Source organism: Nocardia ignorata NBRC 108230 (assembly GCF_001612905.1).
Classification (GTDB): domain Bacteria; phylum Actinomycetota; class Actinomycetes; order Mycobacteriales; family Mycobacteriaceae; genus Nocardia; species Nocardia ignorata.
Genome location: NZ_BDBI01000023.1, coordinates 1 through 57400, shown reverse-complemented (window position 1 = coordinate 57400; position 57400 = coordinate 1). Strand labels below are relative to the sequence as shown.

51 protein-coding genes, 5 tRNA genes and 1 pseudogene (1 of these 57 cut by a window edge) are annotated in these 57400 nt (G+C 68.1%); 23 read left to right on the top strand and 34 right to left on the bottom strand.

The features are described from left to right. Both NI2_RS18750 and NI2_RS18745 read left to right on the top strand, forming a co-directional pair. A protein-coding gene (locus NI2_RS18750; protein ID WP_067492357.1) for a hypothetical protein crosses the window boundary here: on the top strand, positions 1 to 716 show its 3' portion. The gene continues 571 nt to the left of window position 1, outside the view; 716 of the gene's 1287 nt are visible here — the last part of the coding sequence; the start codon falls outside the window, past its left edge; it ends in the stop codon at positions 714 to 716. Between the two features lie 9 nt (positions 717 to 725). Further along, positions 726 to 1751 (top strand): DUF8176 domain-containing protein, encoded by a 1026-nt coding sequence (locus NI2_RS18745; protein ID WP_067492356.1) that lies wholly within the window; start codon positions 726 to 728, stop codon positions 1749 to 1751. A 43-nt stretch (positions 1752 to 1794) separates the two neighbouring features. Here NI2_RS18745 and NI2_RS18740 read toward each other — a convergent pair. Next, a tRNA-Asp gene (locus tag NI2_RS18740) sits at positions 1795 to 1868 on the bottom strand. A 195-nt stretch (positions 1869 to 2063) separates the two neighbouring features. On the opposite strand from NI2_RS18740, the gene NI2_RS18735 reads away from it, so the two are divergent. Further along, entirely contained in the window at positions 2064 to 3047 is a 984-nt protein-coding gene (locus NI2_RS18735) for an NADPH:quinone oxidoreductase family protein (RefSeq protein ID WP_067492355.1), read from the top strand. Between the two features lie 46 nt (positions 3048 to 3093). Here the strand turns inward: NI2_RS18735 and NI2_RS18730 are convergent. From NI2_RS18730 to NI2_RS18715, 4 genes are all read right to left on the bottom strand, one after another. Next, positions 3094 to 3167, bottom strand: a tRNA-Phe gene (locus NI2_RS18730). A 58-nt stretch (positions 3168 to 3225) separates the two neighbouring features. Further along, positions 3226 to 3299 (bottom strand) — tRNA-Asp (locus NI2_RS18725). 30 nt (positions 3300 to 3329) lie between these two features. After that, a tRNA-Glu gene (locus NI2_RS18720) sits at positions 3330 to 3402 on the bottom strand. Positions 3403 to 3493: 91 nt separating this feature from the next. After that, complete coding sequence (locus NI2_RS18715) at positions 3494 to 4165, bottom strand: TetR family transcriptional regulator (RefSeq protein WP_067492354.1); 672 nt, start codon at positions 4163 to 4165, stop codon at positions 3494 to 3496. A gap of 745 nt (positions 4166 to 4910) precedes the next feature. Here NI2_RS18715 and NI2_RS18710 point away from each other — a divergent pair. Then, positions 4911 to 4986, top strand: a tRNA-Lys gene (locus NI2_RS18710). 348 nt (positions 4987 to 5334) lie between these two features. Then, positions 5335 to 6291, top strand: coding sequence for an acyl-ACP desaturase (locus tag NI2_RS18705; protein ID WP_067492353.1), 957 nt, complete (start codon positions 5335 to 5337; stop codon positions 6289 to 6291). 59 nt (positions 6292 to 6350) lie between these two features. On the opposite strand, the gene NI2_RS18700 is transcribed toward NI2_RS18705, so the two are convergent. After that, complete coding sequence (locus NI2_RS18700) at positions 6351 to 6917, bottom strand: hypothetical protein (protein WP_067492352.1); 567 nt, start codon at positions 6915 to 6917, stop codon at positions 6351 to 6353. A 186-nt stretch (positions 6918 to 7103) separates the two neighbouring features. Here NI2_RS18700 and dusB point away from each other — a divergent pair, with 186 nt between their 5' ends. From dusB to phoU, 3 genes are all read left to right on the top strand, one after another. Next, positions 7104 to 8267, top strand: a complete 1164-nt coding sequence (dusB, locus tag NI2_RS18695; protein ID WP_067492351.1) for a tRNA dihydrouridine synthase DusB — start codon at positions 7104 to 7106, stop codon at positions 8265 to 8267. A gap of 170 nt (positions 8268 to 8437) precedes the next feature. Continuing rightward, complete coding sequence (locus tag NI2_RS18690) at positions 8438 to 10543, top strand: LCP family protein (protein WP_067492350.1); 2106 nt, start codon at positions 8438 to 8440, stop codon at positions 10541 to 10543. A 103-nt stretch (positions 10544 to 10646) separates the two neighbouring features. Beyond that, the gene (gene phoU / locus NI2_RS18685; RefSeq protein ID WP_067492349.1) at positions 10647 to 11306 is read left to right on the top strand and encodes a phosphate signaling complex protein PhoU; all 660 of its coding nucleotides are present in this window, start codon (positions 10647 to 10649) and stop codon (positions 11304 to 11306) included. A 63-nt stretch (positions 11307 to 11369) separates the two neighbouring features. Here the strand turns inward: phoU and pstB are convergent, their stop codons facing one another. The 6 genes from pstB to NI2_RS18655 all read right to left on the bottom strand — a co-directional run bounded on the left by pstB (position 11370) and on the right by NI2_RS18655 (position 17242). Next, complete coding sequence (pstB, locus tag NI2_RS18680) at positions 11370 to 12146, bottom strand: phosphate ABC transporter ATP-binding protein PstB (protein WP_067492348.1); 777 nt, start codon at positions 12144 to 12146, stop codon at positions 11370 to 11372. Between the two features lie 18 nt (positions 12147 to 12164). Continuing rightward, a complete protein-coding gene (pstA, locus tag NI2_RS18675; protein ID WP_067492347.1) occupies positions 12165 to 13070 on the bottom strand; it encodes a phosphate ABC transporter permease PstA in 906 nt (301 codons plus the stop codon). Beyond that, positions 13070 to 14041 (bottom strand): phosphate ABC transporter permease subunit PstC, encoded by a 972-nt coding sequence (gene pstC, locus NI2_RS18670; RefSeq protein ID WP_067492346.1) that lies wholly within the window; start codon positions 14039 to 14041, stop codon positions 13070 to 13072. Before pstC ends, pstA begins: the two co-directional genes overlap by 1 nt. 92 nt (positions 14042 to 14133) lie before the next feature. Beyond that, a complete protein-coding gene (pstS, locus tag NI2_RS18665; RefSeq protein ID WP_084476522.1) occupies positions 14134 to 15243 on the bottom strand; it encodes a phosphate ABC transporter substrate-binding protein PstS in 1110 nt (369 codons plus the stop codon). A 285-nt stretch (positions 15244 to 15528) separates the two neighbouring features. Then, entirely contained in the window at positions 15529 to 16437 is a 909-nt protein-coding gene (mshD, locus tag NI2_RS18660) for a mycothiol synthase (RefSeq protein WP_067492561.1), read from the bottom strand. Positions 16438 to 16483: 46 nt separating this feature from the next. Next, positions 16484 to 17242 carry a winged helix-turn-helix transcriptional regulator gene (locus NI2_RS18655; RefSeq protein ID WP_067492345.1) on the bottom strand — a complete coding sequence of 253 codons (759 nt, stop codon included), beginning with the start codon at positions 17240 to 17242 and terminating at the stop codon, positions 16484 to 16486. A 188-nt stretch (positions 17243 to 17430) separates the two neighbouring features. On the opposite strand from NI2_RS18655, the gene NI2_RS18650 reads away from it, so the two are divergent. The 6 genes from NI2_RS18650 to NI2_RS18625 all read left to right on the top strand — a co-directional run bounded on the left by NI2_RS18650 (position 17431) and on the right by NI2_RS18625 (position 21498). Then, complete coding sequence (locus tag NI2_RS18650) at positions 17431 to 18276, top strand: LmeA family phospholipid-binding protein (protein WP_067492559.1); 846 nt, start codon at positions 17431 to 17433, stop codon at positions 18274 to 18276. Then, complete coding sequence (locus tag NI2_RS18645) at positions 18273 to 18707, top strand: thioredoxin family protein (protein ID WP_067492344.1); 435 nt, start codon at positions 18273 to 18275, stop codon at positions 18705 to 18707. The genes NI2_RS18650 and NI2_RS18645 overlap by 4 nt, the downstream gene beginning before the upstream one ends. 271 nt (positions 18708 to 18978) lie before the next feature. Next, on the top strand, positions 18979 to 19449 hold the full coding sequence (locus NI2_RS18640; RefSeq protein ID WP_067492343.1) for a DUF4395 domain-containing protein: 471 nt from the start codon (positions 18979 to 18981) through the stop codon (positions 19447 to 19449). A 31-nt stretch (positions 19450 to 19480) separates the two neighbouring features. Next, positions 19481 to 20314: a sulfurtransferase gene (locus NI2_RS18635; protein ID WP_067492342.1), complete on the top strand. Its 834-nt coding sequence runs from the start codon at positions 19481 to 19483 to the stop codon at positions 20312 to 20314. 5 nt (positions 20315 to 20319) lie between these two features. Beyond that, a complete protein-coding gene (locus tag NI2_RS18630) occupies positions 20320 to 20625 on the top strand; it encodes a DUF1416 domain-containing protein (protein WP_067492341.1) in 306 nt (101 codons plus the stop codon). Positions 20626 to 20805: 180 nt separating this feature from the next. After that, a complete protein-coding gene (locus NI2_RS18625; RefSeq protein WP_067492340.1) occupies positions 20806 to 21498 on the top strand; it encodes a heme-binding beta-barrel domain-containing protein in 693 nt (230 codons plus the stop codon). Between the two features lie 356 nt (positions 21499 to 21854). Here the strand turns inward: NI2_RS18625 and cydC are convergent, their stop codons facing one another. The 5 genes from cydC to NI2_RS18600 form a co-directional block, all read right to left on the bottom strand. Further along, complete coding sequence (cydC, locus tag NI2_RS18620) at positions 21855 to 23552, bottom strand: thiol reductant ABC exporter subunit CydC (protein WP_067492557.1); 1698 nt, start codon at positions 23550 to 23552, stop codon at positions 21855 to 21857. Positions 23553 to 23569: 17 nt separating this feature from the next. After that, positions 23570 to 25327, bottom strand: coding sequence for a thiol reductant ABC exporter subunit CydD (cydD, locus tag NI2_RS18615; protein ID WP_067492339.1), 1758 nt, complete (start codon positions 25325 to 25327; stop codon positions 23570 to 23572). A gap of 4 nt (positions 25328 to 25331) precedes the next feature. Continuing rightward, positions 25332 to 26360, bottom strand: a complete 1029-nt coding sequence (gene cydB / locus NI2_RS18610; RefSeq protein ID WP_067492338.1) for a cytochrome d ubiquinol oxidase subunit II — start codon at positions 26358 to 26360, stop codon at positions 25332 to 25334. Positions 26361 to 26369: 9 nt separating this feature from the next. Further along, a complete protein-coding gene (locus tag NI2_RS18605) occupies positions 26370 to 27827 on the bottom strand; it encodes a cytochrome ubiquinol oxidase subunit I (RefSeq protein ID WP_067492337.1) in 1458 nt (485 codons plus the stop codon). 121 nt (positions 27828 to 27948) lie between these two features. Next, positions 27949 to 28854: an aminodeoxychorismate lyase gene (locus NI2_RS18600; protein ID WP_067492336.1), complete on the bottom strand. Its 906-nt coding sequence runs from the start codon at positions 28852 to 28854 to the stop codon at positions 27949 to 27951. Between the two features lie 110 nt (positions 28855 to 28964). Between NI2_RS18600 and ygfZ the strand changes: the two genes are divergently transcribed. From ygfZ to NI2_RS33175, 4 genes are all read left to right on the top strand, one after another. After that, a complete protein-coding gene (gene ygfZ, locus NI2_RS18595) occupies positions 28965 to 30068 on the top strand; it encodes a CAF17-like 4Fe-4S cluster assembly/insertion protein YgfZ (protein WP_067492335.1) in 1104 nt (367 codons plus the stop codon). Next, entirely contained in the window at positions 30065 to 30739 is a 675-nt protein-coding gene (locus NI2_RS18590; protein WP_067492334.1) for an MOSC domain-containing protein, read from the top strand. The genes ygfZ and NI2_RS18590 overlap by 4 nt, the downstream gene beginning before the upstream one ends. Continuing rightward, complete coding sequence (locus NI2_RS18585; RefSeq protein ID WP_067492333.1) at positions 30736 to 31686, top strand: asparaginase; 951 nt, start codon at positions 30736 to 30738, stop codon at positions 31684 to 31686. The genes NI2_RS18590 and NI2_RS18585 overlap by 4 nt, the downstream gene beginning before the upstream one ends. A gap of 141 nt (positions 31687 to 31827) precedes the next feature. Further along, complete coding sequence (locus NI2_RS33175) at positions 31828 to 32049, top strand: DUF3073 domain-containing protein (RefSeq protein ID WP_084457250.1); 222 nt, start codon at positions 31828 to 31830, stop codon at positions 32047 to 32049. Positions 32050 to 32332: 283 nt separating this feature from the next. Here the strand turns inward: NI2_RS33175 and purM are convergent, their stop codons facing one another. The 6 genes from purM to purF form a co-directional block, all read right to left on the bottom strand. Beyond that, the gene (gene purM, locus NI2_RS18580) at positions 32333 to 33412 is read right to left on the bottom strand and encodes a phosphoribosylformylglycinamidine cyclo-ligase (RefSeq protein WP_067492332.1); all 1080 of its coding nucleotides are present in this window, start codon (positions 33410 to 33412) and stop codon (positions 32333 to 32335) included. Positions 33413 to 33624: 212 nt separating this feature from the next. Beyond that, on the bottom strand, positions 33625 to 35262 hold the full coding sequence (locus NI2_RS18575; protein ID WP_067492331.1) for an ABC transporter ATP-binding protein: 1638 nt from the start codon (positions 35260 to 35262) through the stop codon (positions 33625 to 33627). After that, positions 35255 to 36193, bottom strand: coding sequence for an ABC transporter permease (locus NI2_RS18570; RefSeq protein WP_067492330.1), 939 nt, complete (start codon positions 36191 to 36193; stop codon positions 35255 to 35257). Before NI2_RS18570 ends, NI2_RS18575 begins: the two co-directional genes overlap by 8 nt. After that, the gene (locus NI2_RS18565) at positions 36193 to 37233 is read right to left on the bottom strand and encodes an ABC transporter permease (RefSeq protein WP_067492329.1); all 1041 of its coding nucleotides are present in this window, start codon (positions 37231 to 37233) and stop codon (positions 36193 to 36195) included. The genes NI2_RS18570 and NI2_RS18565 overlap by 1 nt, the downstream gene beginning before the upstream one ends. A 53-nt stretch (positions 37234 to 37286) precedes the next feature. Further along, the gene (locus NI2_RS18560) at positions 37287 to 38903 is read right to left on the bottom strand and encodes an ABC transporter substrate-binding protein (RefSeq protein ID WP_084476520.1); all 1617 of its coding nucleotides are present in this window, start codon (positions 38901 to 38903) and stop codon (positions 37287 to 37289) included. Positions 38904 to 39151: 248 nt separating this feature from the next. Continuing rightward, on the bottom strand, positions 39152 to 40735 hold the full coding sequence (gene purF, locus NI2_RS18555; protein WP_067492328.1) for an amidophosphoribosyltransferase: 1584 nt from the start codon (positions 40733 to 40735) through the stop codon (positions 39152 to 39154). Between the two features lie 252 nt (positions 40736 to 40987). On the opposite strand from purF, the gene NI2_RS18550 reads away from it, so the two are divergent. Further along, complete coding sequence (locus NI2_RS18550; protein ID WP_067492327.1) at positions 40988 to 42295, top strand: YhgE/Pip domain-containing protein; 1308 nt, start codon at positions 40988 to 40990, stop codon at positions 42293 to 42295. A 73-nt stretch (positions 42296 to 42368) separates the two neighbouring features. Here the strand turns inward: NI2_RS18550 and NI2_RS18545 are convergent, their stop codons facing one another. The 3 genes from NI2_RS18545 to NI2_RS18535 all read right to left on the bottom strand — a co-directional run bounded on the left by NI2_RS18545 (position 42369) and on the right by NI2_RS18535 (position 45248). After that, a complete protein-coding gene (locus NI2_RS18545) occupies positions 42369 to 42767 on the bottom strand; it encodes a sterol carrier family protein (RefSeq protein ID WP_067492326.1) in 399 nt (132 codons plus the stop codon). A 124-nt stretch (positions 42768 to 42891) separates the two neighbouring features. Then, the gene (locus NI2_RS18540) at positions 42892 to 43542 is read right to left on the bottom strand and encodes a CPBP family intramembrane glutamic endopeptidase (RefSeq protein WP_243749835.1); all 651 of its coding nucleotides are present in this window, start codon (positions 43540 to 43542) and stop codon (positions 42892 to 42894) included. Between the two features lie 32 nt (positions 43543 to 43574). Continuing rightward, positions 43575 to 45248 carry an alpha/beta hydrolase gene (locus NI2_RS18535; RefSeq protein WP_067492325.1) on the bottom strand — a complete coding sequence of 558 codons (1674 nt, stop codon included), beginning with the start codon at positions 45246 to 45248 and terminating at the stop codon, positions 43575 to 43577. Between the two features lie 187 nt (positions 45249 to 45435). Here NI2_RS18535 and NI2_RS18530 point away from each other — a divergent pair, with 187 nt between their 5' ends. After that, positions 45436 to 45726 carry a YiaA/YiaB family inner membrane protein gene (locus NI2_RS18530; RefSeq protein WP_067492324.1) on the top strand — a complete coding sequence of 97 codons (291 nt, stop codon included), beginning with the start codon at positions 45436 to 45438 and terminating at the stop codon, positions 45724 to 45726. Between the two features lie 27 nt (positions 45727 to 45753). On the opposite strand, the gene NI2_RS18525 is transcribed toward NI2_RS18530, so the two are convergent. Beyond that, the gene (locus tag NI2_RS18525) at positions 45754 to 47529 is read right to left on the bottom strand and encodes an alpha/beta hydrolase (protein ID WP_084476519.1); all 1776 of its coding nucleotides are present in this window, start codon (positions 47527 to 47529) and stop codon (positions 45754 to 45756) included. Between the two features lie 15 nt (positions 47530 to 47544). After that, positions 47545 to 49836 (bottom strand): phosphoribosylformylglycinamidine synthase subunit PurL, encoded by a 2292-nt coding sequence (purL, locus tag NI2_RS18520; RefSeq protein ID WP_067492323.1) that lies wholly within the window; start codon positions 49834 to 49836, stop codon positions 47545 to 47547. Positions 49837 to 49994: 158 nt separating this feature from the next. Between purL and NI2_RS18515 the strand changes: the two genes are divergently transcribed. Then, entirely contained in the window at positions 49995 to 51290 is a 1296-nt protein-coding gene (locus NI2_RS18515) for a glycosyltransferase 87 family protein (protein WP_243749834.1), read from the top strand. Here the strand turns inward: NI2_RS18515 and NI2_RS18510 are convergent. Both NI2_RS18510 and NI2_RS18505 read right to left on the bottom strand, forming a co-directional pair. After that, positions 51242 to 52534 (bottom strand): M18 family aminopeptidase, encoded by a 1293-nt coding sequence (locus NI2_RS18510; RefSeq protein WP_067492322.1) that lies wholly within the window; start codon positions 52532 to 52534, stop codon positions 51242 to 51244. The two genes, NI2_RS18515 and NI2_RS18510, sit on opposite strands and share 49 nt — an antisense overlap. A 61-nt stretch (positions 52535 to 52595) precedes the next feature. After that, entirely contained in the window at positions 52596 to 53027 is a 432-nt protein-coding gene (locus NI2_RS18505; protein ID WP_067492321.1) for a MarR family winged helix-turn-helix transcriptional regulator, read from the bottom strand. A 60-nt stretch (positions 53028 to 53087) separates the two neighbouring features. Between NI2_RS18505 and NI2_RS18500 the strand changes: the two genes are divergently transcribed. After that, on the top strand, positions 53088 to 54152 hold the full coding sequence (locus NI2_RS18500) for a substrate-binding domain-containing protein (protein WP_067492320.1): 1065 nt from the start codon (positions 53088 to 53090) through the stop codon (positions 54150 to 54152). A 1-nt stretch (position 54153) separates the two neighbouring features. On the opposite strand, the gene purQ is transcribed toward NI2_RS18500, so the two are convergent. Together purQ and purS are read right to left on the bottom strand one after the other, a co-directional pair. Further along, positions 54154 to 54831, bottom strand: a complete 678-nt coding sequence (gene purQ, locus NI2_RS18495; protein WP_067492319.1) for a phosphoribosylformylglycinamidine synthase subunit PurQ — start codon at positions 54829 to 54831, stop codon at positions 54154 to 54156. After that, positions 54828 to 55064 (bottom strand): phosphoribosylformylglycinamidine synthase subunit PurS, encoded by a 237-nt coding sequence (purS, locus tag NI2_RS18490; RefSeq protein ID WP_056818769.1) that lies wholly within the window; start codon positions 55062 to 55064, stop codon positions 54828 to 54830. Before purS ends, purQ begins: the two co-directional genes overlap by 4 nt. A 97-nt stretch (positions 55065 to 55161) precedes the next feature. On the opposite strand from purS, the gene NI2_RS18485 reads away from it, so the two are divergent. Further along, the gene (locus tag NI2_RS18485; protein ID WP_067492318.1) at positions 55162 to 55806 is read left to right on the top strand and encodes an MBL fold metallo-hydrolase; all 645 of its coding nucleotides are present in this window, start codon (positions 55162 to 55164) and stop codon (positions 55804 to 55806) included. Here the strand turns inward: NI2_RS18485 and NI2_RS18480 are convergent. Both NI2_RS18480 and NI2_RS34490 read right to left on the bottom strand, forming a co-directional pair. Next, the gene (locus tag NI2_RS18480) at positions 55803 to 57155 is read right to left on the bottom strand and encodes a dipeptidase (RefSeq protein ID WP_067492317.1); all 1353 of its coding nucleotides are present in this window, start codon (positions 57153 to 57155) and stop codon (positions 55803 to 55805) included. The two genes, NI2_RS18485 and NI2_RS18480, sit on opposite strands and share 4 nt — an antisense overlap. A gap of 8 nt (positions 57156 to 57163) precedes the next feature. Next, positions 57164 to 57400, bottom strand: a pseudogene (locus NI2_RS34490) (hypothetical protein); the annotation flags it as partial.

The following is a 57400-nucleotide window of genomic DNA, read 5'->3' as shown; positions in this document are numbered from 1 at the left end:
GGACCAACGGGGTGACGGTTCCTCCGGGAGCGACCGAGGTCGCGCCGGGCGTGTACGTGCTCGGCACCGGCGGCACCGACACCTCCACCTGGAACGACGAGAAGACGACCGACCCGGCGGTCGCGGCGCAGATCGCGTTGCAGGAGGCACTGATCGACGGCGGTGTGAGCCTCGGTACGGCGGCCATCGATGCCGGTGTCAGCTTCGGCACGCACCTCATCGACAAGATCGCCGAAGTCGCCATGCACGGCATCGACAAGGGCGCCGAGCTGGCGACGACGGGCATCGACACCCTGGCGGCCGGGGTGGACGGTACGGCCGACACACCGGCCAACACCGCGCCCGCGACGACCGCGCCCGGCACCAATGGCGCTGGTAACAACGGCAATTCGAACACATTGTTCGGCGGTCTCGGCGGCAACTCCGGCGGTTCCGGAGGTGCGAACCCGGGTGGTTCGGGCGGCGCGAACTCCGGTGGCGCGAACTCCGGTGGTGCCACACCGAAACCGGAGGCCCCCACACCCGCGCCGACCAATCCGACGCCCAAACCCGAAGCGCCACAGCAGGCCCCGTTCCAGCAGGCACCCGCGCAGCAGCAGCCGATGCAGGGCGGAGTGATTCCACCCGCCGCGCGCCCGCAACAGGATCAGGAGAGCGAACGACCGTCGAACGCCCCCAAACACGGGCAACCCGGAGTTGTCCCGGCGAACGCCTAGGCCGCGCGCATGGACAACCCGTTCGGTGCCTATTTCTCGTCGCCGGACGCCACCGGGCGCCGTCGTCCGCAGGGTAAACGACGGCGCAGGCGGCGGCGCGAGGCCGAGCCGCAGACCATCGGGACCAACCCGGAGATGTGGCCGCCGCCGGAACCGGAACCGTTCACCGACGCCCCGGCGCCGCCGCTGCTGCCGGAACCCGTCTACCGCCACCCCGACGAGGACGACGACGGGTTCACCGGCGACTGGAACGACTGGACCGACGCCGACATCCCCGTCGAACCGGCACGCCACGACGATGTGGATTGGAACGACTGGGCGACGACGACCGCCACCGAGCAGAGCGGTGACCACGTGGAGATGCCGGTGTTGCCCAAGCTCAAGGATTTCGGCGGCGGCGGCCCCATCGCACGCAGGCCACGCAAGAACTACAACGACGAACGCTACGACGACGGCCACGGCCGCACGAAGGCCGCCGCCGCGATCAAGGGCGTGGTCGGCGCACTGCTGTTCGTCGTGCTGCTCGGCGTGGCCGCCACCATCTTCCTCGGCCCGGGCGACCGATCCGCCTCGGACACAAGGCAAGCCGGCCTGTCGAACATCACAGCTCCCACCTCGAGCACCACACCACCGTTGCCCGCGCACGCGCTCCCCGGCTGCGAGGAGTTCCGCACCACCTCCATCACCGTGAGCGCCGAACGCGGCGACGCGAGCTCACCCCAGGGCGCCATCCTCGGTTTCGAGTACAGCTATTACGTCGACCGCGACGCCACCAAGGCCAGGTCCTTCGTCACCGACAACGCCCACGTCGGCGACGAGGCCGCCCTCGCCGCGGGCATCGCCACCCTGCCGCCGGACATCAAGTACTGCACCCACATCACCCGTGGCGATTCCACCGATACATCCATCTGGCACGTCACGATCCATCAGCAGTGGCCCGGCGACACCGCCATCGAGAAGGTGCACCAGACCATCAAGACCACCGAGATCTCGACCGGCCGCTACCGCATCACCAGCATCGACCACCGCCGCTGACGCGAAAATCCCCCGCACCGACCGGTACGGGGGATTTCTCGTGCGACCCTGACGGGACTCGAACCCGCGACCTCCGCCGTGACAGGGCGGCGCGCTAACCAACTGCGCCACAGGGCCTTGCTGCTTTCTCGCGGGGCGACTGTACCCCGGTCGCTGCCGTTTCGGGAAACGCGCAGGTGGTGGTGGCTCTCTCGATCGTCACCGCTCGGCACGCACCGACAGACTTCGGTCACCGGAGGCGATCTGTGATTGACACGACAACGTCGGCACGCCAAGCTAAGCAAGCGCTCATTTACTGTAAGGAGACAGCTCATGAAGGCTTGGCAGGTAGGCCAGCTCGGTGAACCACGAGAGGTGCTGCGGTTCAACGAGATCGACGACCCCGTCGCCGGTCCGGGACAACTGCTGGTGCGGGTGCTCGCCGCACCGGCCAACTTCCCCGACGTGCTGCTGTGCCGTGGGCAGTACCAGGTGAAGCCGCCGCTGCCGTTCACCCCCGGTGTGGAACTGTGCGGTTCGGTGGTCGCGGTCGGTGACGGCGTCACCGGGTTCGCGGTCGGTGACCGGATCGTCGGCACCACCGACCTGCCCGGCGGCGCCTTCGCCGAGATGGCGATACTCGACGCGGCCAACGCCTTCCCCGCCCCCGAAGCACTCGACGACGCCGAAGCGTCCGCCCTGTGCATCGGCTACCAGACGAGCTGGTTCGCCCTGCATCGGCGCACCCGATTGCGAGCCGGGGAAACCCTGCTCGTACACGCCGCGGCCGGTGGCGTCGGCAGCACCGCCGTGCAGCTCGGAAAGGCCGCCGGCGCCACCGTGATCGGTGTGGTCGGCGGGCCGGACAAGGCCGAGTACTGCCGCGAGCTGGGCGCCGATCTCGTCATCGACCGGCACATTTCGGACTTCGTGCCGATCGTCAAGGAGTTCACCGGCGGGCGCGGCGCCGACGTCGTCTACGACCCGGTCGGCGGCGACGCCTACGCCAAGTCGACCAAATGCATCGCCTTCGAGGGCCGCATCCTGGTGATCGGCTTCGCCGGCGGCACCATCCCCCAACCAGCCCTCAACCACGCCCTGATCAAGAATTACTCGATCATCGGCCTGCACTGGGGCCTCTACAAGCAATACGACCCGCAGGCGATCCGCGACTGCCACGAGGAACTGACCCGGCTCGCCGCCGCGGACCAGCTGAAGCCGCTGATCAGTGAACGCCTGTCGCTGAGCGACGTGCCCGAGGGGCTCGGCCGGCTCGGCGACGGCACGACGGTGGGCCGCCTCGTCTTCCACCCTTGAACGCGAAAATCCCCTCGACCAGATGCTCTGGTGAGGGGATCTTTTGTGGCCAGGGCCGGGATCGAACCGGCGACCTTCCGCTTTTCAGGCGGACGCTCGTACCAACTGAGCTACCTGGCCGCAGGCACCCGTACGGAATGCCATACGCGAAGCGCCGGATTGCTCCGGCGCTTACTTGCGACCCTGACGGGACTCGAACCCGCGACCTCCGCCGTGACAGGGCGGCGCGCTAACCAACTGCGCCACAGGGCCTTGCTTTCCTACACTACAGTCCGAAGACTGTACCCCCTACGGGATTCGAACCCGCGCTACCGCCTTGAAAGGGCGGCGTCCTAGGCCGCTAGACGAAGGGGGCTCGTTCCGAATCTCTCCGGGGCGGCTTCAACGTTTCCGTTGGGAGCTCGCATAGCTTATGACACCTCGGTGCGCTCTTCCAAATCGCCTGGTCAGGCGCCCAAACCGAGGTCGTCGAGGCGGGCTTGGGCACGCCAGCCGTCGGTACGGAAGTGCTGTATCCACACCGGCGTCGCCATGGCCTCGACGATCACCTCGAGCACCTCGGCGAAGCGGGCACGCAGATCGGCGGCCGAACCGGTGCCGATCGGGTCGACGAGATACCGCTGGCCCGCGAGCGCCGCGGCAAGGGTTCTGGTGAACCGGTCGGGGTCGGCATCGGCGCGCAGCTGACCGTCGTCGATCGCGCGCACCGCGAGCACCCGGGTGGCCCGGCCGAGGATGCGGCCACCGCCGTTGCCCGCGTCGCGATGGAAGTCGGGTTCGATCACCAGGCGATACTCGGCCTGCACGATGGTGTCGTGCTCGAGCCGCAACGCGACCTCGTCGACCATGCCGTGCAGCACGTCGAGCGGACCGAGGTCGGTGCGGGCCAGCCAGCGCTCCGCGCACAGCCGGTACCGCTCGACCGCGGTGTCGAGCACCGCGCGTGCGAGGTCTTCCTTGGAGTCGAAGTGGAAGTACATCGCGCCCTTTGTCGCGCGCGAACCTTCCAGAATGCGGTTGAGCGATGCCGCGGCATACCCGCTCTTCCCGAACTCGACGGCCGCGGACTTGATTATCGCGGCGCGTGTGCGGCGCGCCCGCTCTTGCTGCCGTGCCATGCTCGAAACGCCTCCGAACCTTCTCGTCGCCGCCGATCAATGACAGACCTGCGACGCGAATTGTGGTTATTTTTCAAACTTTTGGTATGTAAACTCGCCGAATGCCGGTACCCCTCCGGCTGGTATAGTTCGCCGGCCCGGGTGCGCCACAGGGGGTGCACACTCGGGCTCAATACCTGTGAGAACCGCCTCCTCCTGCGGTAGCGACTGCCCCTTTGCGGGGAGTTCGCGCGCCTTCGCGTTCACCCCGGCACATCGAACTCCCGATGAATTCCGCGACACCGCACCCACCACCGAGCGCCGGAAAGTGCGGCCCCGGTGATTGTTTCGAAATTCACCAGGTAATCACCGTACCCGCATTCCCCGAACGGCAACATGCGAATGGGACACCCGGTCCGTTTTTCCGGACAGGCAAACCGGGCGCAACCGTGAGCCGTGGCGCCGAGTGTGAAAATCGCACTCGCACAGCATTGTTGGCCTGTCCAGCGCCCCCCTGCGGCGCACTCGCGGACACCGGTACCACCCCTTACTTTCCTGATGCTCGAAACCTGTTGACCCACAACACTATTCGATGACACGTCGCGACGGGAAGTGGGAACGGCCATGTGCTCGAGCCCGTCAGCCGGGCATCGCGCCGGGGCGCGCCGCCGTTACCGGTGCCGACCGGTCCCGATGCACCGGGAGCCGGGCTGATCGGGGACACTATTCGGCGTCGGGGCGCGGTGTCGGTTAGACTCCGCTGCGCGCCCCTTTAGCTCAGTTGGTAGAGCTGGTGACTTTTAATCACTAGGTCGTAGGTTCGAGTCCTACAGGGGGCACCATCACTTCACCGTGACCACTGTCACGTGGCACTTCAAGGCCGCGCCGGAAGAGCCGGCGTCATGGCCCCTGAACAGGCTAACGACCTCGCCGACAGCGCTTCCCGCCGCCGCTACACCAAGAGTTCACCCGGTAGGCGCTAACGTCCCCGCCACTACAGCGATAGTCCCTACGCTGCGGACCGAAGACCTAGACTCGTCAGTACGTCCTACCGGCAACTGCCGATGTTGTGGCGTTGTTCAACTTCATCGGCTTTACGCTCAGTTGCGTTTCGCATCACACCTACGGTGCCGTAAGGTATGGCCGCATCGCGACGTTCGACCGCAAGCACGACAGCGAAGGGTTTTTACATGGCAAGGGATCTGACTCAACTCGAACTGCTCACGGAGTTGGAGCCGGTTGCCGAGGAAAACGTCAACCGGCACCTGTCGCTGGCCAAGGAATGGCATCCGCACGACTACGTCCCGTGGGACGAGGGCCGCAACTTCGCCGCCATGGGCGGCATCGACTGGGATCCTGAGCAGTCCAAGCTCAGCGAGGTGGCCAAGGCCGCCATGATCACCAACCTGCTCACCGAGGACAACCTGCCGTCCTACCACCGTGAGATCGCCGAGAACTTCTCCCAGGACGGCGCCTGGGGCACCTGGGTCGGTCGCTGGACCGCCGAGGAGAACCGCCACGGCATCGTGATGCGTGACTACCTGGTGGTCACCCGTGGCGTGGATCCGGTGGCCCTCGAGAACGCCCGCATGATCCACATGACCAACGGGTTCGCCTCCCCCACCGAGGTGGACGCCGGCTTCCTGCACTCGGTCGCCTATGTGACCTTCCAGGAACTGGCCACCCGCGTGAGTCACCGCAACACCGGCAAGGTGTGCGACGACCCGATCGCGGACCGCATGCTGCAGCGCGTCGCCGCCGACGAGAACCTGCACATGATCTTCTACCGCAACCTCTGCGGCGCGGCGCTCGACCTGTCGCCCGACCAGGCGATCGAGGCGATCTCGCTGATCGTCGAGAACTTCCAGATGCCCGGCGCCGGGATGCCCAACTTCCGGCGCAACGGCGTGCTGATGGCCAAGCACGGCATCTACGACCTGCGTCAGCACCTCGAAGAGGTCGTACAGCCGGTGCTCAAGAAGTGGAACATCTTCGAGCGCACCGACTTCACCGCCCGTGGCGAGGCCACCCGCGAGCGCCTCGGCGACTTCCTGGAGAAGCTGAGCCAGGACGTCGTCAAGTTCGAGGAGCAGCGCGACCGCATGCTCGCTCGCGAAGCCAAGAAGCGCGAGATGGCCAGCGTCTAGAGCTCACGAAAGCGCCGCCGACCGGAATTCCGGTCGGCGGCGCTTTTTCGTACAGCCGGTTACTTCATCGGCAGGGCACCGTCGGCGCTGCCGACATCGGTGATCTTCCAGTCCTGCCCGGCATCGACGGTGATGTTGTAGGTGACGGTGTTGCGCAGGCCGTCGGGGTTCTGCGCGTTGGTGGTGCTCACGTCGACGAACGCGGCGACCTTGTACACCTGGCCCTCGCGCTCGAGCACCTTCGCGGTGATCGGGGTGGCGGTGGAGGCCCAGCGCAGCGGGACGACGATGTCCTCGAGCTTGTCGCCGGTGACGTCGAACTTGCCCGCGAGCTCGGTGGACGTGCCCGCCTTGAGCTTGGCCACCCAGGCATCGACGTCCTGGTAGTTCAGCGTTGCCGAGCCGACGGAGTAGTCGAGGGCGATCTGTTCGGCCTTCGCGTCGTCGGCGGCCTCGGCACGCAGGTCCGAGACATCCGAGCGCGCCGAGCCGTACAGCATGCCGAGCACGACAGCGGCGACGGCGAGCACGGCGATGGCGGCACCGCCGACCAGCGACGAGACACTGATCGCCACGGTCGCCTTACCGGGCGCGGCGGGGGTGGTGGTCGTGGCGTCTTCGGCCATGGGGGTCTTCTCCGATGATGTGGGGACAGCGCGCCGCCTGCTGCGGCAAAGCACAGGCTACTGAGCCGAGAGACATATCCCGAACGTTGAGTACCACATACATGCCGCCGAGCCTTTGTGGAGTGCCCCGTGACCCGGCCGAAGTCGCCGGTACGCGAGATCGATCACATCCGGGTGGATGCGAGAATGGCAGACGTGACTATCACGATGCCCCAGGCACCGACCACGCTGCGGATCGGGCCCTACCCGGTCGATCCGCCCGTCGTGCTCGCACCCATGGCGGGCATCACCAACCTGGCCTTCCGCAAGCTGTGCCGCGAATTCGGCAGCAAGACCGCCATCTACGTGTGCGAGATGATCACCGCCCGCGCGGTGGTCGAGCGCAACGAGAAGACGCTGCACATGATGTCGTTCGACGCCGACGAGCATCCGCGCTCGATGCAGCTCTACGGTGTCGACCCGAAGACGCTCGGCGAGGCCGTTCGCATCGTCGTCGGTGAGGGCTGGGCCGACCACATCGACCTGAATCTCGGCTGCCCGGTACGCAAGGTCACCCGGCTCGGCGGCGGTTCCGCGCTGCCCTACAAGCGCAGGCTGTTCGCCAATATCGTCAAGGAGATGGTCAGGGCCGCCGAACCGGCAGGCGTGCCGGTGACGTTCAAGTTCCGCATCGGCATCGACGACGAGCACCACACCTACCTCGACACCGGCCGCATCGCCGAGGCCGAGGGTGCCGCCGCCGTCGCCCTGCACGCGCGCACCGCATCGCAGCTGTACTCCGGCACGGCCGACTGGTCGGCCATCGCCCGGCTCAAGGAAGCCGTCACCACCATCCCCGTGCTCGGCAACGGCGACATCTTCACCGCCGACGACGCGCTGCGCATGATGAACGAGACCGGGTGCGACGGTGTGGTCGTCGGGCGTGGTTGCCTCGGCAGGCCGTGGCTGTTCGCCGAGCTCAGTGCCGCCCTGCGCGGCGAACCGGTCCCCGATGGCCCGACGCTGGGCCGCGTCGGCGAGATCCTGATCCGCCACGCCACCCTGCTCGCCGAACACGACGGCGAGGACAAGGCGATGCGCGATATCCGCAAGCACATGGCCTGGTACCTGATGGGCTTCCCGGTCGGCTCGCAGCTGCGCCGCAGCTTCGCCACCGTGTCGGCGCTGAGCCAGATCGAGGACCTCGTCGCACAGCTCGATCCGGACCTGCCCTTCCCCACCGACGCCCTCGGCCCCCGCGGTCGCCAGGGCTCGCCGCAGACCAAGGTCGTGCTGCCCGACGGGTGGCTCGACGACCCCGAGGACGACACCGTGCCCACCGCCGCCGATGTGATGCACAGCGGGGGGTAAAGCTTCGGCCCTGGTCAGCGCGTCGCAACCGGATTCCGTGCGAATCTGTTGTGCACTGGAGTGGCTACTCGTGGCGGAATCGTTATCATTGCGGACATCGTTCGGCTCCGGTTCGACCGAGCAGCCGAACGATGACGCGTATGCGGCAGATAGAGAAGTGAGGTTCGCTGGTGGGTGACGATCGGCGCGGGCGTACGCCCCGGCCCGGAGGTCGCGCCCCGTGGGAGCGCTATCCGGCTGCCGAACCGCTCGCACAGAAGGACACCGGTTCCCGCCGATCACGGCACGCCGACGCCGATCCCGACGCGGCCCCGCTCACCGTCCAGGACCTCGTCGACCGGGTCGACAGCGAACGAACCAAACGCAGCCGCCGCGCCCCCGCCGATCCATCGGGTACATCCCGCGCCGGCCGCCGCGCCCGCGACCAGGCACCCCGCCCGACCCCCCGCCCCGATATCGCGGCACGCGCCGACGGTTCGGCCGGCGACGCCCCCGCCGCACCGCATCGCGCCGACTCCCCCGCCGACCGCATCGCGACGACCGCGATTCCCGCGCAGGGCAAGACTTTTCCCACGCCGGGCAGGACGGCGCCCGCCCAGGGCAAAACCGCCCCGGCGAAGGGTAAGACGGTCCGCACGGCACCGCCCGCTCGTCGGGTCGACGAGCAGGTCACCGATATCCTGCCCACCGTCACCGAGACCCCGGCGGCCCCGCCGAAGCGCGTCGAGCCCAAGCGAGGCGAAACCAAGACCGCCGCCGCCCGGACACCCGAACGGCGCCGCGCGAAGCAGGCGCGCCTCGCGGGACGGGTCGCGGTCACCTTCTTCGCCGTGCTGGCGCTGGTGGTCACCGGCGGTGGCTGGAGTTACCTGCGGGCCACCAACAACGGCTTCACCCAGGTGTCGGCCCTCGACGGTGCCACCGAGGACGTGCTCGACGGTGACATGCAGCTCGGTGACGAGAACTACCTCATCGTCGGCACCGACACCCGTGCGGGCCTGAACGCCGACATGGGCGCGGGCTCCACCGTCGACGCCGAAGGCGCGCGCGCCGACACCGCGATGCTGGTGCACATCCCCAAGGACCGCTCCCGCGTGGTGGTCGTCTCCTTCCCGCGCGACCTCGATGTCACTCGGCCGCAGTGCGCGGGCTGGGACAACGACAAAGGCAAGTACACCGACCAGAAGTTCCCGTCGGCCATGGGCGACAAGCTCAACGCCGTCTACGCGCTCGGCGGCCCGCGCTGCCTGACCGACGTGGTGCGCAAGATGTCGGGCCTGAGCATCGGCCACTTCATCGGCATCGACTTCGCCGGGTTCGAGGCGATGGTCGACCAGATCGGTGGCGTCGAGGTGTGCTCGACCAAGCCGATCATCGACGGAGTGCTCGGCACCGTGCTCGAGAGCTCGGGCAAGCAGCGCGTGAACGGCGAGACCGCCCTCAACTATGTGCGGGCCCGGCACGTGGTCGGCGAGGAGCGCAGCGACTACGACCGCATCCACCGGCAGCAGACCTTCCTCGCGGCCCTGTTGCGTGGTGCGCTGTCGGGTCAGGTGCTGCTCGACCCGGCCAAGCTGCAGGGTTTCGTCGAGGCGTTCCGTCAGCACACCTTCGTCGACGGCGTCGAGACCAAGGACCTGATCCTGCTCGGCCGGTCGCTACAGAAGGTCAACGCGGGCGCGGTCACCTTCATCACCGCCCCGACCGCGGGAACCACGTCCTACGGCAACGAGATTCCGCGCGAAGCCGACATCAAGGCGATCTTCCGCGCGATCATCGACGACCAGCCGCTGCCCGGTGAGCAGACCGCGCCGCCGATCACCAACCCCAGCACACCCGCGGCTCCCACCCAGGCGCCCAAGATGTACGCGGTGAGCCCGGCGTCGGTGTCGCTGCTGGTGACCAACGGCACCCAGACCGCGGGCATGGCCAGGCAGGCGGCCAACAAGCTGTCGAACTTCGGTTTCGGCATCTACAACGTCGCCAACGCCACCGAGTACACCGACACCACCGAGGTGCGCTACGCCGAGGGCAACGAGGCGGCCGCCGCGACCGTGGCCAGTGCCATCCCCGGCGCGGTCCTGCAACGCGACGACGACCTCAGCGGCATCATCGAGGTGGTCGTCGGCTCGGACTACACGGGCCAGGTGCGTACCCCGACGACGGTCGGCGCCGAGCTGCCCGCGGTGTCGCTCGGCGAGCCGGTCTCGGCCGCGCCGGTGCGTCTGCCGTCGGATCTCGAGCACATGAACGCCGCCGACACCAGCTGCGACTGAGCTGCCCGATTCACGACGTGCGCTGAGCTGGCACGACTGTGCCACACGGCATTAACCCCGTGTTGGGTGACAGGGGTACCGGTACCCACTAGGGTCAGCCATTATGCGTGTCATCTACAACGAGCAAATGGCCGAGCTCGCCAATCTGCTCGGCGAAATGGCCGGTCTCGCCGGCCAGGCCATGGAGCAAGCAACCCAGTCGCTGCTGCAGGCCGACCTCGCGCTCGCCGAGCAGGTCATCGGTGAGCAGGATCGGATCTCGGTGATGATCGCCGAGGCCGAGGAGAAGGCGTTCGCGCTCCTCGCGCTGCAGGCCCCCGTCGCGGGCGACCTGCGTCAGGTGGTCAGTGCCATCCAGATCGTCGGCGATGTGAACCGCATGGGCGCGCTGGCCCTGCACGTCGCCAAGGTGACCCGCCGCCGCCACCCCAACCACGCCCTGCCCGAATCGGTGAACGGCTACTTCGCCGAGATGGGCCGCATCGCGGTGAACATGGGTGCGGGCGCCAAAGAGGTGCTCGAGACCCGCGATCCCGAGCGCGCCGCCCAGCTCAACCAGGACGACGAGGCGATGGACGACCTCCACCGCCACCTGTTCACCCTCCTGATGGACCGGGAGTGGAAGTACGGCGTCGCCGCCGCCGTCGACGTCACCCTCCTCGGCCGTTACTACGAGCGCTTCGCCGACCACGCCGTCGAGATCGGCCGCCGCGTGATCTTCCTGGTCACCGGTGTGCTCCCGGACGGCGAAATCGAAAGCTGAAGCAGTACAACGAGAAAGCCCCCGCCCTCCCGAAGGAGTGCGGGGGCTTTCTCGTTGGATCCCTTATCCGAAGCGGCCGGAGATGTAGTCCTCGGTGGCGCGCTGGGTGGGATTGGAGAAGATCTTCTCGGTGTCATCGATCTCGATGAGCCTGCCGGGCTTGCCCTGGGCCTCGAGGTTGAAGAAACCGGTCTGGTCGCTCACGCGGGCGGCCTGCTGCATGTTGTGCGTGACGATGACGATCGTGAACTCCTTCTTGAGTTCGGTGATCAGGTCCTCGATCGCCAGGGTGGAGATGGGGTCGAGGGCCGAGCAGGGCTCGTCCATCAGCAGCACGTCGGGCGACACCGCGATCGCGCGGGCGATGCACAGACGCTGCTGCTGACCACCCGACAGACCACCACCGGGCTTGTCGAGACGGTCCTTGACCTCGTTCCACAGGTTCGCACCGCGCAGCGAGCGCTCGGCGACCTCGTCGAGTTCCTTCTTGTTGCGCACACCCTGCAGCTTCAGCCCGGCCACCACGTTGTCGCGAATCGACATGGTGGGGAACGGGTTCGGGCGCTGGAATACCATGCCGATGGTGCGGCGCACACCCACCGGGTCGATCGCCGAACCGTAGATGTCCTCGCCGTCGAGCAGCACGGCACCTTCGACGCGGGCGTTCGGGGTCACCTCGTGCATGCGGTTGAGCGAGCGCAGCACGGTGGACTTGCCACAACCGGAGGGACCGATGAAGGCGGTGACGCTGCGCGGCAGCACGGTCAGGTCCACGTTCGACACGGCGTGGAAGCTGCCGTAGTAGATGTTGAGATCTTTGACGTCGATCCGCTTGGCCATGGGAGTTTCCGTTCGCTTCTATCGGTTCCGGGTGAGCAGCTTGTTGACCGCGGCGGCAGCCAGGTACAGCAGCGCGATGAGCAGGATCAGCGTGAGCGCCGCACCCCAGACACGCGCGCGACCGGCCGGCTCCGGGTTGGCCAGCTCCTGGTAGATCAGCAGCGGCAGCGAGGCCATGTTGCCGTCGAAGATGTTCTGGTTGATCGACTTCGAGTAACCGACCAGCACCAGCACGGGCGCGGTCTCACCCATCACGCGGGCAAGGGCGAGCAGGATGCCCGAGATCATGCCCGGCGCGGCGGTGGGGATGACGATCCGCAGGATGGTCTTCCACTTGGGCACGCCGAGCGCGTAGGAGGCCTCGCGCAGTTCGTCGGGCACCAGCTTCAGCATCTCCTCGGTGTTGCGCACCACCACCGGAAGCATCAGCAGCACAAGTGCCAGCGACACCGCGAAGGAACTCTGCGGCATACCGAGCGTGGCGATCCACAGCGCGAAGATGAACAGCGCCGCGACGATCGAGGGCACACCGGCGAGGATGTCGACCATGAAGGTGGTGACCTTGGCCAGCTTGCCGCGACCGTATTCCACCAAGTACACGGCGGCCATCACGCCGAGCGGCACCGCGATGACGGTCGCGATCAGCGCCTGCACGATCGTGCCGTAGATCGCGTGGTACACACCGCCGCCGGACTGGTCCGGCAGGATGCCCTTCTGCGAGTTGAACCACCAGTCGGCGGTGACGATCGAGCCGATGCCCTTCACCACGACCAGGCCGAGCACCCACACCAGCGGGATCAGCGCGATCACGAAGCACAGGGTGACCAGACCGGTGGCGATGTTGTTCTTGATCCGCCTGCTGTTGCTGACATGGCGGAACGTCGGCGCCTTGACCGGCTTGTCGAGGGTCGATGTGGTGGTCATCAGCCGTTCACCTTTCCACCGGAGGCCAGGCGGGCCAGTGCGTTGACGACGAAGGTCAGCGCGAAGAGGACGAAGCCCGCGGCGATGTAGGCGCCGGTCGGCAGCGGGGAGCTGAATTCCGAGGCGGCCGAGGCGATCTTGGAGGCGAAGGTGTAACCACCGTCGAACAGCGACCAGGTACCCGCGTTGCTCGCGGTACGCAGCACCACGAGCACGGCGATCGTCTCACCGAGCGCGCGGCCGAGGCCGAGCATGGAACCGGCGATCACACCGCTGCGGCCGTAGGGCAGCACGGTCATCCGCACGACTTCCCACTTCGTGGCGCCGAGGGCCTGGGCGGCTTCGATGTGCGCGCGGGGGGTGAGCGCGAACACCTCGCGAGCCACCGAGGTGATGATCGGCAGGATCATCACGGCCAACACCACACCGGCGGTGAAGATGGTGCCACCACCGGCGATCGTGACATTGCCGTCGGAGAACAGGAAGAACCAGCCGAGGTTGTCGTTGAGGAACTGCTGCACCGGCGAGATCTGCGGGGCGAGCACGAGGAAGCCCCACAGGCCGAACACGATCGACGGCACCGCGGCCAGCAGGTCGATCAGCATCGTGAACGGCTTGCCCAGTCGCGCCGGCGCGTACTGGGTGAGGAACAGCGCGATGCCGACGCCGATCGGCACCGCGACGATGAGCGCGAACACCGAGCTCAGCACCGTGACCATGAACAGGTCACGGATGCCGAAGCGCAGGTTGTTCGCGTCACCGGTGGAGAATTCCGTGCTGGTGAAGAAGTTGGCGTTGTCGGCCATGAGCGAGGGGACCGCGCGGATCAGCAGGAACAACGCGATCAACGCGATGGCCGCGACAATGGTCGCGCCCGCCGCGGTGGCCAGCCACCGAAAGATCGTCTCGGCGTTCAGGCGCCCGGAACGACCCTTCTCCGGGGCCTTGTCGAATTTCGGTTCGGTCGGCATATGCGAAGTATCTCCGGCCGCCCGCGGGCCCGTCGAATCCGACGAGCCCGGTGCGGTCACCTCAGGGTGCATGGTCATGGCCTACGCAGCGATCAGGAGATGGCGTTGATCGCGGTGGTCAGCTTGGTCTTGAACTTTTCCGGGATGGCGATGTAGCCGGCCTGGTCCAGTCCGTCCTGACCGTTGGTGACGGCCGAGGTGAGGAACGCCTTGACGGCCTTGGCCGTCTCGGCATCGGCGTACTTGGAGCACACGATCTCGTACGTCGGCATGATGATCGGGTACGCGCCCGCCTCGGCCGGCTTGTAGAACGAGCTCACGTCGAGAACGAGGTCGTTGCCCTCGCCCTTGATCTTGGCGGCGTCGATGGCCTTGCCCGCCGACTCGGTGCTCAGCGCGACCGGGTCCTTGGAAGCCGAGGTGATGATCTGGGCGATCGACAGGTTCTGCGCCTTGGCGAAGGACCACTCGTTGTAGGTGATCGAGTTCTTGGTGTTCTTGATGGCGGCCGAGGTGCCCTCGTTGCCCTTGGCGCCCTCGCCGATACCACCGTTGAAGGTCTTGCCCCCGCCCTTGCCCCACGCGCCATCGGAGGCGGCGTCGAGGTAGAGCTGGAAGTTGTCGGTGGTGCCCGACTCGTCGGAGCGGTAGATCACGGCGATCTTCTCCGCGGGGAGCTTGGCGTTCGGGTTGAGCGCCTTGATCTCGGGGGCGTCCCAGGTGGCGACAGCACCGCTGAAGACCTTGGCGGCGGTCGGACCGTCGAGAACCAGGTCGGTGACGCCGTCGATGTTGTAGGTGATGGCGATCGGGCCGAAGACGGTCGGCAGATTCCACGCCGGGCTCGCGCAACGCTCCTGCGCCTTGGCGGGCTCGTCCTTCTTGGAGCTGAGCGGGGAGTCCGAACCGGCGAAGTCGGTCTGGTTACCGAGGAACTCGTTGACACCGGCACCGGAGCCGCTCGAGGTGTAGTTCAGGGTGAAGCCGTCGCAGTTGGCCTCGTAAGCGGCGACGAAGCGCTCCATGGCGTTCTTCTGCGCCGACGAACCGCTCGCCTTGAGCGCCTTCTTGCCCGAGCATTCGACGGCGCTGTTGGCGGCCACGCCGTTGTCACCGGTGTTGTCGTCACTGCCACAGGCGGCCAGAGACATGGCACCCGCGGCGAAGACGCCGACCAGGGCGCTGGTGCGCTTGAAGTTCACTTTTCCTCCGACATTGCTGACGAACTCGCTCGGTCCCTCACCGGCCCGGGCGAGTTGGGTGGTGCGGATCGCGGGTGAACGCGAGCACCAGGCGACGACTGTGCCGCCCAGAAGTAACGTAGGTTCGCCCGGTTGACAGTTGGCCCGAGGTGGGTTAACGGAGAATGAACAGCCCGGCGCGATTAGACCGAGCGTGTGATGTTTGCCCCAGTTTTACTCGTCGGCACCCGGTCATCCTCACAATATTCAGGGTTGCCGAGGAACTGTGAGCTGTCTCGCAGCTGGTCAGCTCAGCGCGTAGGCGACGTCGATATGGGCCGGTGCGAAGCCCAGTCCGGTGTAGGTCCGCACGGCGGCGTGGTTGTCGGCTTCGGTGTAGAGCAGCACCTCGGTCAGGCCCGTGTCGCGCAGGTGGTGCAATCCGGCCAGGGTGAGCAGTCGGCCCAGGCCACGGCCCTGCGCGGCGGGGTCGATACCGACGACGTAGACCTCGCCCGCCGGGGCGGCATCGGGGTGCGCCTTGGTCCAGTGGAAGCCGAGCAGACGGTCGGGATCGGCGGCGTCGAAGGCCAGGAAGAGCCCGGCCGGATCGAACCAGGATTCCGCGCGGCGGGCGGCGATGTCGCGTTCGGTCCAGCCGCCCTGTTCGGGATGCCAGGCGAAGGCGGCGTTGTTGACCCGCAACAGTTCGGCATCGTCGGCGGGGCCTTCGTAGGTGCGCAGGACGAGGCCTTCGGGGACCCCGGGAGGGGGTAGCTCGGGAGTTGCCAGGCTGCGGCGCATCTGCCAGAGTTCGCGTGCTGTCGTCAGTTTCAGGGCGGCGGCGAGGGCTTTGGCGGCGGGCAGATCGCCGTGGGCCCAGACGCGGGCGCCCGCGCTGCCTTCGGCGAGAGCCGTGCGGACGAGATCGGTGCCGATGCCGTGGCGACGCGCGTCGGGGTCGACGGCCACTTCCGCCATTGCGGGGTGTTCCCCGTGTGCCGCAGCAAGATTCGCGTAGCCGACGATTGCGCCGTTTCGTTCGGCGAGCAGATGCCTTGTGCCGGGGTCGGTTTCGGTGAGCGACAGGATCGCTTGCTCGGAGACGGGAGCTACGCCGTCGGCGGACTTCGCGCGGTCGAGCAGGGTGCGGATGCGATCGACGGTGGTCGGGTCGACCCGTTCGGTCCACGTCAAGGTTGCTGTCTCGGGCATGGGGGCCTCCTCCTCGCGGGCGATCGCCGACACGATCGAACCGAGGTTACTGCGTGCTGCCGTTGACCGGTGTCAGGTCCTCGCCGTCGACGTCTTCGTCGGTGAAGGCGGGCGGTTCGCCCTTGGCGGCGGTCGAGCGGGCGGGGCGGACGGCCTTGTAGCCGACATTGCGGACCGTGCCGATGAGGGATTCGTATTCGCTGCCGAGTTTGGCGCGTAGCCGGCGGACGTGGACGTCGACGGTTCGGGTGCCGCCGAAGAAGTCGTAGCCCCAGACCTCTTGCAGCAGTTGGGCGCGGGTGAAGACCCGGCCTGCGTGCTGGGCGAGGTACTTGAGCAGCTCGAATTCCTTGTAGGTGAGGTCGAGCGGGCGGCCGCGCAAACGGGCGGTGTAGGTGCCTTCGTCGATCACCAGTTCGCCGAGGGTGATCTTGCCCGTGTTCTCGGGGCTGGCCACGCCGCCGTTGCGGCCGACGAGCAGGCGCAGGCGCGCGTCGAGTTCGGCGGGGCCGGTGCCGGGCAGCAGGATGTCGTCGAGGCCCCAGTCGGCGTTCACCGCGACGAGTCCGCCCTCGGTGAGCACGGCGACTACGGGCACCGACGAACCGGTGCTGCCGAGCAGCCTGCACAGCCCTCGCGCGGCGGCCAGGTCGGTCCGGGCGTCGACCAGCGCGACGTCGGCGCTACCGGCCTCCAGCAGGGACGACACCTCGGTCGGCGCGGGGCGGACGTTGTGCGCGAGCAGCGTCAACGAGGGCAGCACCGCATCCGGGTTGGGGTCGGAAGTCAGTAGGAGCAGCTCCACCGGGCTCTCCTCCTATCTCGTGTCTGCGCGACGAGAGCAGCCGCACAGCTACGTCGCCGAAACACAGGGTTAGTCGGTGCAACATTAGCGCGTCACAGGCCATGACCTCGCAACACGGGCACACTTACGAGTGTCCCGCCGATACCCGGGCACCCGGCACCCACGTGCGTGGGCGCTACTCTCACCTCATGCGCAAGCTGATCATCGGGCTGCTGTGCCTGGCCGGGTTGGCGGTGGTGATCGATTTCGGCGCCGCCGCCTACACCGAGTACCACGTGTCGCGGCAGCTGCGGGCGGGCGCCGACCTGTCGGCCGATCCCGAAGTGACCTTCCACGGTTTCCCCTTCACCGCCCAGGCCCTGGCCGGGCGCTACGACAACGTGGCGATCCGGGCCCGCAGCATGCGCCCGGACATCCCCGGCGAGATCGGCATCGAGGCCACGCTGAACGGTCTGCACGCGCCGGCAGGTGAGCTGCTCGACGGTGCGGCGCGCTCGGTCCAGGTCGATCGGGTCGACGCCCGCATGCGCATCGAACCCACCGAACTCGGCAGGCTCTTCGGCATCCCCGATCTGCAGGTCCACACTCGCCCGGCCGACAAGTCCGACGGCACGGGCGGTTCGGGTGGTTCGGGCATGACCACCGGGGGCGCGCTCGTGCTCACCGGCACGCTGCCCACCGCGCCCAACGGGCGCATTCTCGGCGCGGGTGTCACCCCGTCGAGTTCGGCCAAGCGCGTGCCGGTGCAGATCCAGGCCGACCTGCTGCTCGACGGCGACCTGGTGCGCATCCAGGCCACCGGCTTCTATCACGACAAGAACAGCGGCCCGGCCGACACCGCCAAGACCAGCGAATCGGAGATCCTCGAGGCCGATCGCGGCGCGGTGCTCGAGCGCTTCAGCCGTACGATCGATACCAAGGAGTTGCCGTTCGGCGTCCGGCCCACCGAGGTCGAGGCGCTGGGTGGGCACATCGTCGTCGAGGGCGTCGGCCGCAACGTCACCATCGACCTGGACCGATTGCAGCAACCATGATCGAACTCGCCGTACTCGCCGCCGTCGTGCTGGCCGCTGTCGCGGTCGGCCTGCTGCTGCGCCGCAACCAGGGCCGGGTCCGGCCCGCCACCCTCGACCCCGACACCGAACAGCGCGCCCGCCTGCTCGACGCGGCCGGTGTCTCCGGTTCGGCGCCCGCGGTGCTGCACTTCTCGGCCGACTGGTGCGGTCCGTGCGACGCCGTGCGCCGGGTGGTCGCCGGTGTCACCGCGGAACTGGCCGATTCGCCGAACGCACCGCGCGACATCGAGATCGACATCGACGCGCAACCCGCGCTCGCCCGCGAACTCAACGTCCTCTCCCTGCCGACGACCTTCGTCTTCGACGCCGAGGGCAAGGAGCGTTTCCGCATCTCCGGCGTACCGAAGGCGGGCGACCTGCGCACCGCCCTCGAGCCGCTCACAGTGTGACGTTGTCCCCGGTTTCGAGGGGGGCCTGCCCATTTCCCGGGAAGACCGGGTAAACTCTTCATCGTGCAAACCGACCACGAGCTGATGCTCACCCGACGCCGCACAGTTGACCTGTGTCGCCTCGGTGGTTGTTGCTGCCTGTGCCGCTGACCGGTCGGCTTCTCTCCCGAGATTCCTGACGCCGACCTCTGTTCGCCGCACGAGTGATCGTTTCGATCCCCCGGCGAACTGGCAGATCCCACTGAATCGTCTCAGCGCAGGAGTTCGCACCATGACCTCGTTTTCTGATTCCCCACCTCGCGTCGATGTCCGCGGGCCGCGTTTCGTGGCCTGGGTGACGACCGGGGTGCTCGTCGCGGTGCTGCTGGTCGCGACCGTTTCCCCCGTCGCCGCCGCCATCCTGATCGGCCTGCAGGCCGTGGTGTTCGCGATCGGCGCGGCGGCCGGTCCCGCCAAGCACCCTTACGGCCGGATCTACGCGGCGTTCGTCGCGGCGCGACTCGGCCCGCCCACCGAGACCGAACCCGTGCCGCCGCTGCGTTTCGCGCAGGCACTCGGCTTCGTGTTCGCCGGTGTCTCCCTGCTGGGCTTCGCGCTCGGCTCCCCGATCGTCGGCGCGGTGTTCGCCGGCTTCGCCCTGTTCGCGGCGTTCTTGAACGCGGCGTTCGGGGTCTGCCTGGGCTGCCAGATCTATCCGCTGGTAGCCCGCTTCCGCCGGTCGCCTGCTCCGGCACCGAACTGACCCACCCTGCACGTCTGTTGAAAGGAACAACATGGCTCGCTCCGATGTCCTGGTCTCCGTTGACTGGGCCGAAGAGAACCTCAACGCCCCCGGCGTCGTCTTCGTCGAGGTCGACGAGGACACCTCCGCCTACGAGGGTGGCCACATCGAAGGCGCCGTTCGCCTGGACTGGAAGAACGACCTGCAGGATCAGGTCCGTCGCGACTTCGTGAACCAGGAGCAGTTCTCCGACCTGCTCTCGGCGCGCGGCATCGCCAACGACGACACCGTGGTGCTGTACGGCGGCAACAACAACTGGTTCGCCGCCTACGCCTACTGGTACTTCAAGCTGTACGGCCACAACGACGTCAAGCTGCTCGACGGCGGCCGCAAGAAGTGGGAGCTCGACGGTCGTCCGCTCTCGCGTGACGCGGTCAACCGCCCGGCCACCCAGTACAAGGCCTCGGCTCCCGACCTGAGCATCCGCGCCTTCCGCGACGAGGTCATCGCCGCCATCGGCACCAAGAACCTGGTCGACGTGCGCAGCCCCGACGAGTTCTCCGGCAAGATCCTGGCTCCCGCGCACCTGCCGCAGGAGCAGAGCCAGCGTCCCGGCCACATCCCGGGCGCGATCAACGTGCCGTGGAGCAAGGCGGCCAACGAGGACGGCACCTTCCGTTCCGACGAAGAGCTCGCCGAGCTCTACAAGGATGCGGGCCTGGACGGCGAGAAGGAGACCATCGCCTACTGCCGCATCGGCGAGCGTTCCTCGCACACCTGGTTCGTGCTGCAGGAGCTGCTCGGCCACCAGAACGTCAAGAACTACGACGGCAGCTGGACCGAATACGGTTCGCTCGTCGGTGCACCTATCGAGTTGGGAGCGTAATCAATATGTGTGCAGCACCTACCCAGGGTCAGGCCATCCCGGCCGGTGTCGATGTGGAGAAGGAAACGGTCATCACCGGCCGTGTCCTGAGCACCGACGGTCAGCCGGTCGGCGGCGCGTTCGTGCGTCTGCTCGACGGCAACGGTGACTTCACCGCCGAGGTCGTCGCCTCCGGCACCGGTGATTTCCGCTTCTTCGCCGCGCCGGGTTCGTGGACCCTGCGCGCGCTGTCGGCGTCTGGCAACGGCTCGGCCGAGGTCCGCCCCGAGGGCGCGGGCATCCACTCGGTGGACGTCGCGGTCGCCAAGTAAGAACCTCACAACGGCCCTGGTAGTTCCCGTGCGGGAACTGCCGGGGCCGTTTTCGTATCTTCGTTCCGGACTCGCTAGACTCCGAAACGTGGTCCTCTTCTTCGAGATTCTCCTCATCGCCGTGTCGATCCTCATCGGCTGGTTCGGCCTGTACGTCTTCTACCGGCTGTTCACCGAGTCATGAGCGGGCTCGCGAGCGAAGGTTCCGATCCGGCCGAGCGAGCGAGTGACGTGCAAGACGCTTCGGCACAGCGTCGCAGTGGCGACGAGGCGGTGAATGTCGCCGCCGAGCGTGCGAAGGAAACCGGGGTCCGAAACATTTCGGTCCTCGGCGGTCTCCCCATTCCCGAGGACACCGCGAATCTGCGCGAGGGTCCCGATCTGAACCACGCCATGCTCGCGTTGCTGCCCCTGGTCGGTGTGTGGCGCGGCGAGGGCGAAGGCCACCACCCCGCCGACGGCGACTACCGCTTCGGTCAACAGATCATCGTGTCCCACGACGGTGGCGACTACCTCGTCTGGGAATCGCAGACCTGGAAGCTCGACGCCGAGGGCGGCTACGACAGCCCCGACCTGCGCGAGAGCGGGTACTGGCGGGTCGGCACCGATGCCGACACCGAGATGCTCGAACTGCTGCTCACCCACAGCTCCGGCATCGTCGAACTGTTCTACGGCACCGCCCGCACCCAGTCGTCCTGGGAACTGGCCACCGACGTGGTGATCCGCAGCCAGTCCGGCGCAGTCGTCGGCGGCGCGAAACGCCTCTACGGCATCGTCGAAGGCGGCGACCTGGCCTACGTGGAAGAACGAGTCGATCCCGACGGCGCGCTCATCCCCCGCCTCTCGGCGCGCTTGCAGCGCTACATCGGCTGAGATCCCGATCGGACGCCCCGCGGTTTCGCGGGGCATTCGTCGTTTATGCGCCAGAAATGGAGCGACCCCCGAGCCATACCGTCCGTTCCGGGGAACGTGGCGGTCCCGGGTGGATAGTCCGGGGGCTCGGGGGCCGGGTGTCTGCCTGGGATTCGCTCAGCGCACCGCTGGGGAATCTCCCGCAGGGGTGCTGCTAGCGGGCAGCCACCTCACGCATCCGTTGAACATACATTCTTCAGACCACCTCCTCTCTTGTGTACCGATGAATCTATCGGGCTGTCGCGAGGTCGGCAATTGATTTTCCGAGGGGTCCTGAGCTGCGGATATCCACCGGGGACAGGCCGCTCGGCACGCGCTCAGGAAGGCTTGCGGTCGACGTGGCAGGCGCCGTTCGGGTCGACGGTGACCACGGTGTCGGCGCGATGACCTTCGGGGAGCTGATGGGTAACGACCACGACCCACCGCTCCGGGTCGACCAGCCCGCTGTCGCGGTCGAGCAGGTCGCGCAGTAACTGCTCGCCCTCGGCGGCGACGAGATGTTCGGTCGGTTCGTCGAGCAGAAGTGTGCCCGCGGGCGAGACGAGCGCGCGGGCGAGCAGCAAGCGCCTGCGCTGACCGCCGGAGACGGCCGCCGCACCCGCGGTGAGGCCGGTGCGGATCCCGTCCGGCAGGGTGTCGAGCCAGGGGCCGAGCCCGACTGCGCGCACGGCGCTTTCGGCTTCGTCCTCGGTCAGGTCGCCGCGCGCGACCCGCAGGTTCTCCAGAATCGACGTGTCGAACAGGTGCGCGTCCTCGGCGAAGAACGTGACACCGTCCAAAGGCGTGTCGAACAACCCGGCCCACGCCATCAACAGGGTCGTCTTCCCGGCGCCGCTCGGTCCGACGACGGCCACCCGGCGCCCCTCCGGCATCGGGATGCGCCCGGGCATCGGGTCGGTGACAGCTTCGGTGACGCCGAGCGAGCCGGCGGACGGTGCGCGCAGCCGGTGCAGGGCCGCGCGGGCCGTCGTGCGTGCGGTCCGCTCGTCCGGGCTCGGGGCAGGCGCGCCGAGCGGTGTGGGTGCGAGGGCGTGCAGGCGGTGCAGAGCCGCCCGGGAGGTGGTGAGGGTGGTCGCGGCGGCCGGGAGCGCGCCGACGGCCTCGAAGGCCGACAGCGGGACGAGCACGAGGACGGTCAGTGCCATCGGACTCATCCCGCCGGGCGTCCCACCGGCGGCGCCGTAGGCGACGATGCCGACCAGCAGGGCACCGAGCGCGCTGACACCGATCGACAACGGGGTCGCCGCCGCGGCCCAGGCGCTGCGCGCGGCCGCGCTGTCCTCGGCGACCACCGCGCGCGCCGCCGTCTCGTCGGCGTGGGTGAGCGCGGCATCCAGGCGACCCGCCACCCGCAATTCGGCCGCGTGGTCGAGCACGGTGAGTGCCTCGGCGGTGAATTCGGCGCGGTCGTGGCGCACCGCGCGTTCCTCGTCGCGAGCGGCCACGGCCGACAGCCACGGCGCGAGGATGCCCGAGACGGCAAGGGCCACAGCGAGAATCACCGCCGCCGGTACCGAGATGACCGCGATCAAGCCGACCGCCGCCACCGACAACACCACCGCGACGGCCACCGGAACGAATACCCGGACCACCACCGCGCCGAGATCGTCGATGTCGGCGCCCACGCGCACCAGCAGGTCTCCCCGGCGTAGTTTCCGTGCGGCCGCGCGGGTGTCGTCGGTGCGCGCGAGTTCGGTCCCGCGTCGTTCCCGCCACCACCAGATGTCGGACCGGGCGAAGGTGCGATACACCTCGGTGCGCGCCGTCGTCATCGCCCGCAACGCGACGTCGTGGGTGGCCAGCCGCTCCAGATACCGGCACACACCACGCGAGATGCCCAGCGCCCGAACGGCGGTCACCGCGACGCCGATGTGCAGCACCGGCGGCATCTGCCAGGACCGTGCGATCAACCACGCCGCCAGCGCGGCCAACGCCAAACCACTGCCGAGCGCGAGGACACCCCACGCGATCGCCACCGCGACCCGCCACGGGGACAGTCCGAGTAGCCGCCACATGTCCCGCAGATCCGTGATCACGGCGCCGCCTCCGCGCTGCGATCAGCGCGCACACGGTCCGCGCCAGGCCCGGCGGCGACTTCGATCACCACGTCCGCGGCGGCGAGCACGGTCGGCCGATGACCGACGACCACCACGGTGGCTCCCGCCGCGGCGATTTCGCGCAGCGCCGCCAGAACGCGCTGCTCGCTCTCCGCGTCGAGGTGGGCGGTCGGTTCGTCGAGAAGCAGGATCGGCCGGTGGGCGGCAAGCACCCGCGTGAGCGCGAGGCGCTGCCGCTGCCCCAGCGAGAGACCGGTGCCGCCCTGGCCGACGACGGTTTCCCAGCGTTGCGGCAGGCCGGCGAGCACCTCGTCGAATCCCGTTGCCGCGCTTGCCCGGTCGAGAAAGTCGCGCCCGTCGTCGCCGGCGCTGAGCAGGTCGACGTTCTCGCGCAGTGTGCCCGGCACCAGCACCGGCCGTTGGGGCAACCAGGCGATGCGCGCCCACCAGCTTTCCGGAGCCATGTCGCGGACATCGCGTCCGTCGACGAGCACCGCACCGCGATCGGGCTCGATCAATCCGAGAATCGCCTGCAGCGTGGTCGATTTGCCGCACCCGTTCGGTCCGGTCAGCGCGGTCACCACGCCTGGTCGCAGCTCGGCGGTCAGGTGATCGGGGGCGTTGCCCTCGCGCGCGGCGACCGTCAGCCCGCGCAGTTCGACGACCGCACCCGCCGCGCCGGGAGCCGGTGCGTCGGCCGCCTCCGACGGGCCGGCCGGGTCTGCGCGGTCGAGCACGGCGAAGGCCCTGTCGGCCGCCGCCATTCCGTCCTGGGCCGCGTGGAACTTCTCCCCCACCTGGCGCAGCGGCCAGTACACCTCCGGGGCGAGGATCAACGCGACCAGCCCCGCGTACAGGCTCATCTCGCCGTACACCAGGCGCAAGCCGATGGCCACGGCGATCAGCGCGACGCTCAGCGTCGCCAGACCCTCGAGCACCATCGAGGACAGGAAGGCCATCCGCAGCGCCTGCATCGTCCGCCTGCGCAGCGCGTCACCGAGTGCCCGCACCTGTCCCGCCATGCTCGACGACTCGTTTTCGCGCCCGAGTGCCCGCAGTGTCGGCATTCCGGCGAACAGGTCGAGGAGCTGATCCGAAAGCCGGGTGGTCGCGGCGAGCGTCGCCTCCGCCCGCCCCTGGGTGAGCAGACCTATGAGCACCATGAAGATCGGGATCAGCGGGAGGGTGATCACCGCGATCACCGCCGAGGTCGGATCGTGGAAGGCGATGACCACCAATACGATCGGCGGGACGAGGCAGGCCAGCAGCAGCGCGGGCAGATATCCGGTGTACCACCCGCGCAGGCCGCCGAGACCGTTGCCGACGACGACGGCGATCTCGGTGCGCCGCGCGTCGAGTTCCCTCGGCGTCAGCTCGGCCCCGGCCCGCAGGACGGCGGTCTCGAGTTCGGCGACCACCGCGCTGCCCGCCCGGTGCGCCAGCCTGGCCTGCCACCAGCTCGCGGCGCCGCGCACCGCGACGGCCACGGCGAGCACGACCAGTTCCGTTGTCCACGCGCCGAGCGAGCGGCTGCCGGGATCGGTGATGACGCCCGCGAGCACCCGGCCGATCATCACCGCCATGACCACGATCGTCGCCGTGATCACCAGCGCGAGCAGGACCGCGATCACCAGGTGGGGCCGCGCCGAGTGCGCGTAGCGCCACAGGCGCGGGTCGACCGGTCCGCGGCGCGGTTTGCGCGCCCCCGCGCTCGGGTCGGCCGCCGGGGTCACGCGCTCAGCCTTTGCCTTGCAGCGGCAGCCCAACCGGCGGCGGAATGTGCTCCACCCGGATCCGCTGCCGGAACACCCAGTACGTCCAGCCCTGGTAGATGATCACCACCGGTGCGGCGAAGGCGGCAGCCCAGCTCATCACCTTCAGGGTGTAGGGGGAGGAGGAGGCGTTGTCGATGCTGAGGTCGAACAGCGGGCTGATCGTCGAGGGCAGCACGTTCGGAAACATCGAGCCGACGATCAGCACCGTCACCGCGATCACCGTGACGGCGGTGCCCGCGAAGGCCCAGCCGTCCCGGCCCGCCACGGTGGCCGCACCGCTCAGCAGCAGGCCGAGCACCGTGACGCCCAGCGGCACCCAGGTCCAGCCGGCGCCGTAGGCGAGCTGGGTCCACAGTCCGAATCCGCCGACCACCAGTGTGGTCGGTACCAGCAGCGCCCGAGCGATTCGCCGTGCGTCGTCGCGGATCTCGCCGCCGGTCTTGAGCGCCAGGAAGATCGCGCCGTGCAGGGCGAAGAGGACGGCCGTGGTCAACCCACCCAGCAGGGCGTAGGGGCTGAGCAGATCCCACACCGATCCGACGACCTGGCGTTCTTCGTTCAGCGGAACCCCACGCACCATGTTGGCGAAAATCCAGCCCCAGGCGAGGGCGGGTACCCACGACCCGATGCCGATGCCGCGGTCGCACCAGGCCCGCCATTTCGGGTCGTTGATCTTGCCGCGGTATTCGATCGCGCAGATGCGCAGGATCAGCGCGACGAGCAGGACGAGCAGCGCGAGATAGAAGCCCGAGAACAGGCTCGCGTACCACTCCGGGAAAGCCGCGAACATGGCGCCCGCGGCGGTGATCAGCCACACCTCGTTGGCGTCCCAGACGGGCCCGATGGTGTTGAGCACCACGCGGCGCCGTGGATCGGAGCCCCGCCCGAGGATCGGCATCAACATGCCGACCCCGAAATCGAATCCCTCGAGCACGAAGTAGCCGGTGAACAGGACGCCGACCAGAATGAACCAGAACAGTTGCAGATCCATCGACGGCTCCTAGTACGCGAAGGACAGTTGTTCGACCGGCTCGTTCCGGTTCTCCGGTTTCTCCGATGCCGGTTTCTCGACCCCGGCGACCACGTATCGGCGGATCAAGTAGAACCACACCACCGCGAGCACAGCGTAGAGGGCGGTGAACACGATCAGTGAGAACAACACCGTGCCGGGCGAATGGCCGGAAACCGCCTGCTGCACCGTCATCCGGATGGCCGGGTCGCCGGTCGGATTGGGCGCGACCACCCACGGCTGACGCCCCATCTCGGTGAACACCCAGCCCGCGCTGTTGGCCAGGAACGGGGTGGGAATGGCGAGCAGGCTCAGCCAGGAGAACCAGCGCTGATCGGTCACTCGGCCGCCACGGGTGAGCCAGAAGCCGGCCAGCAGCAACAACACCGATCCCGCGGCCAGGCCGATCATCGCCCGGAAGGACCAGTAGGTGACGAACAGGTTCGGCCGGTAGTCGCCGGGACCGAATTCCACGTTGTAGGTCTTCTGCAGATCGACAACGCCTTCGAGGGTCACGCCGCTGAATTTGTCCTCGGCGAGGAAGGGCAGCACGTACGGGATCTTCAGCACATGGATCACGCTGTCGCAATTGTTGTGGGTGCCGACGGTGAGGACGGAGAAATCCGGGTCGGTCTCGGTGTGGCACAACGATTCCGCCGACGCCATCTTCATCGGCTGCTGCTGGAACATCAGCTTGCCCTGGACATCACCGGTGACCGCGACGGCGATCCCGGCGAGCGCGACAACGACCAGCGCGGCCCGGCCGACGGGCCGCCACACGGCGCGTGCTTCCGCGAGTTTCGCCGCGTCCCCGCTGCGCGCATTGCGCACCATCCACCAGCCTGCGACGCCGGCGACCAGGGTTCCGGCGGTGAGGAACGCACCTGCCACCGCGTGCGGGAAGGCCGCCATGGCGGTGTTGTTGGTGAGCACCGCCCAAATGCTTTCCAGCTCAGCGCGTCCGGTCTCCGGGTTGTAGCGCGCACCGACCGGATGCTGCATGAACGAGTTGGCGGCGATGATGAAGTAGGCCGAGGCGTTGACGCCGATCGCCACGATCCAGATCGTCGCCAGGTGCACCAGTTTCGGCAGCCGCGTCCAGCCGAAGATCCACAGGCCGATGAAGGTCGACTCCATGAAGAAGGCGATCAGTGCTTCCAGGGCCAGCGGCGCGCCGAAGACGTCGCCGATGAAGCGGGAGTATTCGCTCCAGTTCATGCCGAACTGGAATTCCTGCACGATGCCGGTGGCGACGCCCATGGCGAAGTTGATCAGGAACAGTTTCCCGAAGAATTTGGTGAGCCGGTACCACTTCTCGTCACCGGTGACGACCCAGGCCGTCTGCATCATGGCGATCAGTGGTGCCAGACCGATGGTGAGCGGTACGAAGACGAAGTGATAAACCGTGGTGATTCCGAACTGCCACCGGGAGATGTCCAAGGTGTCCATCCGGCCTCCATCCACTACTACGACGTCCTGTAGTAGAGAGTACGCGTACGGATACCCCTATGAAGGGTGACAACCGCCACGGCTCAGCGCAGGGGCGCGCCCACCCGCGCCCCACAGGCGCTCACCAGTCGCCGATGGTCCCCGGCCGGTCGATCCCCGCGTCGACCATGTCCATGATCTCCTGAGCATTGTCGGGCGCGGACAGCCGCACACCGTCGAGCTGATTCACCCTGGCCGCGAGCGTGACACTCGACAGCAGCCAGATGCTGTCGCAATCGAACAGGTCGGCGGTGAAGATCGACTGGTACTTGCACTCCCAGCCCTTCTTCTCCGCCACCGTGAACAGGGCCCGCTGGGTGACGCCCGGCAGCACACCGATCTTGGCGGGCGGGGTGATGAGCTGCTTGTCGCGCGCGATCACCACGGTCGAGCGCGGGCCTTCCAGCACCCGGTGTTCGGTGCTGTGGAAGATCACGTCGTCGGCGCCCATCCGCCGGGCGAACCGCAGCGCGGCCATGTTCGTCGCGTACGACAGCGTCTTCGCGCCGAGCAGCTGCCACGGCGCCGCCTGCGCCAGGTCGACCGAGATGCCACGGGCCAGCGACATCACCTTCACGCCTTCGGCACGCGCCTGCGTGACCCGCGCGGGCACCGGGGAGACGAGCACGTACGCGGTCGGTGTCGGCTCGTCGGGCACGAGACCCGAGCCGGGCACGTCGAATTCGGAATCGCGGCCGCGGGTGTAGATCAGGCGGAGCATGCCCTCTTCCTCGGCGCCCCACTCCTTGACCGCCAGCTCGACCGCGCTGCGCCATTTAGCCAGCCCCGGCTCGGGCAGTTCCAGCGCCTGGGCCGAGCGGCGCAGCCGGGCCAGGTGGAATTCCAGCGCGGTGGCCGTGCCGCCGCGCACCAATATCGTTTCGAACACACCGTCGCCTCGCAGTGCTCCGATGTCGTCGGCATAGAGCGACGGCGTGTTCGCGTCAGCGACCACACCGTCGAGTGTCACAAGAACCCGTTCTCCCATGTGACGAGCGTAGGCGTTATAGCTCTGTTATGCCTACGGCTGCCGTGGATCCGACGCGGCGCGACCGCCCACCCTCGGCGCGTGCGGGCGGACACGCCTACAGTGGTGGTGTGTCCGTGGACGTCGCCCCCAGTCCTGTTCTCCAAACCCCTGGCGCCGTCGCGGGTGCGCCGGGCTCCCCTGATGCCGCGGTCGCCTGGCACTACGGCGACCCGTTCGGCGAGCAGAAGGCCGCCGCGCAGCGCGTCGCCGTCGTCGACCGGTCGCATCGCAGTGTGTCCCGCATCACCGGCGCCGAGCGGCTGAGCTGGTTGCACACCATCACCAGCCAGCACATCGCGAACCTGCCCGACGGCCACAGCGCCGAATCACTCGACCTGGACCTCAACGGCCGCGTGCTGCACCACTTCGTGCTCACCGACCTCGACGGCACCCTCTGGCTCGACACCGAGGGCGGGCACGGCACCGAGCTGCTCGGCTTCCTGCAGAAGATGGTGTTCTGGGCCGACGCCAAGCCCGAGGCCGCCGACTTCGCCGTGCTGAGCCTGCTCGGCCCGGAGACCGACACGCTGCTTCCCGCCCTCGGCCTCGGCGAACTGCCCGGGCTGTACGCGGCCGTGGCGGTGCCCGGCGGCGGATTCCTTCGCCGGATGCCCGGCGACTCCTTCGACCTGCTCGTCCCCCGCGCCGACCTCGCCACGTGGTGGACCAAGCTCACCTCGGCCGGTGCCCGGCCGGCTGGCATGTGGGCCTACGAGGCGCTGCGCGTGGCCGCCCTCCGCCCGCGCGTCGGCGTCGACACCGACGAGCGCACCATCCCGCACGAGGCCCGCTGGATCGGTGGTGTCGAGGAGCAGGGCGCGGTGCACCTGAACAAGGGCTGCTATCGCGGCCAGGAAACCGTTGCGCGCGTGCACAACCTGGGCAAACCGCCGCGCAACCTGGTGCTGCTGCACCTCGACGGTTCCGCCGACGAACGGCCCGCCACCGGCGACGACGTGACCGCGGGCGGGCGCACCGTCGGTCGCCTCGGCACCGTCGTCGACCACTACGAGCTCGGCCCGATCGCGCTGGCCCTGATGAAACGCTCCGTCCCGGCGGGCACCGAACTGGTGGTCGGTTCCATGGCCGCCGCCATCGACCCCGACTCGGTCCCCTCGGAGGAGGGCGTGCAAGCCGGGCGCGCCGCCGTCGACCGCCTGCGTGGTCGATGAGCCGCCCGCAGTTGCGCGCCGGTGACACCGGTCGTGTCGAGGCCGTGTGCGTGGTGCACGCCGAACTCGAGATGCGCACCCGCGTGGGCCGCAGCGCCATCGACAAACGTCCGGTCGCGGGTCGCGTCGGGGTGCGCGCGCTCGGACTCGACGGCGACCACGTGTGCGACACCGTCAATCACGGCGGCGTGCACCAGGCCGTCTACGCCTACGCCGAAGAAGACGCCCTCCGCTGGGCCGAGGAACTCGACCGCGACCTGCCCGCGGGTTGGTTCGGCGAAAACCTGCGGGTGACCGGCCTACCGCTCAGCGACGCGGTGTTCGGTGCCCACTTCGCGATCGGCGACACCCTGCTCGAGGTGAGCGCTCCCCGCGTTCCGTGCGCGACCTTCCAGCAGTGGTCCGGCGAGAAGCAGTGGGTGAAACGCTTCGCCCTGCGCGCCGACACCGGCACCTACTTCCGGGTGCTCACCGAGGGGACGATCGGCGCGGGCGACGAGGTACGGGTGGTGCACGTCCCGGCCCACGGCATCACCGTGCGCGACCTGTTCACCGGCGCCGATCCCGCCCTGCTCACCCGGCTGCTCACTCAGGAACCGACCATCTCCGACGACATCCGCATGCAGATCGACCGGCACAACAGGAAACGAACCGTGGAGGTCCGCGCGTGAGTGTCGAACTGGTCGAGGTGGTGCGGTCCGGCTTCCGCGAGTGCGTGCACCGTGGGTCGGTCGTCGTGCTCGACGCCGACGGCACCCCGACCGTCGAGCTCGGTGAGGTGCACGGCCCGATCTTCCCGCGCTCGACGAACAAGCCGATGCAGGCACTCACCCTGCTGCGCAACGGCTTCGACCCCGTCGACGACGACGAACTCGCCATCACCACCGCCTCCCATTTCGGCGAGCCCGACCACATCGCCCTGGTCACCCGGCTGCTCGACCGCTTCGGCCACACCCCGGCAGACCTCGCCTGCCCACCGGACCTGCCGTTCGAGGAGAACGCCCGCGCCGCCGCCATCACCGGCGCGGGCCGCAGCCCGCTGTACATGAACTGCTCCGGCAAACACGCCGCGATGCTGGCGACCTGCGCGATCAACGACTGGCCGCGCACCGGATACCTCGACCTCGAACACCCACTGCAGCAGGCGGTTCTCGCCACCATCGCCGACGTCACCGGCGAACCCGAGACCGACCTGGGGATCGACGGCTGCGGCCTGCCGATCGTCCCCGTCTCGCTGATCAATCTGGCGCGCGCCTTCGCGGCGTTCACCACCGCCGAGCCCGGCACCGCCGAACGCCGGATCGCCGATGCCGTGCGGAGCAATCCGCGAGTGATTTCCGGCACGAACGGGCCCGATCTCCAAGCGATGTCGGCCACGCCCGGACTCTTCTGCAAAATCGGCGCCGACGGCGTGCACGCGGGTGCGCTCCCGGACGGACGCGCCTTCGCCTACAAGATCGACGACGGTCACGACCGCGCCCGAATGCCCCTGACGCTGGCGATTCTGCGCAAACTCGGCATCGATTGGACCGACGAACACACCGACCTCGCGGCCACCGCGGTCCTCGGCGGCGACGCCCGCGTGGGGGTGATCCGGGCGATCCCCGGAGTGCTCTGACACCCGTTCGACAGCTCTTCACCCACTCCTGGGAGCGCGACCGCCGGACACACGCTAAAGTGTCTGTCAGGAAGAGTATTAATTCGAACGGGGCCGCCAACAAACCCCAGGCCGCCCCGCAGTGACGCGAGGGGGTCAGCCATGGGCCGTGGCCGGGCTAAGGCAAAGCAGACCAAAGTCGCACGTGAGCTCAAGTACAGCTCCACGCCGACCGACTTCGCGAGCCTTCAGCGCGAGCTGGCGGATAGCACTCCACTCCACTCCCGAGGGAGTGGCGGCTTGCTATCCGACGAGCACGACGCGGATGATTCGCCGTCCCGTTGGAACAACGAGGACGACGACTACGACAGCTGGCGTCGCTGACCGAACGCCGGTGAAGGGGGAGGCTCGTGGTGGCCTCCCCCTTCAGCCGTTGTTCCGCGCAGCGTCGCAGGCTCGCAGCAGCAGTACGGCGAACATCCGAATACACGACGAGCGTCCTGTGTGTACACAGGACGCTCGTCGTGTTCGCCGGACTCGAGACCCCGACCTCCTCGAGGTGGCGGACCCTACCTTCTTCGGGTAGCCGCGCGGGGGCGTCGGCAAACCCCTGAACACGACAAAAGCCGGGCCGCGCGATGCGCGACCCGGCTGAGTTGTCGGACGATCAGAACCTGGGGTGGTCGCCCAGCAGCACCGCGCGCGGCGCGTCGACGTCGGCGGCCTTCTTGACCTGACCCAGTGTCCAGCAGTCGATGTGGCGGGCGGTGAGCACCGCGAGCGCGCGGTCGGCGTCCTCGGGGGCGACGATCGCGACCATGCCGACGCCCATGTTGAACGTCTTCTCCATCTCGAGCCGTTCGACCCGGCCGCGCTGGGCGATCATCTTGAACACCGGCGCCGGGTTCCAGGTGCCGCGATCCAGTTCGGCGACCAGGCCGGCGGGCAGCACGCGCGCCAGATTGGCGGCCAGACCGCCACCGGTGACGTGCGAGAAGGTGCGCACATCGGTTTCGGCGATCAGCGCCAGGCAGTCCTTGGCGTAGATGCGGGTCGGCTCGAGCAGTTCCTCACCGAGGGTGCGGCCGAATTCCTCGACGTGCCCGGTGAGCGACATGCGGTCGATGTCGAGCAGCACCTTGCGGGCAAGGCTGTAGCCGTTGGAGTGCAGACCCGAGGAGCCCATCGCGATGACGACGTCGCCCGGGCGCACCCGGTCGGGGCCGAGCACGGAGTCGGCTTCGACCACGCCGACGCCGGTGGCCGACAGGTCGTAGTCGTCGGGGTCCATCAGCCCGGGGTGTTCGGCGGTTTCGCCGCCGAGCAGCGCGCAGCCCGCCTTGATGCAGCCTTCGGCGATGCCGGAGACCAGTTCGGCGACCTTCTCCGGGACGACCTTGCCGATGGCGATGTAGTCCTGCAGGAACAGCGGTTCGGCGCCGCACACCACCAGGTCGTCGACGACCATGGCGACCAGGTCGAGCCCGACGGTGTCGTGCTTGTCGAGCGCCTGGGCGACGGCGATCTTGGTGCCCACGCCGTCGGTGGAGGCGGCGAGCAACGGCTCCCGGTACCCACCCTTGAGCGCGAACAGCCCGGCAAATCCGCCGATCCCACCCTGCACCTCGGGTCGGCTGGCCTTCTTCGCCAATGGTCCGAACAATTCGACGGCGCGGTCACCGGCTTCGATGCTCACGCCCGCGGCGGCGTAGGAAGCGCCTGCACCGCTGGGTGTCTGTTCAGTCATTGTGGGGAAAGCTCCAAACCGAATCGGCGGATAGATGCCCATCAACTCTAAGTGATCCACCCGCCCCTCCGTCGTGCGGCTCCTCGCTCCTTACTCACCGACGTGACCGACGTCCTGGTCGAATCGCAATCACCACGCTCCAGTGGCGGGATCTCGGGCTGAAATCCGCCATCAGAGCGTGGTGATCGTGTGTCCAGGTCGGGGCGGACCGGTCAGCCCGCGAGTTCGGTGCGGCGGCGGCGTTGTTCGACCGGGTCGGGGACGGGAACGGCCGCGACGAGCCGGCGGGTGTAGTCGTGCCGGGGATTGCGCAGGATCTGTTCGTTGTCGCCTTCCTCGACGCAGATTCCGTCGCGCAGCACCATGATCCGGTCGGCCAGCTGGTCGACGACGGCGAGGTCGTGGCTGATGAACAGGCACGCCCAGCCGCAGCCGCGCTGCAGTTCGGCGAACAGCTCGAGCACCGCGGCCTGCACCGACACGTCCAAGGCGCTGGTCGGTTCGTCGGCGACGAGCAGGTCGGGGTCGAGGACGAGGGCACGGGCCAGGCTGGCCCGCTGACGCTGCCCGCCGGACAGTTCGTGCGGGTACCGGTTCTCGGTGCCCGCGGGCAGGTGCACGTCGTCGAGCATGTGCCGCACCCGTTCCCGAATGCTCGCCTTGTCACCGACCCCGTGTACCAGCAGCGGTTCGGCGACGCATTCGCCGACGGTCATCCGTGGATTGAGCGAGCCCGCCGGGTCCTGGAACACGAACCCGAAGCGTCGCCGGATCGGCCGCAGCTTGCGCGGGGACAGGCCCGCGATGTCCTGGCCACGGATCAGCACGTGCCCTTCGGTCGGCCGTTGCAGGGCGGCGACGCACCGCCCGATGGTCGACTTGCCCGAGCCCGATTCGCCGACCAGACCGAGGGTCTCCCCCGGCCGGATCTGCAGGCTCACCTTGTCGACGGCCCGGAACGGCGGCCTGCCGAACGGTCCGGGGAACGTGACGACCAGATCGCGCACGTCGAGCACCGGCTCGACGGTCCGGTCCGGCTCCGGTCGCGCCGTCGCCGACCCCAGGTGCGGCACCGCGTCGAGCAGCGCCCGCGTGTACTCGGCCTTCGGACTGGCGAACAGCTCGTGCACCGGCGCCTGTTCGACCACCTCGCCCGCGCGCATCACCACCACCCGGTCGGCCAGATCGGCGACGACACCCATGTTGTGGGTGATGAGCACGATCGCGCTGCCGAGCCGGTCGCGCAGGTCGCGCAGCAGTTCGAGGATCTCGGCCTGCACCGTCACGTCGAGCGCGGTGGTCGGTTCGTCGGCGATGATCACCTTCGGTTCGCACGAGATGGCGATGGCGATCATCACGCGCTGCTTCTGCCCGCCCGACAGCTGGTGCGGGTAATAGTCGACCCGGTGCTCCAGATCGGGCAGCCCGACCAGGCGCAGCAATTCGACGGCCTTGGCCTTGGCGTCCTTCCGGCTCATCCCGCTGTGCGCCCGCAGCGCTTCGCAGATCTGGAACCCGACGGTGAACAGTGGGTCGAGCGCCCGGGCAGGCTCCTGGAACACCATCGACACCGCACCGCCGCGCAGGGCGGTGAGCTGCTTCTCGGTCATCGACGTGACCGGTCGGTCGCCGATCGTCACCAGACCGCGCACCGACGCGGACTGCGGCAGCAGCCCGATCGCGGTGCGTGAACTCACCGACTTGCCCGACCCGGACTCGCCGACGATGGCGAGCACCTCACCGGGGAACACCTCGTAGGACACATCGCGTACCGCGTGCACCGGGCCCGCATCGGTCGTGAAGGTGACCGACAGGCCCGAAACGGCCAGTGCGGCAGTCTTCTCACTCATCGACGGACTCCTTCGAAGTGACCGCACGCCTGGTACGCAGCAACGGATTCAGCGATTCGTCGAGGCTTTCCCCGACCAGGGTCATGCCGAGTACCACGAGCACGATGGCGGTGCCGGGGAAGATGGAGGTCCACCAGATCCCGTTGGACACATCGTTGAGCGCCTTGTTCAGGTCGTAACCCCATTCGGCTGCCTGGGTCGGTTCGATGCCGAACCCGAGGAAGCCGAGCGCGGCGAGGGTGAGGATGGCATCGGCCGCGTTGATGGTGACGATCACCGGCAGCGACCCGGTGACATTGGACATGATGTGGCGGAACATGATTCGTGCCGTCGACGCGCCGGTCACCCGAGCGGCGTCCACGTACGGTTCCGTCTTCACCGCCACCGTCGCATTGCGCACCACCCGGAAGTACTGCGGCACATACACAACGGTGATCGCGATCGCCGCCGACAACATGCCGCCCAAGCTGCTCGACGTGCCGCCCGCGATGACGATGGAGACGACGATGGCGAGCAGCAGCGACGGGAACGCGTAGATCGCGTCCATCACCATCACCAGCACCCGGTCGACCCACCGGCCCACATAACCCGACAGCAACCCGAGCGGCACCCCGATCAGCAGCGACAGCGTCACCGCGATCGCGATGACGAGCAGCGCGGTGCGGGCGCCGAACAGCACCCGCGACAGCACGTCCTCACTGCGCACCGAGGTACCGAACCAGTGCTCGGCCGACGGACCCTGCTGTGACGCGAAAGCCACACCGTCGGAAGTGTTCTGCGCCAGATCGTAGGGTGCGAGCAGCGGCGCGAACGCCGCGACGAGCACGAACCCGGCTACCAGCACCAGCCCGGTGACGAGGGTGACCCGCTGCATCCCAACCGTTTTCGACAACACTTCGGCGCCGGGCAGCCTGCGTTTCGTGACTGCCATCAGAACCTCACCCTCGGATCGATCAGTGCGACAACGGCATCCACCAGGAAACTCATCACCGCGACGAGCAGCGCGATGAACGCCACGATGCCCTGCACCGCGATGAAGTCACGGGCCCGCAGGTACTCGGCGAGCTGATAGCCGAGGCCCTTCCATTCGAACGTGGTCTCGGTGAGCACCGCGCCGCCGAGCATCATCGCGATGCACATGCCCATCACCGTGATGATCGGGATGAGCGCGTTGCGCACCGCGTGCCGCCCGGTGACCACGCGCGAGGACAACCCGCGCGCCCGCGCCGCCTCGACATAGTCGCTGCGCAGGGTCTGGATGAGGTTCACCCGGACCAGCCGCAGGAAGATGCCGCCGGTGAGCAGGCCGAGCGCCACCGCGGGCAGCACCGCGTGTTCGAGCACGTCGAGCACATAGGACGGTTCGCCGTAGAGGATCGAATCGATGAACAGGATGTTCGTCTTCGGCGATACGTGCTGCAGCGCCAGCTCCACATCCGTACTTGCCCGGCCACCGACCGGGAACCAGCCCAGCCACACCGAGAACACCAGCTTCAACAGCATGCCGACGAAGAACACCGGCGCCGCGTAGGCGAGCACCGCCGAGAACCGCAGCACCGCGTCGGCGGGCGTATCCCGGTGTGTCGCAGCGTATCTGCCCAGCGGGATACCCACCGCGAACGCGACGAGCAGTCCCCAGAACACCAGCTCGAAGGTGGCCGCACCGTAGGTGACGACCACATCGGCGATGGCCTCGTTGTCCTGGGTCCGACCGAAGTCGCCGCGCAGGAACCCGGTGATGTACTCCCAGTACTGGGTCAGGATCGGCCGGTTCAGCCCGGCCGCGTCCTTGCGTTCCTCGATCTGCTCCTGGGTCAGCCGGCCACCCATGGCCGCGCTGATGGGGTCACCGATCACCCGCATCAGGAAAAACACCACTGTCACCAGCAACCACGCGGTCGGCACGATCAGCAGGAGCCGGATCAGCAGGTACCGCAGCAAAGCCACCTGGCGGGAACCCCCGCCGCGCATCCACCCGAAACGTCGCGCCCGGACCGGTGATCCGGGCGCGACGGGAACGTCACTCACTTGCTCAGTACCGTGAACCGGAACTTGAAGGAGCCGTCGAGGGTTTCATCCACACCGGTCACACCGGGCTTGGACACCGCGACCTGCTTGCCCGAGAGCAGCGGCAGCGTCGGCAGGTGGTTCTGCGCCAGATCGGCCTGGATCTTCTCGAGCAGCTCAACCCGCTTGACCGGGTCGGCTTCGGTGAGCTCGGCGGTCAGCTGGGCGTTGATGCCCGGGTTCTCGAAATGCGACTGCAGGAAGTTGTTCGGGCCGAAGAACGGTGCCAGGTAGTTGTCGCCGTCCGGAAAGTCCGGGTACCAGCCGAACTGGTACATCGGGTAGCCGTCGGAGGCGCGTTCCTTCTGGTAGGTGACCCATTCGGTGGACTGCAGGTTCACCTTGAACAGGCCCGACGCCTCGAGCTGGGACTTGACCGCGGCGTACTCCTCCGAGGAGCTGGAGCCGTAGTGGTCGGGGTTGTACTGCAGGTTCAGCGTCACCGGGGTGGCCACGCCCGCGTCGGCGAGGAACTTCGCCGCCTTGTCCTTGTCGGGTTTGGCGCCGTAGAGGTCCTTCAACGGCTCGGCCGCGCCGATCATGCCCTGCGGCACATAGCCGTACGCGGGCTGGTAGGTGCCCTTGTACACACCGGCGGCCAGCGCCTCGCGGTCCACCGAGGACGCCATCGCCTTGCGCACGGCCAGCTTCTGCTCGGGCGTGTTGCCCGGCATGGTGTTCATGTTGAACACGATGTAGCGCAGCTCGCCGCCGGGCCCGTCGGTGACCTTCACCTTGGAATCGGCGCGCAGGCTGTCGATATCGGTCGGCGTGAAGGAGCGGTAGCCGACGTCGATGGCGCCGTTCTGCAGGTCGAGCTTCAGGTTGTCGGAGGTGGCGTAGTACTTGGTCGAGACCGAGTCGTTCTTCGGCTTGCCGAGGATGCCGGTGTAGTCGGCGTTGGCCTTGTACTCGACCAGCTTGTTCTTGTCGTAGGTGCTGATCGTGTAGGGGCCCGAATAGCCCTTGGCGGCAACGACTTCCTCATCGGTGGCGACCTTGTCGGCCGGGAAGACCTTCTCGTCGACGATGGGTCCGGCCTGGGTGGGCAGGATCGTCGGGAAGGTCTGATCGTTGGCGACCTTCAACGTGAACGCGACGGTGAGATCGTCGACCACATCGGTCTTGTCGAGGTTGCCGAGCAGCGCGGCGGGACCGTGCGGGTCGTTGATCGCGACCATGCGGTCGAAGGAGAACTTGACGCTCTTGGCGGTCAACGGATTACCGTTGGCGAATTTCAGACCGGATTTGATCTTGCAGGTATACACCGTCGGTGCGGTGAATTCGCATTTCTCCGCCGCGTCCGGCTTGGGCGTGGTATCGCCGGGCGCGAAGTTCAGCAGATACGAATAGATCTGGTTCTCCACGAGCAGCGACCCGTTGTCGTAGGCCGCGGCCGGGTCGAGGGCGAAGATCTTGTCCGTGGTGCCGACGACCAGCCCCGCGCCGGAGCCCGCGTCATCGGTGCGTCCCGACCCACAGGCCGCAAGCGAGGCGGCGACAACAGCCGCAACACCCACTGCGGCAGCTTGTTTCGCGCGATTCTTGCGAGCGCTCTTTGCACTGTTCAACATCAGATCCCATTCTCGAACGCCGCGATGTCGCCGCACCCGGATCACGGGAGCGGCGACGACGCGGTGAGCTAGCGATATAACGAGGGACCGTACAGGCGAACCATTACCGCCCAGTTTCAAATCGAGCGAAAAATTACGCGGATGTTATGAACAAATCTTACGTAATTCGGATAGGCCGGAAAATTGTAGGTACACAACACAAAAGGGACCGATCAGGTTTATCCTGACCGGTCCCTGGCGCGAGGAGGTTATGGGCGGCTGAGCGCGTCGACGTTCACATTGCCGCCGAGCAGCGCGGCCTCGGACTGGCCCGACAGCATCCCCTCGAGCACGTTCTTGCCGATGGCGGCCTCCTGCGGCAGCTCGATCGGGTACTCGCCGGTGAAGCAGGCGGTGCACAGCCGCGAGGCGGGCTGTTCGGTCGCCGCGATCATGCCCTCGGTGGAGATGTAACCCAGCGAGTCGGCACCGATGGAGCGGCGCACGTTCTCGACCATCGCCTCGTAGCTGTCGTCCGAACCGCCGGCGCCGTTGGCGATGAGCTCCGCGCGCGAGGCGAAGTCGATGCCGTAGAAGCACGGCCACTTCACCGGCGGCGACGCGATGCGCACATGGATCTCGAGCGCACCGGCCTCGCGCAGCATCCGGATCAGGGCGCGCTGAGTGTTGCCGCGCACGATGGAGTCGTCGACGACGATGAGCCGCTTGCCACGGATCACCTCGCGCAGCGGGTTGAGCTTGAGCCGGATACCGAGCTGACGGATCGTCTGGCTCGGCTGGATGAAGGTGCGGCCCACATAGGCGTTCTTCATCAGACCCTGGCCGTACGGAATGCCGGAGCCCTGGGCGTAGCCGACCGCGGCGGGCGTGCCCGACTCGGGCACCGGGATCACCAGGTCGGCCTCGACCGGGTTCTCCTTGGCCAGCTTGCGGCCGATCTCCACGCGGGTGGAATGCACCGAACGACCCGCGATGGTGGTGTCCGGCCGCGCGAGATACACGTATTCGAAGACGCAGCCCTTGGGTTCGGGGTTGGCGAAGCGCAGCGAGCGCACACCGTCGGAGTCGATGGCGAGCAGCTCACCCGGTTCGATCTCGCGGACGAAGGCGGCGCCGACGATGTCGAGCGCGGCGGTCTCCGAGGCGACGACCCACCCGCGATCGAGGCGGCCGAGCACCAGCGGACGCACACCGTGCGGGTCGCGCGCGGCGTAGAGGGTGTGCTCGTCCATGAACGTCAGGCAGAAGGCGCCGCGCAGTTGCGGCAGCAGTTCCATCGCGGCCTGCTCGATGCTCGAGTCCGCCGAGGCGTGCGCGAGCAGCGCGGTGACGATGTCGGAGTCGGAGGTGGCGCCGGTCATCTGCGGGCGGCCGTTCACCACACCCGCACCGATCAGGCCGAGTTCGCGTGCGCGCCCGGCCAATTCGGCGGTGTTCACCAGGTTGCCGTTGTGGCCCAGCGCCAGGCCGGAGCCGACGGCGGTGGTGCGGAAGATGGGCTGGGCGTTCTCCCAGGTGACGCCACCGGTGGTGGAGTAGCGGCAATGGCCCACGGCGATATGGCCGGGCATCGCGCCGAGTGTCTGCTCGTCGAAGACCTGGGATACCAGGCCGAGATCCTTGAAGACCAGGATCTGGGAGCCGTCGGAGACCGCGATACCGGCCGCCTCCTGTCCGCGATGCTGCAGCGCGTACAGGCCGTAGTAGGTGAGTTTGGCCACGTCCTCGTCGGGAGCCCAGACGCCGAAGACGCCACACTCCTCGCGAGGCTCGTTCTCGGGCTCGTCGGAAATGGCGGATGTTGTGTCGATCGTCGGATCGGCGTCGGTCACCGTTTGCTCCCTGTTCGGGCGGGCTGGGGGCACTCGTCAGTCTACGGGTGAATCGCCGATGCGTACCACGGGTGCTCGCATCCCGGCAGCAATCTCCGCGCGGAACACCCTGATCGGCCGCGTGGAGCTGTTACCGTGCCGGTTGTGACGACGGACGACAGCGCAGACGTTGCAGCCGGTGAATCGCGTTCGAACAGTGAAAACGCCAGGTCGACGCCGAGTGATTCCCGCAAGACGTCCGCCCGTGGAGCGATGTTCGACACATCGACGCGCCCGCGGCGTCACTGGGCCAAGATTGTGTTCGCCCCGACACTGGTGCTCGCCGTGCTCACCGGCCTGCTCGGGGTGATGTACCTGGGTTATGTCGCCGATCCAGAGAAGAATTTGCACGATTTCCCGGTCGCGCTGGTGAACCTCGACGTGGGCGATGTCCTCGACACCGGTGGTCAGCAGCGCCGCGTCGACTTCGGCAAGCAGGTCACCGACGCGCTCGTCGCGAACGTGCCCGCCGACAAGATCGACCTGCGGGTGGTCGGCAAGCCGGAGTCCGAGCAGTTGCTGCGCACCGGCCAGGTGTACGGCGCGATCGTCATCCCCGGTGACTTCAGCAAACGCCTGGGAATTCTCGGCGCGGGCTCGATCGTGCCGGGCGAGATGGAGAAGCCCATCATCACCTTGCAGACCAATCCGCGCATGGGCGCCTACGGTGACGCCATCGTGCAGCGGATCGGCGAGCAGGCGCTGGCCGAGGTCGACAAGCAGGTCGGGGTGCAGCTGGTCGACCAGGTGCAGGCCACTCTCGCGCAGACGCCGGAGGGCGCGCCCGCACCGCAGATCTCCGGTGCGGCGATGCTGAGCCTCCAGAGTCCCATCGACACCGTCACCCAGGAGTACCGGCCGCTGCCACCCGGCACCGGCCAGGGCCTGACGGCCTTCTTCTACGCCCTGCTCCTGCTGCTGGCGGGCATGGTCGGGGCGATGGTCATCCACACGATGGTCGACGCGCAGTTCGGTTTCGTGCCAACCGAGTACGGGCCGTGGTTCGTGCACTATCCGACGTCGTCGATCTCCCGGTTCCACACCCTGCTCGTCAAGTGGGGCGTGTCGACGGTTGTCGCGGTGGTGGTTTCGGCGGTGTTCCTGCTGGCGGCCAAGCTCGTCGGCATGCCGGTCGACAATCCGCTCGCCCTGTACCTGTACTCGGTGCTCGCCATGGTCGCGGTCGGCTGGACGGCGCTGATGACGCTGGCCGCGCTCGGCACGGCGGGCCTGCTGGTGAACCTGGTGCTGTTCGTCATCCTCGGCCTGCCCTCCTCGGGCGGCACCGTGCCCATCGAGGCGACCCCGACCTACCTGTCCTGGCTGGCCGAATTCGAACCGATGCACCAGGTGTTCCTCGGCGTGCGCTCGATCCTGTACTTCGACGCGAACTACTCGGCCGGCCTCGATCGCGGCATCTGGATGGCACTGCTCGGCGTCGCGATCGCCGTCGTCGCGGGCACGATCATCACCCGCTACTACGACTACAAGGGCCTGCACCGCAAGAACCACTCCGACTGACGATGCGCGCGGCGGGGAGTCACCGTGCGGCGCAGGGACCGCACCGGTCGCGCAGGTCCGGCCACGTCTCGGTTCAGCGCGGTGCGGACAAGGGAACGATCGGCAGCCAGCCCGCGATCTCCGCGGCCCTGGTCCCGGAAGCCGAGACCGCGCCCGAAGCCACGGCGTCGTCGAACTCCAGCAGTCCGGTGGCCAGCAACAACCACGTCCGCGCATCGGTCTCCACCACATTCGGCGGATTCCCCCTGGTATGCCGAGGCCCCTCGATGCACTGCACCGCGACGAACGGCGGCACCCGCACCTCCACCGAATGCCCCGGCGCGCTCGCCGCCAACGCCCGCGCCGTCCCCTTCACCGCCGCCCCCAGCTCCCCCCGCCCCGGCGCCGCCGCACCCGCATCTCCCAACCACTGCGCCACCGCCAACACCGCCGCCCGCACCTGAGCGGGATCGACCACATTCCGACCAGCCATAGCGCGCAACGCTACCGACCGCCCCCGACAGCAATCGACAAACCGTATGTCCCGAGTTGCCAGACGCGCCGAGAGGGGCGAAACCGTCGCCCAAGCAGCGCGGTCCACAGCATCGCAGCCGCCCCTAGGGCTGGATGGTCATCGGGCCTCGCAGCCGGCCGATGCCTGATCCGGCGGCAAGTCGGGTCTCGACGTAGGCGGCCAGGGCGGGCAACAGGGCGCCGCCCGCGTTGATCGTGAGGTGCAGGAGGGCTGGGGCGGTGGCGCTGTCGGCGCGGCGGCGCAGGGCGCTGAAGACCAGGCCGGCGAGGGTGGTCGCGGCCAGGGTGACGGGAAGGGAGTCACCGGCGGTGCGGGCGGGGTGGATGTGCCAGAGGGCGAAGTCGGCGGCGCCGCCGACGGGCGGGCAGCCGCGGGAATCGAGGAGCGGGTCGAGGGTGGCGCGGAAGACGGCTTCCTCGGCCAGGACCGTGCCGACGGGAATGTGGACGGCGATCCATTCGAGGGTGGAGGTTTCGGGGACGCGCACCGCGACTTCGGCGGGCAGCTTGCGCAGTGCCGGAACGGCCAAGACCACGCCGTAACCCGCGAGAACCACCGCAGAACTTCCGAGACCCCACCGTAAACCGCTGGTGGACAACCAGTTCGGGCGACCACGGAACACCCCGGTGTACGCGCCGGCGAACAGCACGTTGGCCACCGATCGTCCGCGCAGAGGCAGACCGAGGGCAGGCAGAACCCAGTTGTTCCACACCGGCGGTATACACAGCGCCACACCGACAGCACCAACCACGTTCTCCCCGGCTCTCACTTCACCTCCCGCTCCAGCTTCTCGGCGGATTCGACTGCCACCCTGGCCTTCTCGACCACATCCGGGTTCACCGAAAGCCCCGTCACCGCCAGCCAACCGTCGAGCACGAGACTCCCGTACCGATGCCCGTGCCCATCCGAAACCCCTTGTGCGTTCGTGAGATCGGCCGTGACCTGCCAGAACGTCACGAACGGCGCCCATCGCATCTGCGTCGACACATCGTCGCCACGCGGTTCACGCAACCAATCCGGCCGGGTGAGGATCAGGTCCGCCGACCACCACACGATCGGGTCGGACGGATGCTGCAGGTAGGCGATGCGGGGCTCGCGCCATACCTCTGGCGAGTCGAAATCCGTTGCGTCGTCGGCGAATCGGACGACGAGCCCATCGGCATAAACCGGTGCCACCTCTCGCGAACCCGGATCGCGCCGGGCCACGAACTGCCGCCAGAGCCGATTGGAATTGGGCGGCCCCACCCACAGCGCCCCGTCGACCTTCTCCCGCAGGTCGGCCAACCCGTCGAAGGCCTCCTCCGATCCTTGCGACCCGAGACTCTCGCCGTACACGAACAGCTTGGGCCGCAGCTCTTCCGGTTGCGCCGACCACCGCCGGTACACCGCGTCGAACAGCTCACGGCTCGCCGCCGCGGCCTTCTCCCGGTCGGACAGAAACGACAGCACGCTGGGCAGATACGAGTACTGGGTGGCCACGATCGACGTGTCACCGCCGTAGAGATATTCGAGCGAACCGGCCGCCATCCCGTTCACCCACCCGGTCCCGGTGGTCGTCACCACCACCATCGCCGCCCGCTCGAAGGCCTTGGTCCGCTCGAGTTCGGCCACCGCCAGCTCGGCCGCAGTCTGCTCCCCGCGCACCGATTCCAACCCCACATACGCCCGGATCGGTTCGCGCGCAGGTCTTCCCGTCACCGCGGCGATGTCGGCCGCGTCGGGTCCGTTGGCGACGAACCACCGCCCTTCGAAACCGAGAGTCTCCCAGGGCGCGAGCGAAGCCGGGCTCCCGGACTTCTCCGGCGACACCGGCTGCACCGCGTACTCGGTGGTCCGGTCGTTGCGCACGCTGAACGCGGAGTTGGCGACGGCGAAGAACGCCCGCGAGGCCACCCCGTTGAACACCGTCACCGCGAACACCACCAGCACCAAAGCCCCGGCCGATGGCGCCAATTCGCGCGGCACCCGCACCCACTGGTTGAGCTGACGGGCCAGCACGAGGATCAGCGCACGCACCGTCCGGTACACCGCGACCACCGCCACCCCGACGGCCACACTGAGCAGCCCGGTCCGCAGATACGCGGGGGTAGTCGTACCTTCCATCCCCATCAGCGAAGTGATCTCGCGCTGCCAGCGCGCCGACTGCACGAGCATCCCAGCCGCCACGACCGCGCACACCACGAGCACCACGGCCTTGATGGCGTATCGCACCCGGTCAGGGGGCCCGGACAGCGGAATCCGTGGCCGCACCCACCGCCGCAACGCCCACTCGAGCACACACCCGAGCCCGTACCCGATGGCCGCGTTGATCCCACTGATGAGCCCCTGGAACAACCAGTCGCGCGGCACCAGCGAAGGCGTCACCGACAGCGCGAAGAACAGGGTGGCGACGACGAGCCCCGGGTAGTTCAGATCGACGATGTCCTCGACGCGCCGCATCACCCGCTTGCCGCGTGTACGCAGCGTGACGAGGGTCGACCCGGTCGCAGACACCGATCAAGTATGGCTGGCGGGCGCGCCGGGGGCAGAGGTTGTGGGTGGTGGGTCGGTCACTTTCGGCAACTACCCATCGCCGGTGAGTAGTTTCACGCGCCCGCGGCAATCCCCCGCCGCCCATGCTTGTTCCATGAGCACACCCAATGCCAAGCCGAAGAACACCACGGCCTACATGGCCCAGGCCGCGATCGCCTTCGCCGTCAGCCTGTTCGGCACCGGCGCGGGCATCGCCTACCTGCCGCTGGACGGCTGGCAGCGCGCCTTCCTCGCCATGTCGGGCCTGTTCCTGGTGACGAGCTGCTTCACCCTCGCCAAGGTGGTGCGCGATCAGCAGGAAACCCAGACCGTGATGAGCCGCCTCGACGAGGCACGCATCGAACAGCTGATCGCCGAACACAATCCGTTCAAGTCGGTCTCGTAGCCGGAAGTAGCCGATCGAGGGGTTCGGCTACTTCAGCTGATGCTCGGTCGCGGCGGATTCTTCGAGGAACAGCCGGATCCGCTGCGCCGATTCCGGTGTGTAGTCCGGTGGTCGAGCGATCGCCGCCCAGGCATCGGGCACCAGGTTGCCGTAGTTGTGGCCGTGCCCGTTCGAGACCGACTGCGCCCGTGGCAGATCCGCCGCCACCTGCCAGAAGGTGACGATCGGATACCACGACATCGCCGGTGACACATCGGGACCACGCTTCTCCCCGAGCCAGTCGGGTCTGCTGAACAGCAGATCGGGCGACCACCACACCACCGGGTCCGAGGCGTGCTGCAGATAGACGATGCGCGGATCGGTCCACTTGTCCGACGGCCGAGCGAGCTGATCGGCACTGGCGGCGAAGCGCACCGAGAGCCCGTCGGCGAAGATCGGGGTGATCTCGTCGGTCCCCGGATCACGGCGGGCGACGAATTCCGACCACAGCCGGTTGGAGTTGGGCGGGCCGACCCAGAGCACACCGTCGGTGCGGTTGCGGATGTCGGCCAGCCCGGAGAACGCGCCCTCCGACCCCTGGGAACCGAGGCTTTCTCCGTAGACGAGCAGCTTGGGCCGAGCGTTCTCGGGCAGCGTCGACCAGCGTTCGTACACCTTGTCGAACAGCATGCGGCCCATGCTCATCGACTTGTCCCGGTCGGACAGGAACGACAGCGCGCTCGGCAGGTACGAGTACTGGGTGGCGACCAGAGCGCTGTCCCCGCCGAACATCAACTCGACCGATTCGGCGCTGGTCGAGTCGACCCAGCCGGTACCGGTGGTGCTGATCACCACCAGCACCTTGCGGTCGAAGGCCTTGGTCCGTTCGAGTTCGGCCACGGCCAGGTCGGTTTGCGCCTCGAACCCGTCGGCCGATTCCAGTCCCGCGTATACCCGGATGGGTTCGCGGGCCGGTTTGCCGGTGACCTGGCTGATGGCCAGCGCGGTCGGTGCGTTCGAGACGAACCAGCGGCCTTCGGAACCGAGTGTTTCCCATGCCGCCAGCGAGCCGGGGCTGCCGGACCGTTCGGGCAACGTCGGTTGGATCGCGTGTGCGGAAGTGTGGCTGTTGCGTGCGCTGAACGCCGAATTGGCCACGGTGAAAAAGGCTTTCGCCAACACGCCGTTGAACAGGAGCACCGCGCCGATCACCACGATCAGCACTCCGAGCGGTCGCGCGAACGACGCGGGCACCCGAATCCACTGATTGAGACCGCGCGCCACCGCACGCACCAACTTGCGCACTGCGCGCGCGATCCAGATCAGCAGCCCGACCACGGCGGCGCCGAGCAACACTGTGCGCGCGTAGGAGTCCGAAACCGGCGCCATCCCCATCAGATCGGTGATCTCGCGTTGCCAGCGGCCCGATTGGATCGACATCAGCACCGCGAACACCACGCACGCCACCACGATCAGCGCCTTCACCGCCATCAGCGTCCACCGCGGCCGCTGCGCCCATCGCGCGGCGATCCGCTCCGGCACCGTCACCCGCGGCACCACCCACCGCTGCCAAGCCCAGGCCAGCCCACACCCGAGGCCGTACCCGATCGTGGCATTGATGCCGCTGATCAGGCCCTGGAAGAACCAGTCGCGCGGCAGCAGCGACGGTGTTAGCGACCAGCCGAACAGCATGGTCGCTACGAGCAACCCGGTGTAGTTCGGGTGGAAGAACCGTTCCACCAGGTGCACCCCGCGCAACAACGGGTTGTCGGCGGGTGCAACGGTGGCGCCGGTGGGTGCCGAGCTCTTCTCCGATGTGGTCAAAGCTCGGCTCCTCCTCTAGGTGTGCGCTCCGAACAGCTTAGGCAGCGTGCCCTCGAACACCTCACGCAATTCCGCGAGCGTCACCGAGAACTGGCCCTGCACCTCGATCGAATCCGAACCCTGGTCGACCACGCCGATGCGCACCCACGGCAGCTGCCGTGCGTCGCACATCTTGGTGAACCGGGTCTCCTCCGAACGCGGCACCGCGACGAGCACGCGCCCGGCCGACTCGGAGAACAGCTGCACGAACGGGTCGCTGCCCTCGGGAAGCACGATGCGGCAACCGGTCTCACCGGCCAGCGCGGCCTCGACGACGGTCTGCGCGAGACCACCCTCGGACAGGTCGTGAGCGGCCGAGATCATGCCGTCGCGCGAACCGGAGACGAGCACCTCCGACAGCAACTTCTCCCGGGCCAGGTCGACCTTGGGCGGCACACCACCGAGGTGCCCGTGCACCACCTGCGACCAGATGGAGCCGTCGAGTTCGTCGTGCGTGTCGCCGAGCAGGATCAGCGACTCGCCCGGCTCGAGGCCGAGACCGGTCGGGATGCGTCGGTGCACGTCGTCGATCACGCCGAGCACGCCGACCACCGGGGTGGGCAGGATGGCGTCCTTGCCGGTCTGGTTGTAGAAGCTCACGTTGCCGCCGGTGACCGGGATGCCGAGCGCCGCGCAACCGTCCGCGAGGCCGCGCACGGCCTGCTGGAACTGCCACATCACGCCCGGGTCCTCCGGCGAACCGAAGTTCAGGCAGTTGGTGACGGCCTTCGGGGTTGCACCCGTGGTCGCCACATTGCGGTAGGCCTCGGCCAGCGCCAGCTGGGCGCCGGTGTACGGGTCGAGCTTGGTGTAGCGGCCCGAGGCGTCGGTGGCAAGGGCGATGCCGCGCCCGGACGTCTCGTCGATGCGAACCACACCGGCGTCGGCGTGCTCGGCGAGCACGGTGTTGCCGCGCACGTAGCGGTCGTACTGCTCGGTGATCCACTTGCGGCTGCACAGCTGCGGGCTGGCCAGCATGGTCAGCAGGGTTTCGCGCAGCTCGTCGGCGGTCTTGGGCCGGGGCAGGTTCGCGGTGGTGTCGGCGATCAGCGCGTCCTGGTAGTCCGGGCGCTGCACCGGGCGCTCGTACACCGGGCCCTCGTGGGCGACGGTGCGCGGCGGCACATCGACCACGGTCTCGCCGTGCCAGCTGATGACGAGGTGGTCGCCGTCGGTGACCTCACCGATGACGGTGGCCAACACGTCCCACTTCTTGCACACCGCCATGAACGCGTCGACGTTCTCGGGGGTGACCACCGCGCACATGCGCTCCTGCGACTCGCTCGACAGGATCTCGGCGGGGGTCATGTGCTTGGCGCGCAGCGGCACCTTGGTGAGGTCGATGTGCATGCCGCCGTCGCCCGCCGCGGCGAGTTCGGAAGTGGCACAGGACAGTCCGGCGCCGCCGAGGTCCTGGATGCCGACCACGAGCCCGGCCTTGTACAGGTCGAGACAGCACTCGATGAGCACCTTCTCGGTGAACGGGTCGCCCACCTGCACGGCGGGCAGCTTCTTGCGGCCGGTGCCGGACTCGTCGCCGGAGAAGCTGTCGGAGGCGAGCACCGACACGCCGCCGATGCCGTCGAGGCCGGTGCGCGCGCCGAACAGGATGATCTTGTTGCCCGCGCCCGAGGCGAAGGCAAGGTGCAGGTCTTCGGTGCGCATCGCGCCCGCGCACAGCGCGTTCACGAGGGGGTTGCCCTGGTAGGAGGCGTCGAACACCGTCTCGCCGCCGACGTTGGGCAGGCCGAGGGAGTTGCCGTAGCCGCCGATACCGCGCACCACACCGTCGACCACGCGACGGGTGTCGGGGGCGTCGGCCGCGCCGAAGCGCAGCTGGTCCATCACCGCGATCGGGCGCGCGCCCATGGCCATGATGTCGCGCACGATGCCGCCGACGCCGGTGGCCGCGCCCTGGTACGGCTCCACGTACGACGGGTGGTTGTGGCTTTCTACCTTGAAGGTGACGGCCCAGCCGTCGCCGATGTCGACCACACCGGCGTTCTCGCCGATACCGGCCAGCATCGAGGCCTTCATCTCGTCGGTGGTGGTCTCACCGAAGTAGCGCAGGTGCACCTTCGAGGACTTGTAGGAGCAGTGCTCGCTCCACATCACCGAGTACATGGCCAGCTCGGCGTCGGTGGGCCGACGGCCGAGAATCTCCTTGATGCGGGCGTACTCGTCGTCTTTGAGACCGAGTTCCTTGTACGGCTGCGGAGCATCCGGGGTGGCTGCGGCGGTGGCGACGGTGTCGACCTGCAGTGTCACGGGAGACCAGGGTCCTTTCGGCCGGGGGAACTTGGCTCCGAGTCTATCGGTAGGGCCGTCGCGGCCCGCCGCCTGTACTCCCCGTCCGCCGCTGGTGCGCGGATTCGGTCTGATCACACTTGCGGTTCGCCACGGTGAGCACCCGTTACGCTGACGCCGTGAACGAAAGTCCGGGGGTTGCCGAGCAGGTCGAGCCACCATTTTCCGCGCGCGAGGCGGAGTCGGGCGGCAGGCGGGAACAGAACTCGCGCCCTGACCGGCGACGCGGGCTGCTGCTTGCGGCGATCGCCTTGTTCGTGGTCTCCGGGGTGATCGCGTTCGTCGCCAACTGGTGGAGCGGTTTCATCGACCTGCAGGTGTATCGCAACGGAGCCCGCGTGTGGCTCGACGGCGGCGACCTGTACGGCCCGATGCCTCCGGTGCTAGGGCTCGGGCTGCCGTTCACCTATCCCCCGCTGGCCGCGTTGTTCTTCGTCCCGCTCGCCGTGATGCCGCTGGTCGCCGCCGAGGTGGTCGTGCTCACCACCTCGCTGCTGAGTCTGGCGGTGGCGCTGTGGCTGGTGCTGATCCGGGTGCGACCCGAGTTCGACCGGATCACAGTGCTGGCGGTGGTGATCGCCGGTCTCGGTGCGGCGCAGTTCCTGGAACCGGTACGGCAGACGGTCAATTTCGGGCAGATCAATCTGATCCTGATGGCCGCGGTCACCGTCGACATCCTGGTGCGTAAACCGTTCTGGCCCCGCGGAATGCTGATCGGCATCGCCGTGTCGATCAAGCTGATCCCGGCCGGTTACCTGCTGTATTTCCTGCTGCGCCGCGATTGGAAAGCCGCGGCGACGCTGGTGGTTTCGGCCGCCGGTGCCGTCGGCGTCGGCTTCCTGCTCTTCCCGAGCGACTCGGTCCAGTACTGGTTCCACACCGTCACCGACACCGGCCGCATCGGCACCCCGTATTTCGCCGGGAACCAGTCGATCAAGGGCACCCTGTACCGGCTCGGCATCGACTCCTCGGCCGCCACCGCGCTCTGGATCCTGCTGTCGGCGTTGACGATCACGCTGGCGGCGGTGTGGATGTACCGGCTCATCGAGGCGGGTCGTGACGTCGCGGCCATGCTGGTGAACGCCGCCGCGATCCTGCTCGTCTCGCCGGTGTCGTGGTCGCATCACTGGGTGTGGGTGGCGCCGGCGCTCGTCGTCGCCGTCGACCTGGCGGTGCGCAGGCGTTCGCGCGCGTTCACGACGCTGGTCGCCGTGTTCACGGTGGTGTTCATCATCGGCCCGCAATGGTTGCTGCCGCACAACCGCGATCACGAGCTGGACTGGGCGTGGTGGCAGCAGATCATCGGAAGTACCTACGTGTGGGCCACTTTCGCGGTCCTGGTGTACGCGGTGATCACCTATCGGCCTCAGTCCAGTGGCGTCGGCGTGAGGAAGGCGGCCAGCGCCGAGGCGTAGGCGGGGATGTCGGCGGCACCCATCAGCTCGCGGCAGGAATGCATGGCCAGCTGCGGTGCGCCCACGTCGACGGTGGATATTCCGGTGCGGGCCGCGGTCATCGGGCCGATGGTCGATCCGCACGGCAGATCGGCGCGGTGCACATACCGCTGCAACGGCACCTCGGCCTGGGCGCACGCCAGCGCGAACGCCCCCGCACCGGCGGCGTCGGTGGCGTAGCGCAGGTTCTGGTTGACCTTGAGCACCGGCCCGCCGCCGACCTCGATCCGGTGCGCGGGTTCGTGCCGGTCGGGATAGTTCGGGTGCGTGGCATGTGCCATGTCACCGGAGGCGACGACCGAACCGGCCAGTGCGGCAAGGTAATCCGCGCGGCCACCGCCACGGGCGAGCACGATCCGCTCGAGCACGGCGGGCAGCAGATCCGATTGGGCGCCGCGATCGGACTGACTGCCCACTTCCTCGTGGTCGAACATCACCAGCACCGCCGTGGCCGCGCCGGGGTCGTCGGCGGCGGCGAGGAACGCCTGCAGTCCGGCGTAACAGGTGCCCTGATTGTCCAGGCGCGGGGCGCTCACCAGGTCGCGATGGCGGCCGACGATGGTGCTCGGCGCCAGATCGTGGGTCATCAGTTCCCAGCCGAGCACCGAGTCACCGTCCACCCCGGCCCGCTCGGCCACGAAATCCAGGAACGAGGCGGGCGAATCACCGATGCCCCAGATGGCGTTCACGTGACGCTGCGGGTCCAGCGTCACCCCGCGCCGGTCCTCGGACAGGTGGATCGCCAGCTGCGGCACCCGCAGAATCGGTTCGTCGACGCGCACCAGCACATCGCGCATCCGCGCACCGTCGCGCACACTGAGCCGCCCCGAGATCCCCAGTTCCCGGTCGAGCCACGAATTCAGCCAGGCCCCACCGTAGGGTTCGAGCCCGACCAGCTGCCAGCCGGACCCGGCCAGATCCGGATGCTGCTTCACCCGCAGATTGGGGCTGTCGGTATGCGCCCCGACCACGCGAAACGGGTCGGCGGGCGCCGCGTCGTAATCGGCCCAGGCGATCAGCGAACCGCCACGGACCACATAGTGTTTCCCACCCGCGTCGTCCCAGGACCGCGCCTCGGTCAACGGCGTGAAGCCATTGGCATCCAATTCCGCCGCAACCGTGGCGCACACATGGAACGGCGACGGCGAAGCATCGATGAACGCACACAACCCACTGGCCGTGGCCGCAGTCAGAGATACCGGCATAGGGCCGATCCTAGGGGCAATACCGTCGGCGCCGGCGGCCGAACGCCGGGACCGGCACCCGCTACTGGTCGGCGATGACGGCGAGGGCGGCCATGAGGTCGTTGTAGCGCCGGGCTCCCAGCCGCGCCTTCAACTCCTCTTCGGCCAGCTGTTCTTCCCGCCGGATCTTGGCCACGAGCTTGGCGCCGAGGCTGCTCAGCCCGATGAGAATCCGCCGTCGGTCATCGGTCGCCGCGACGCGGAAGATCAGGCCGCGCTCGGCGAGATTGTCGGCGTGCCGGGTGGCCGAGGACGGGGCGAGGCGGGCCTGCGCAGCCAGCTCCGACATGGTCACGCCGTGCTCGGTGGACAGCTGGGTGAGAATCGCCCAGTGGTCGTCGGTGAGGTTGTCGGCCGACAGCGCCGCGTCTAATCGGCGCACCCAATTTCGCTCTGCCGAGCGCAGCGCGCCGTGCAGCGTGGAACAGCCACTTATGATGGACACCGATCGCATTCCCACCTGCCGAGAAATTCATTCGAACAATGCTGCTCGAGCTAGGCGATAGAGTACAGAATGCCCACCTTCGACGAGAGCCGGGATGAGACGATCGAGATTCTCTCGATCGTGCCCACCCAGGGCCCGGGTGGCATCATCGCACCGTCCTGTACTGCGGCGATATCGCTGGCAGTAGACGAAATCAACAGCGGCACAGGGATTCTCGGCCGTGAGATCCGGCTCACGACCATCGACGGCGGCCGCCCACCGAGCGTGGTCGCCACGGAAGTCGAGGCGCTACTCGCCACCGGAATGGTCGGCGCGATCACCGGCTGGCACACCTCGGCCGTGCGGCGTGCGGTCGCCACCGCTGTCGACAGCCGGGTGCCGTATCTGTACGCCACCGACCACGAAGGCCTGCCCGACGAACGCGCGGGTGTGCTGATGGTCGGCGAACATCCCGATCACCAGACCGTGCCCGCCGCCGCGTGGATGGGCCGGGAGCTGGGGGTGCGCCGCTGGGCGGTGATCGGCAACGACTACGTCTGGCCGCGCCATACCGCGCACGCGCTGCGTCGCGCGCTGCCCTCGCCCGCCGATATCGTGCTGGAACGCTATGTGCCGATGGGCACCACGGATTTCGCGAACTTCCTGGACGAACCCGCCCTGCTGTTCGCCGATGCCGTCCTGATCCTGATGGTCGGCGCCGACACCGCCCGTTTCAACAGGCAGTTCACCGCGGTGGGGCTGTCGGATTTCCTGCCGCGTCTCAGCCCGGCGGTGGACGAGAACGTGCTGCTCAGCGCGGGCCCCGGTGCCAACAAGAACCTGTATGTCGCCTCGAGCTTCTTCCTCGACGACAACGACGGCCGCCGCGCTCGCTACCGCCGCCACCAGGGAAAGTTCGCCCCGGTGCTCACGACGTTCGGCAATTCCACCTATGAGGCGGTGCACCTGCTGCGCAGTGTGGCCGACACCGTCGGCACGCTCGACGTGCCGACCGTGCAGGCCCGGCTGGCCGAGGGTCTCGCCGTCGACGGCCCGGCCACCCGGCGCGGTTTCCTCGGCAACCAGGCCGTCGGCCCCACGCACCTGGCGCGGGCCGACGGGGTCGATTTCGACATCATCGACCGGTTGGACTGATTCAGGCGTTGACGAAGCTGTCGATCACGGAGAAGAACATCCCGAGACCGTCGTCGCTGGGCCCGGTGAGCGCCTCGGTGGCGTGCTCGGGGTGCGGCATCAGGCCGACGACCCGGCCGTTGGCCGAGGAGATGCCTGCGATTCCGCGCTGCGAACCGTTCGGGTTGTCACCGGAGTAGCGGAACACCACGCGGCCCTCACCCTCCAGCTCGTCGAGCACCTTCGTCGACGCCTGGAAACGGCCCTCACCCGACTTGAGCGGGACGAGGATCTGCGCGCCCGGCTCGTACCGCGAGGTCCAGGCGGTGTTGGTCGCCTCGACCGTGAGCCATTCGTCCCGGCAGATGAAGTGCAGGCCCTCGTTGCGGGTGAGCGCACCGGGCAGCAGCCCGGCCTCGCACAGCACCTGGAAGCCGTTGCAGATGCCGAGCACCGGCAGGCCCTGCCCGGCGGCCCGGACCACTTCGCCCATCACCGGCGCGAACCGGGCGATGGCGCCGCAGCGCAGGTAGTCGCCGTAGGAGAAGCCACCGGGCACGATCACCGCGTCGACATCCTTGATGTCGGCGTCGGCGTGCCACAGACTCACCGCGTCGGCGCCCGCCAGGCGCACCGCGCGGGCCGCGTCGACATCGTCGAGCGTCCCCGGGAACGTGATGACCCCGATGCGTGTGCTCATGAGACCCGGACGACCTTCCAGTCCTCGATCACCGTATTGGCCAGCAGCGCCTCGGCGATCTGTTCGAGCTGGGCGTCGGAGACGCTGTCGTCCACCTCGAGCTCGAATCGCTTGCCCTGCCGTACATCCGAGATGCCGGCGAATCCCAGACGTGGGAGCGCGCCGACCACGGCCTGCCCCTGGGGGTCCAGAATCTCGGCCTTCGGCATGACCTCGACCACGACTCGTGCCACGCAATGCTCCTCATGTGGTGTGGGGGTTACGCAGAAATCCTAGTTGACCCGGCCGTCGTGCCCGCGTTCCGGGGTCGGTGGCGCATAGCATCGGGTCATGCGTATCGCCCACTTCGGCCATTCCTGCATCCTCGTGGAACTGCACGGCGCGAAAGTGCTGTTCGATCCCGGCACCTTCGCGCACGGGTTCGAGGGCATCACCGGTCTGGACGCGATCGCGGTGACCCACCAGCACCCCGACCACATCGACCCGAACCGGATCGCCGACCTGATCGACGCCAATCCGGGCGCGCGGCTGCTGTCCGACCCGCAGACGGCCCAGCAGCGCAGCGAGGGCTGGGAGCCGGTATCGGCCGGTCAGGTGCTCGACATCGGCGACTTACAGATCACCGGTGGCGGCGGCCGCCACGCGGTGATCCACCCCGAGATCCCGGTGATCGACAACACGGTCTTCCAGCTGGGCACCGCCGCCGACCCCGCCCAGCTGGTGCATCCGGGTGATTCGCTGTGGGTGCCGCCGGTGCCGGTCGGCGTGCTCGCCATCCCGGCCGTCGCCCCGTGGATGCGGATCTGGGACACCGTCGACTACCTGCGCGCGGTCAACCCACGCACCGCCCTGCCGATCCATTTCGGCATCATCGATCGCTCCGCGCACGGCATCTACTTCGGCCGCCTCGCCGAGATGGCGCCGGCTGGTACCGAGTTCCGGGTGATCGACCCCGAGGACCAGGACCAGTTCTAGCGCCCGTAGGTGCTCAGGAACAACGCCTCGGCCAGCGCCATGTGCTCGATCTCGCTCGGATCGACACTCTCGTTGGGCGCGTGGATGAGGCACTTCGGTTCCTCGACCCCGATCAGCATGATCTCGGCCTTCGGATAGGTGTCGGCGAAGACATTGCACAGGGGGATGGAACCGCCCTGACCTTCCGTCGTGGCCGGTCGACCGTACGCGGTCGCCATCGCCTCGGACATCGCGTCGCGGGCGGGGCCGTGTTCGGCGGCGACGAACGGTTCGCCGAGCCCCTCCAGTTCGATGTCGAGCCGCGCGTTCCACGGGGTATGCGCCCGCAGGTGCTTTTCCAGCAGCTCATAGGCGTGTTGTGGGTCGGTGCCGGGCGGGATGCGCAGGTTGAGCCGCGCTCTTGTGCTGGGCTGGATCGCCGCCGACGAGCCGACCACCGCGGGCACGTCCATGCCGAGCACGGTCAGCGCCGGACGGGCCCACAGCATGTCGGCGACGGTGCCGCCGCCGATCAGGTCCACGCCGTCGAGGACGCCCGCGTCGGCCCGGAAGTCCTTGGGTGGATATTGCACCCCGGTCCACTGCTGGTCGGCGGTGAGGCCGTCGACGGTGGTGTTGCCGTGCTCGTCGCGCAGGGACGACAGCAGCTGGATCATCGCCGCCAGCGCGTCGGGTGCCGGCCCACCGAACATGCCCGAGTGCATCGGCCCGGCGAGGGTCGTCACGGTGACGACGACATTCACCTGCCCGCGCAGGGTCTGGGTGAAGGTCGGCAGGCCGACGGCGAAATTGCCGCAGTCGGCGACCAGGATGGCGTCGGCGGTGAGCAGCTCGGGATTCGCGACGACGAATTTCTCCAGCCCGCCGGTGCCCTGTTCCTCCGAGCCCTCCGACACCAGCTTGATGCCCACCGGGAAGTCGGGGCCGATCGCGCGCAGGGCCGTGAGGTGGGTGACGATATTGCCCTTGCAGTCGGCGGCGCCGCGCCCGTACCAGCGGCCGTCCTTCTCCGTGAGCGTCCAGACCGGGGTTTCCCATGCCTGGTCATCGAGTGGTGGTTGCACGTCGTAGTGGCAGTACAGCAGCACCGTCGGGCTGCCGGGCGGACCCGGCCGGTGCCCGATCACGGCCTGGCTGCCGTCGGGCGTCTCGTGCAGGCCGACCGTCAGCCCGAGCTCGGTGAAAGCGTCGGCCACCCACTGCGCGGCCCGCGTGCAGCCTTCCGCCGGGAACTGGCGCGGATCGGCCACGGACCGGAACGAAACCAGCTGTGCGAGGTCGTTTTTCGCCTCGCCCATGAGTCCGGAAACCTTGGCGCGCAGCGCGTCGACATCGGGAGCCTTCGTCATCGGTGGCCTCACTTCGTCGTGTCGTCGAGATGCAGGGTGTCGAGATGTGCACGGTAGTCGGCCAGGTGTTGCGGGCAGTAGACGGCGATCGCCTGGCCGACCGCCTCGGCGGCCTCCTTCGAGCCGATCACCGGGCGCTGTCCGGGCCCTGATGCGCCATTGCTTAGCGCGGCTTGGTATTTCGCCTTGAGGTGGGCCGAGCCCGGATCCCGGCACACCGAACCGCCGTCGTCACCGAGCGCCGA

Bases quoted from the DNA above. Each gene is read 5' to 3' on its own strand.
- NI2_RS18745 (WP_067492356.1), top strand. From the start codon at position 726: ATGGACAACCCGTTCGGTGCCTATTTCTCGTCGCCGGACGCCACCGGG.
- NI2_RS18735 (WP_067492355.1), top strand. From the start codon at position 2,064: ATGAAGGCTTGGCAGGTAGGCCAGCTCGGTGAACCACGAGAGGTGCTG.
- NI2_RS18715 (WP_067492354.1), bottom strand. From the start codon at position 4,165: ATGGCACGGCAGCAAGAGCGGGCGCGCCGCACACGCGCCGCGATAATC.
- NI2_RS18705 (WP_067492353.1), top strand. From the start codon at position 5,335: ATGGCAAGGGATCTGACTCAACTCGAACTGCTCACGGAGTTGGAGCCG.
- NI2_RS18700 (WP_067492352.1), bottom strand. From the start codon at position 6,917: ATGGCCGAAGACGCCACGACCACCACCCCCGCCGCGCCCGGTAAGGCG.
- dusB (WP_067492351.1), top strand. From the start codon at position 7,104: ATGGCAGACGTGACTATCACGATGCCCCAGGCACCGACCACGCTGCGG.
- phoU (WP_067492349.1), top strand. From the start codon at position 10,647: ATGCGTGTCATCTACAACGAGCAAATGGCCGAGCTCGCCAATCTGCTC.
- pstB (WP_067492348.1), bottom strand. From the start codon at position 12,146: ATGGCCAAGCGGATCGACGTCAAAGATCTCAACATCTACTACGGCAGC.
- pstA (WP_067492347.1), bottom strand. From the start codon at position 13,070: ATGACCACCACATCGACCCTCGACAAGCCGGTCAAGGCGCCGACGTTC.
- pstC (WP_067492346.1), bottom strand. From the start codon at position 14,041: ATGCCGACCGAACCGAAATTCGACAAGGCCCCGGAGAAGGGTCGTTCC.
- mshD (WP_067492561.1), bottom strand. From the start codon at position 16,437: ATGCCCGAGACAGCAACCTTGACGTGGACCGAACGGGTCGACCCGACC.
- NI2_RS18650 (WP_067492559.1), top strand. From the start codon at position 17,431: ATGCGCAAGCTGATCATCGGGCTGCTGTGCCTGGCCGGGTTGGCGGTG.
- NI2_RS18645 (WP_067492344.1), top strand. From the start codon at position 18,273: ATGATCGAACTCGCCGTACTCGCCGCCGTCGTGCTGGCCGCTGTCGCG.
- NI2_RS18640 (WP_067492343.1), top strand. From the start codon at position 18,979: ATGACCTCGTTTTCTGATTCCCCACCTCGCGTCGATGTCCGCGGGCCG.
- NI2_RS18635 (WP_067492342.1), top strand. From the start codon at position 19,481: ATGGCTCGCTCCGATGTCCTGGTCTCCGTTGACTGGGCCGAAGAGAAC.
- NI2_RS18630 (WP_067492341.1), top strand. From the start codon at position 20,320: ATGTGTGCAGCACCTACCCAGGGTCAGGCCATCCCGGCCGGTGTCGAT.
- NI2_RS18625 (WP_067492340.1), top strand. From the start codon at position 20,806: ATGAGCGGGCTCGCGAGCGAAGGTTCCGATCCGGCCGAGCGAGCGAGT.
- cydC (WP_067492557.1), bottom strand. From the start codon at position 23,552: ATGTGGCGGCTACTCGGACTGTCCCCGTGGCGGGTCGCGGTGGCGATC.
- cydB (WP_067492338.1), bottom strand. From the start codon at position 26,360: ATGGATCTGCAACTGTTCTGGTTCATTCTGGTCGGCGTCCTGTTCACC.
- NI2_RS18605 (WP_067492337.1), bottom strand. From the start codon at position 27,827: ATGGACACCTTGGACATCTCCCGGTGGCAGTTCGGAATCACCACGGTT.
- NI2_RS18600 (WP_067492336.1), bottom strand. From the start codon at position 28,854: ATGGGAGAACGGGTTCTTGTGACACTCGACGGTGTGGTCGCTGACGCG.
- NI2_RS18590 (WP_067492334.1), top strand. From the start codon at position 30,065: ATGAGCCGCCCGCAGTTGCGCGCCGGTGACACCGGTCGTGTCGAGGCC.
- NI2_RS33175 (WP_084457250.1), top strand. From the start codon at position 31,828: ATGGGCCGTGGCCGGGCTAAGGCAAAGCAGACCAAAGTCGCACGTGAG.
- purM (WP_067492332.1), bottom strand. From the start codon at position 33,412: ATGACTGAACAGACACCCAGCGGTGCAGGCGCTTCCTACGCCGCCGCG.
- NI2_RS18575 (WP_067492331.1), bottom strand. From the start codon at position 35,262: ATGAGTGAGAAGACTGCCGCACTGGCCGTTTCGGGCCTGTCGGTCACC.
- NI2_RS18570 (WP_067492330.1), bottom strand. From the start codon at position 36,193: ATGGCAGTCACGAAACGCAGGCTGCCCGGCGCCGAAGTGTTGTCGAAA.
- NI2_RS18565 (WP_067492329.1), bottom strand. From the start codon at position 37,233: ATGCGCGGCGGGGGTTCCCGCCAGGTGGCTTTGCTGCGGTACCTGCTG.
- NI2_RS18560 (WP_084476520.1), bottom strand. From the start codon at position 38,903: ATGTTGAACAGTGCAAAGAGCGCTCGCAAGAATCGCGCGAAACAAGCT.
- NI2_RS18550 (WP_067492327.1), top strand. From the start codon at position 40,988: ATGTTCGACACATCGACGCGCCCGCGGCGTCACTGGGCCAAGATTGTG.
- NI2_RS18545 (WP_067492326.1), bottom strand. From the start codon at position 42,767: ATGGCTGGTCGGAATGTGGTCGATCCCGCTCAGGTGCGGGCGGCGGTG.
- NI2_RS18535 (WP_067492325.1), bottom strand. From the start codon at position 45,248: ATGCGGCGCGTCGAGGACATCGTCGATCTGAACTACCCGGGGCTCGTC.
- NI2_RS18530 (WP_067492324.1), top strand. From the start codon at position 45,436: ATGAGCACACCCAATGCCAAGCCGAAGAACACCACGGCCTACATGGCC.
- NI2_RS18510 (WP_067492322.1), bottom strand. From the start codon at position 52,534: ATGCCGGTATCTCTGACTGCGGCCACGGCCAGTGGGTTGTGTGCGTTC.
- NI2_RS18505 (WP_067492321.1), bottom strand. From the start codon at position 53,027: ATGCGATCGGTGTCCATCATAAGTGGCTGTTCCACGCTGCACGGCGCG.
- NI2_RS18500 (WP_067492320.1), top strand. From the start codon at position 53,088: ATGCCCACCTTCGACGAGAGCCGGGATGAGACGATCGAGATTCTCTCG.
- purQ (WP_067492319.1), bottom strand. From the start codon at position 54,831: ATGAGCACACGCATCGGGGTCATCACGTTCCCGGGGACGCTCGACGAT.
- NI2_RS18485 (WP_067492318.1), top strand. From the start codon at position 55,162: ATGCGTATCGCCCACTTCGGCCATTCCTGCATCCTCGTGGAACTGCAC.
- NI2_RS18480 (WP_067492317.1), bottom strand. From the start codon at position 57,155: ATGACGAAGGCTCCCGATGTCGACGCGCTGCGCGCCAAGGTTTCCGGA.